Origin of the sequence: Microcystis aeruginosa LEGE 91341, from assembly GCF_015206885.1 — a bacterium.
GTDB lineage: Bacteria > Cyanobacteriota > Cyanobacteriia > Cyanobacteriales > Microcystaceae > Microcystis > Microcystis aeruginosa_H.
The window spans coordinates 1-51,904 of sequence record NZ_JADEXY010000009.1 but is presented as its reverse complement, the minus strand read 5'-3'; the positions used below and the strand labels follow the sequence as shown (position 1 = coordinate 51,904).

The window sequence follows — 51,904 nt, the reverse complement described above, 5'->3', positions numbered from 1 at the left end:
GTCCTACTTCTCCCCCCCCATCCACTACCGTTTCACCCCTAGTTGTGGCAGCGATCGCTGTCGGGGTCTTCGGTTTGCTGGCTGCGATCGCTTGGCAATTCCTGAGTCGTCATCCCGCTCCCAATCCATCGATTTCTCCCGCACCCGTCACCAGTCCGAGTCCCACGACCAGGACGACACCTTCCGCACCCGTCACCGGTCCGAGTCCCACGACCGGGACGACACCTTCCGCACCCGTCACCAGTCCGAGTCCCCCCAATGCTTCCCCTAACTAGGGTTGGCTGAAAAAGTTGTTCATGGGGTGTGGGGTGTGGGGTTTTACCTGAAGATTAATCGGCTTGTCGGGGGTTGCCTGAGCGAGTTAAGATAAAATGCCCGATTAACTGCCGAGTCTATCATATATGGTTGATGCTGCGACGTTCCCCTCCGACACCTCCGCGATCATTGATGCCTTTGAAACGCCTCTAGAGTTTAACTTTCAACTGCCGGATCCCGAAGATGAAACCATCCAAGATCATGATTTTCAGCAGCAACTGGATTCTTTTTGGAAAGTCTGCGATCGCTTTGATTTGCAAACGGAAATCTGGCGGGGGCGAATTTTGCGAGCTATTCGCGACCGGGAGAAGCAAGGCGGTGATAGTAGGGGTACGGGCTTTTTAAACTGGTTAAAACAGCGAGAAATCACTAAAAGTCAAGCTTATGCTCTGATTCAATTGGCTAATAGTGCCGATACTCTCCTAGCAGAAGGACAACTAGATCCCGATAGTATCAATAATTTTAGTAAACGGGCCTTCGTAGAAACAGCCAAATCTGCCCCCGAAATTCAAAAATTAGTCAGTGATGCAGCCCGACAAGGGGAGAGAATTACCCGTCGGGAGGTGAAGCAATTGGCCGATGAATGGACGGCGATGAGTTCAGATTTACTACCCGATGAAGTGAAGGAAAAAGCCAGCGATGGTAGTTTACCGGCGCGTCATCTCGCCCCCCTAGTGAAAGAATTAGAAAAGTTACCCGATACCCATATCGACACTCTCCGTCAAGAAATCGCCGCTAATCCCGATGTAGATACGGTAAAACTAATCACCTCGGAAGCACGCAGTTTGGCCAAATATCTCGATGCGGCGGCCCAAGTGCAAACTCTCCGACGGGGTAATTTAGATATTGAAATGGCTCTAGAAGAAGCTTTGCGCGTCGATTGTCTAAATACGGCGGCGGATCTGGTTAAACAAGCCACACAATTAGAGCAAGCCGTAGCTAAACTTTATACTACTTGGAAACGTTTGGGTAGTTTGTCCGATCGCCTCTATGTGGATACGGGAGCAAGTAATCCCCATCTGCGATCGATGTTAACCTGTTTGGAAAGTTTAACCAGTGAAGTGATCGAAGTAGAACTGGATGAGGGTGGGCAAAAAATGGTGCGTTTACGCATTATCAGCGATGGGGGAAGTTAGAGGGGAATTATGAATTATGAATTATGAATTATGAATTGGGAGCATCTCACCTTTGTAACCCCTAAATCAGGTTTTTATGTCAAGCTATTTTGAAAGCCTTGCTAGAAAACAGTTTTAGAGATAAGTATAATTACTCACTTGCATCAATGAGATGCTCCTTATCAATTGGCAAGTGGGGAGACTTTTCAGTTATCAGTGAGCAGTAATTAGTAATCAGTGGTAAGTAGGGAGTAGGGAGCAGGGAGCAAAAAGCTGACGGCTGACGGCTGATAGCTGATGGCTTGCTGCTATAATTTCTGAATATCGTCAACTTTTATGAAAACTTATTAACAGATACTTGACTTTATGCTAAAAATCAAGGAAAAAAAACCAATAATTAGCATCGGTTCCATAACTGCGGCGATCTTGCTCAGTTTAACCCTAATTCCTGCCGCTATGGCCAAGGATGTGCTTCTGAGAGTGGGCATTGTCCAACGTTTTGGCGATGAAGCCAAGGAAAAATTAACCCTGAGCAGTACCAGTGGTGATAATCTCACCCTCCGCATGGTGGGAGAAGATGGCCAATCCCAAACCCTGCAAACCAATCGCCTACAATTAGAAGTTATTCCCCGTCCCCTCGCTTCTCCCATCCTCCAAGAAAAAGTCATTTTAAGCGACCACGCCACCTTTGAAACCGCCGAAAATAGTGCCAAAAATTGGGCAAAAATGGGCATTAAAGTGGAAATTACCCAACCCGGACGCTGGCAGGTTTGGGCAAAGCGAGAAGTTTATGAAAATCCCCTAGTGCGACGTTGGTTGCTGACCAGTTTGCAAGCCAAAGGCCACAATCAACCCTATATTAATAGTGTTTTACTCAAAGAAAAGCCGCAAGTTTCTTTCCAGATCAATGGGGTGCGCTATTTTCCCAAAGAATTGGAAATCGAGAGCCAAAAAAACCTGATTCAAGTCACCCATAGCCCCGATCAGGTACGTTTGTACGGGGGAACCATGCGACTACAGCCCAACGCCTACGGCACTTTTACCCTAGTTAATAACGTTCCCCTCGAAACCTACCTGCGCGGGGTTGTACCCCACGAAATCGGTCATGATGCCCCAGAAAGTGCCACCCAGGCGCAAACTATTATCGCCCGTACCTACGCCCTCCGCAATCTCCGCCGTTTTCAAGCCGATAATTACGAACTCTGTGCCGATACCCATTGTCAAGTTTATTATGGATTGACGGGAACTAATCCCCGGGCTGATCAAGCGATCGCAGCTACCCAAGGACTGGTTTTAACCTACCAAAATGAGTTAGTGGATGCCCTTTATTCCTCCACCACCGGCGGAGTAACTGCCCTCTTTAGTGATGTGTGGGATGGGGAAGAAAGACCTTATCTCCGGGCAGTGGTGGACTCCCCTAATCGAGTCTGGGATCTGTCGAAACAATCCCTCGCTAATGAGACAACTTTTCGCCAGTTTATTAATCTTAAAGATGGTTTTAATGAGACGGGACGACGGGTTTTTCGCTGGCAAAAACAAGCTTCTTTAGCCGATTTGAGTCAAGACCTAGAAACCTATCTAACACGGCGAAAACATCCCCTCGCCGACTTCCAGAAAATCCAATGGATGGAAGTAACTAAGCGCTCTCCTTCCGGTCGGATTCTGACTATGACCATTCAAACCGATAAGGGGATTTTGGAACTCTATAAAAATGAGGTGCGTAGTGCTTTGGGACCGCCTCGCAGTACCCTATTCTACATCGATCCTATCTACGATACCAATCGACAAATCCAGGGTTATAACTTTATTGGTGGCGGTTTCGGCCACGGGGTAGGATTAAGTCAATTTGGTTCCTATAATTTAGCCCGTTTGGGTTGGTCTCCTGAGCAAATTCTGGCTTTCTATTATCCCGGCACCACCATCCAACCTCTCAATAATTCGATTATCTTTTGGCGAGGAAATTAATCAGTTATCAGTTATCAGTCATCAGTTATCAGTTATCAGTTATCAGTTATCAGTTTCTGAAGGCAAGAGGCAATAGGCAAAAGGCAAGAGAAAGCCTCTGACAATTCTCCTACCTAAAAAGAGGATTAGAAACTAAGTAAATCAAATGTTTGACTAAAATTTACCGAAATTTTGGGTTAAAGCCCCGTCCTTTTAGGACGGCTTTTTAAACTATAGCTTGTTAACTTAACTTTTATTGTGCTATACTGATTTTATCTAAGTAACCCGTGCGTAAAATGTTTGTCTTAGAGTTTAAAGTTAAAGCTAAAACTCAACAGTATCAAGCCATAGACGATGCTATTCGTACTGCTCAATTCATCCGTAACAAATGTGTAAGGTTATGGATGGATACAAAAGGTACGGGTAAGAACGATTTATACCGATATTCTAAAGAATTAGCTCAGGACTTTAAATTTGCCGATGAACTTAATTCAACTGCTAGACAGGCAAGTGCTGAACGTGCTTGGAGTTCAATTAGTCGTTTTTACGACAACTGTAAACGTAAAGTATCAGGCAAAAAGGGGTATCCTCAATTTAAAAAATCTCGCTCTGTTGAATACAAACAATCAGGATGGAAGCTTCTTAGCCCTAAAACTGTTAAGTTCACTGACAAGAAAAACATTGGTGTTCTTAAGTTGGTAGGAACTTGGGATTTAGGGTACTTTCAAGAATCCGATATTAAACGGGTTAGGTTGATTCGGAGAGCGGACGGTTATTATTGTCAATTTGTCCTTTCTTGTGACGTTAAAGAAGATGTTAAACCATCAGGTAAGTGTATTGGTTTAGATGTAGGTTTGGCTTCTTTCTATACAGATCACAATGGCAACAAGGTTGATAATCCTCAATTCTTGAGAAAGTCTGAGAAACGATTAAAACGACTTCAAAGGCGATTATCTAAAAAGAAAAAGGGAAGTAAAAATCGTCAAAAAGCTAGACAAAAATTAGCTAAAGCTCACCTTAAAGTAAGTAGGCAACGTAAAGACTTTGCTGTGAAATTAGCAAGGTGCGTAGTTCACTCTAATGATGTGATAGCCTACGAGGATTTAAGAGTTAAGAACTTAGTCAAGAATCATTGTCTAGCTAAATCGATAAATGATGCGGCCTGGTATCAGTTTCGGGAATGGATAGAGTATTTTGGGGTTAAATTCGGCAAGATAACGATTGCTGTCTCACCGAATTATACAAGCCAAAACTGTTCAAACTGTGGTGAAACTGTCAAAAAATCTTTATCGACTAGAACCCATCAGTGCAAATGTGGATGTGTTTTGGATAGGGATGAAAACGCCGCAATCAACATCCTTAAAAGGGGACTAAGTACGGTAGGGCATCAAGGGGATTGGTTGAGAGAAGCGACTAGCGAGCAGAATTGAATAAACTCCTGTTTACTCATTCCATTTTTTGCTAGATTCGCTCTATCTGACACCCACTCAAGATTCGTCAACTCTTTAGCAAGGTCTGGTCTATTCTTCTTAGATTCGATGTGGTCAATATGCGTGTTTACTCCCAAAACCAGTTTTTCGCCTGTGTAAGGACAGTAAGGATGATCGTGGAATTTGGATTTCAAAATCGCTACGGTTTCTTTATCGCATTTGCCGATAGCGCACTTGACCGCATTTTGTATGTAATGATCTTCGCAAAGTTGATTGCTGTTAAGAAGTCTTGGTCTAATGCAAAAACGGCAAAGACCTTTTTCGATACGATTTCTTTTTTCTTGAGCCTGATTTTTTCCCATACCAATATTATAGCGTACGCTATTAATAACGTACGCTTGTTGGGTACGGCAGGGCGTGTCGGAACCTTTGGGCTCGATCCAATAAACGCTTGGGGAGAGAATACCTCTACTTTTTCAGAAGCAATTCTGTCTAAGCAAGTAATCTCTGTGAACCAAGAATCCCCGTCTCTTTAGAGCGGGGAGTGTCAAATCGGTAAACGCTGAATATCTCGGTTAGAACCAATCACCACCATTGCTAAATCCTTGTGTAATCTTTCTTGGGGATTGGGGTTAATCTTGAATTTTTCCGCATTACCGACAGCGACAATATTTAACCCATAACGATTACGAATTTCTAACTCTGCTAGGGTTTTACCGTGAAAAGCTTCCGGGACTTTTAACTCGACAATACTATGTTCGGGATCGAGATCAAATCGTTCTAAAATTGATGGTCTAGTTAAACGGTGCGCTAACTCACAACCAGCATCGTATTCGGGAAAAACTACTAAATCTGCACCAACTTTTTTGAGTAATTTTCCATGGATTTCTGTGGAGGCTTTAGCGGCGACAAAATTAACCCCCGCTTCCTTACAATTGAGAGTAGTAATGATACTTTCTTCCACGTATTTACCAATAGCGACAATCACCGTATCGGTTTCAAAAATTCCCGCTTCTCGCAGAGCGTTAGGTTTGGTAGAATCAAGCTCGATCGCATTATCTACTATCCGATCAGATAACGCTTGTGCTACTAATCCTTCATCAATATCTGTCGCTACCACTTGATAACCTTGTTTGCGTAAGGTTTCACAAACAGCGCGCCCAAATCTGCCTAATCCGATGACGGCAAATTGGCGATTTTGGGGACGCATACTACTAAAAAATTTAATTGATTGCATAATTTTAAGTTAAACTGTTACGCATTTAAAATGCTAGTGTCAATAAGTTCCAGTAACTGATAACTGATATTAATTATCCCACTAAAAGGTTTTCTTCGGGGTAATTAATGACTGTTGGTTTCGGATCGCCGATAATAGCCGCTATTAAAAGTATAACTCCCACCCGTCCAAGATACATCATAAAAACGATAATTAACTTAGAGATTGGTGATAAAGCGGCAGTTATCCCCATAGATAAACCAACAGTTCCAAAGGCAGAAACTACCTCAAAAAACAGTTGAATCATTTTAAAATCTGTCTCCACAAATGAGATAGCTAGGGTGGAGATAATAATCGCTATAACCGAACCAAAAACCACCGCCATTGACTTTAAAATTAACGGCATGGGAATGCGTCTTTGATAAAGAGTCACTTCTTCATGTCCCCGTAAAACCGAGCGGGTACAGTTATATAAAATCCTAAAAGTTGTGGTTTTAATACCTCCCCCTGTACCGCTAGGACTGGCTCCTATAAACATCAAAGCCATGGTAATTAACAAACCTTCTACGGAAATTTTACCAATATCAATGGTATTAAATCCTGCTGTTCTCGATGTTACCGATTGGAACCAAGCAGCCAGCAATTTATCTTTAATTGATAAATTAGCCAAAGTGTCACCATTTCCCTGTTCAGTAAGTAAAAAAGCCAAGGTTCCTATCACTAATAAAAATATGGTTGTGCTGATAGCAACTTTGTAGTTAAGAGAAAAAACAAAGCCTTTTCGTTTATATTGAAAGCGGTAAATAAACCAAGTGTAAAACTCGATAATTACCTGATAACCGATACCTCCAAAAATGATCAACCCTGTGATAGATAGGTTAATAATAATTGAAGACTGATAGGACATCAAATTATCTTTAAACAAGCCAAAACCCGCATTATTCCAAGCACTAATACTATGAAATAAAGACAACCACACCGCATATCTAAAATCATACTTTTGGGCGAAGACAGTTAACATAACCAAAGTTGCTGTTAACTCAAAAACTAAAGTAGTAGCAATCACTGATTTCATTAAACTTTGACTACCTTGTAGGAAAGGTCGATCGAAGGATTCTTGAATCGCTAACTTCTGTCTCAGGTCAAATTTTCGCCCAACTAATAACATTAAAAAAGTGGTAGTGGTCATATATCCTAGTCCACCCACTTGAATTAATAAAGCAATAAATAATTGACCCCAAAAAGAAAAATAAGTACCCGTATCTACCACTGCTAAACCCGTGACACAGACAGCAGAAGTGGAGGTAAAGATGGCAACAATTGGGTCATTCCAAGTGCCGCTAGTGGTAGAAACAGGCAACATCAACAGGGAAGTGCCCGCTAAAATTACCGCAATAAATCCCAAGCAAATTGTCCGGGCAATTGTCATATAAATTCCTTAGTGAAAGTAGCTAAGAGAAGATTGTTTTTGGGCTAACACTTCTTGATAAACTAACTGTAAGCGATCAATATTTTTGCTGAGAGTGTAAGAGTCTAAAACTCTTTGACGGGCTTTTTGACCTAAAATTGTGGTTAATTCGGGATGATCTCGTAATACAGGCAAGAGAGTTTTTAATTGGGTAATTAGTCCTTTAGTATCTAGGACTATTCCCGCACCTTTTAACACTTCCCCATCGGCACCCACATCCGTAGCCAGACAAGCAACACCGCAGGCCATCGCTTCCAAAAGGGAAATCGATAAACCTTCCACTAAAGAGGGTAAAATAAAGCCGTCAACCCCGCGCAAAATTTCAATTCGTTTATTTTCATCGCCGATAAAACCTAACCAGATAATACCATCTTCTTCCCCATAAAAAGGTTTAAGGGAAGGAGTCAACGGACCATCGCCAACAATGAGCAGTTTGCATCTACCCCCTAAATTGGTTTTTTTCCAAGCTTTCAATAAAGATTCTACATTTTTCTCCGGCATGATCCGACCGAGATAAATAAATAAACAATCGGCATTGTATTGAGCTTTAATATTCGATGGTCCTGGACAATACTTATTAATATCAACCCCATTGGGAATAATTGCTAATTTTTCTTCGGGAACTCCCAATTTAACTAAAAAATCCCGTTGAGAGGTGGAAAAAATAATTACTTTATCGTAATTAGCCAAAAAAGGGGCGTGTAGTTGGTAGGTTAATAATTGGGTACTGGAGATGATATTGCGAATTTTACTATCAAAAGCCGGGTGAAAAGTCGCCACCAGAGGCAAATCTAAAGACTCACAAATTTCCGGTAGTAGAAAATCGAGGGGAGACAGGGGTAAGGACGCATGAACTAGATCGGGTTTCAGTTCCCTGAGTTTATCCTGTAGAACCCGACTCGATTTCAGGGTGGGAATAGTATAGACTTGGGAACTATAGAGACGTGGCAGGGTGATTTCGTCGTAAAAGTCGGGCCAATCGCTTACGGTGGGTTTTTCAGAAGAAAAATGGAGAAAACTGACTTGATAATCTCGATCGAGCAGGGAATTAGTCACTTCTCGCCCATAGGTAACGTTACCGCAAAAAGGAGATTTTTTTCCTAACCAGGCAATGTGCATTCAGATTCTCTTAAGAAAAAGTTAATTTAGCCAAGTATCAGCTTACTAAATTAACCGTAAAATTAAAAGCTAATAGAGTACCTCAGCAAAATTAATTACCCATCTAAGTCCTCAGCTAAAAATTGACCTTGGCAAGAGCGCCTATTTGATAGTTAAAACTCTCGGCTTTTTACTGATTGGCCGAGGACTTGCGACGACGACAGCGTTCTGAACAGTATTTTACCTCATGCCAACAGTTTTGCCACTTTTTGCGCCAAGTAAAGGATAAACCGCAAACGGGACAAATTTTACTGGGAAGATCGGACTTCGAGGGCTGACGTGCCATGATTAAAATTAAAAAGTCAAAAACTGCGCCTTATCTATGAGTGTAGATGAAAATAATCCGAGTTCCCCACTCGATCGCCTGAGAATTATTTTAGTTGAACCAGCCGGAGCCTTAAATGTGGGTTCCACTGCCAGAATTATGCGGAATATGGGCTTAAGTCGCTTAATTATCGTCAATCCCGCCTGTGATATCCTTGCAGAAGAAGCGCGACGCATGGCAGTACACGGAATTGAAGTCCTAGAAAACTGTTCACAGGTAGCCACCCTTCCGGAAGCTTTGCAGGGTTGTCATCGCATCATTGCCACCACCTCGAAACCCCGTCACCTGAATACTCCCCTTGAAACACCCCGGACCGCCTTACCCTGGTTACTCACCCCTAACCTAGAATCGGCCCTAATTTTCGGGCCAGAAGACCGGGGTTTAAGTAACAGCGAACTGAACCACGCCCAGCGTTTTGTCGGTATTCCCGCTAATCCTCAATATTCCTCCCTCAATCTCGCCCAAGCGGTGGCGGTTTGCTCCTACGAACTGTACCAAATGGCGACGGAAAATAGGCTCGAACCCCCAGTAGAAATGCTCCCTAGTGCCACTTTTGAGGCTCTAGAAGGCTATTATCAGCACTTAGAGAGCTTTTTGCTCAAAATTGGCTATCTTTACCCCCACACCGCCGCCGCTAGGATGGAGAAATTCCGGCAATTTTATCATCGGGCCCGGCCCACGGTGGAGGAATTAGCTCTGCTGCGGGGCATTATCGGTCATATTGAAAGTATCGGGCAACTTTTTCTCGGTCTTGATAGTCTCAAGGGCAAGAAAAAAAATTCTCCTAGCGATCGATAATAAATCTGGATACCCTTGAGGAAAACCGTGACTCGTCAAGTAACTCGTCGTCCTACTAAAGTCCAATCTGGCCCTGGGTCCCCTAGGTCCCTGGACTCAAACAATAAGAAAAGGCCTGTACCGGTTAAAAAGTCGAAAAAACAACGTAAACCTAACCTAATTGCTTCTTTTCTCCTTCAGGTTCTTCGCTTCTCTATCCTTGGTGTCGGTTTAGGTGCGATCGCTGGTACGGTCTTAACGGTGGTGGATCCGAGCAAATTACCCCTACACCCAAAACCCACCGCTACTAATTCCCCGACTCCCAAACTCGTCACCCCAAAACCGACCACCTTAGTTTTAAACGAAAATCTCAGCAGTCTTAACCAGAAATTACAGGCTTTAGCGGTCAAATATCCGAAATTACAGGCAGGAGCATTATTTATTGACCTTGATAACGGTGCTTACGCTAATTTTCGCGGAGATACTGTTTTTGCTGCCGCTAGTACGATTAAAATCCCGATTCTGGTGGCCTTTTTTGAGGATGTGGACGCGGGAAAAATTCGTCTCGATGAAACCCTTGTGGCCACTAAGGATGTCTTGGCCAGTGGGTCTGGAGATATGCAGTATCTAGGAGTGAATAAAACCTATACTGCCCTAGAAACCGCCACTAAAATGAACGTAATTAGCGATAATACCGCTACTAATATGTTAATCAAGCGCATGGGCGGCAAAAAGGCTCTTAATCAGCGTTTTCAAGCTTGGGGTTTGACCAGTACGGTAATTAATAACCCTTTACCAGACTTGGAAGGAACCAATACCACAAGTCCGAGAGATTTGGTGACAATCTTAGGAAAAGTTAATCAAGGGGAATTACTCAGTTTACGTTCCCGCGATCGTCTATTGAATATTATGCAGGAAACGCGCACTCGCACCCTGCTGCCCCAAGGTATCGAGAAAGCCGCCGATATTGCCCATAAAACCGGTGATATTGGCTCGATGTTAGCGGATGCGGGTATTATTGATATGCCCAACGGGAAACGCTATCTAGGAGCAGTAATGGTGAAACGTCCCCACAATGATAGTAACGCTAGGACCCTGATTCAACAAATATCCCGCACGGCCTACCAACACTTTAAATGGTATCAAACTCAACCCGCAGCCAAACCGCAACCAGTCGCCCAGTCTTCTCCCTCTCCGAGTCCAGTCCTTAGTCCTAGTCCGGGTAATTAGCCCCTAGGTTAAATTATTGGCTAAAAGACGGGCCAATTGTTCGGCATTTGCCCGGGGGGAAAGACGAGGGAGGATTTTTTCCCCCGTGGCTAGTTTTTGACAGAGAACGGGGATTTCGTACTGATAAGCGTTAAACCAATCCTCTCGACTGGTAATGTCCCTAATTTCTAACTGCCACTCCGGTTGACGGATTTTTTCTAGTTTCTCTAGCAACCCTTCGCAAAGATGACAGTCCGGTTTACTGTATAAAATTAGTTCTATGGTAGTCATAAATATTTAAGCAGGTAGGTGTTAAAAGTTGTCAGATCCCCCCACCTATCGGCACCCCCCTTATTAAGGGGGGCAGGGGGGATCAGAGGCAAAATCTATCTTCAATTTAATTATAACTAATTACTTATGTTCATTACCTCCACGATTAGTCTCTCATCAACAATTCTACAAACTCCCACACCCACACCGACTTTAAATAATAATTTAGTTAATTCAGGTTCTCAAAATCTAGTCTATATCGGTGTGTTTCTTCTGGCAATTACCCTAGTCATGGTTATTGGTATTATCAATCAAAAAATTGAATACGCTCTCATTTTTGCTGCGACCCTCACTGTTATTTTAGTGGCTTTCTTCTGGTTTTTATAAGTCCTTCAACCAAGGGGATTGAGGTCATGGTATTCTGACTTACCCGACCGACTCCTAACACCCTATATACAAGCAAAACGATCGGACTTATAATATAATTGTATTGATTGTCCCTTGTTGCTAGAATCACCCCAAATTGACTCAATGGGTTTATAAACGATGACAACCCTAGATATTGCTACCGATATTGTCTGTCCTCCCACCGATTTATGGAGTGATGAACCACCCGTGGAAAGTGATCTGCATTTACAACAAATTATTTTATTATTATCTTGTCTTGATTGGCTCTGGCAAGATAGAAACGATTACTATGCCTCGGGCAATTTGACTATTTATTATAACGAAAGACAACTGAAACAGCGAGATTTTTGTGGACCAGATTTTTTCGTGGTTTTAGATACAGAGAAACGTCCCAGAAAAAGTTGGGTCGTCTGGGGAGAAGGGGGTAAATATCCCAATCTAATCATCGAAATTCTCTCCGATTCCACCGCTAATGTGGACAGAAAAGCCAAAAAGGAACTATATCAGCATACTTTCCGTACTCCTGAGTATTTTTGGTTTGATCCCAATACCTTAGAATGGCAAGGATTCACTTTAATTGAGGGACAATATCAACCGATTACCCCCAATGAAAACGGTTATTTATGGAGTAAGCAACTGGGATTATATTTAGGGATTTTTGCCAATAAATTGCGCTATTTCACTGAATCAGGTGAATTGGTTCCCACCCCTCAAGAGTCGGCCCGACAGGAAAGATTAGCCAAAGAACAGGAAAGATTAGCCAAAGAAAGAGAACAACAACGGGCGGAAAAATTAGCCCAAAAGCTGCGAGAATTGGGCATTAATCCCGATGAAATTGCTTAAATATCCGGTTGGGGGTGTTAGGGTTGCCCAACTCACCCCGGCAGTCCAGCCATAAATACTTATGATTTCTCAGGGAATTATAACAATTATTAAATAATGTGTAGTTTTGTATACTGATGTCAAGAACTTAGCTACAATATCAAGTGGCGTAAGATATATAGAGATTAGCTAGTGAGTCGGCATCAAGACAGTCAAACTGACCGGAAACGAGAAGAAACACAGTTCACTCCTTACAGTGCAGAAGCGATCGCTCAACAATACCGTTACAAACCTTGGCAATTGTTCGGTCGCGCTTTCGTGATTACTTGGTCTTTAGGATTATTTCTCCTCAGTCTCCTCTGGGACAAATGGACAAAGCAAGAAGAAGCCAATAAATACAAGCGTGCCAGCGAACTTAGGCAAATTCTCACCCGTTTGGGTCCCACCTTCATCAAAGTCGGTCAAGCTCTCTCTACCCGCCCCGACCTCGTTCGCAAAGACTTTTTAGACGAATTAGTTAAACTGCAAGACCAACTTCCCCCCTTCGATAACGACATCGCTTTTGCCCTTATCGAGACAGAATTGGGGATGTCCGTAGAAAAAGCCTATCGAGAAATATCCCCCACCCCTGTGGCTGCCGCTAGTTTAGGACAGGTTTATAAAGCGATTCTACCCACCGGCGAAGAAGTAGCCGTTAAAGTGCAAAGACCGGGGCTGCGGGCGCTTTTAAGCCTCGATTTATACCTAATGCGCTGGGCTGCCCAAAAATTCGGTCGTTTATTACCCCTCAATCTCGGCCATGACCTCACCCTGATTGTCGATGAATTCGGCACCAAACTCTTTGAGGAAATCGACTATCAAAACGAAGGTCGCAACGCTGAAAAATTCGCCACCAACTTCCAAAATAACCCCGAAGTTAAAGTTCCCAGTATCTACTGGCGTTATAGTGGTCGCCGCGTCCTCACCCTGGAATGGATTGATGGCTATAAACTCACCGATACCGAGAATATCAAAGCTTTAGGATTAGACCCCAATAGTATCGTTAAAATCGGCGTAACCTCGGGATTACAGCAACTCCTCGAACACGGCTTTTTCCACGCTGATCCCCATCCGGGTAATCTTTTCGCCACTTTTGATGGTCGCATGGCCTATATCGATTTTGGCATGATGGACCAGTTAGAGGAGGAAACTAAAGAAACCCTCGCTAGTTGCGTCGTCGATTTAATTAACAAAGACTACGAAAACCTGGCCGCCAACTTTGTCAAACTGGGATTTTTAACCCCAGAAACCGATATAAAACCAATTATTCCGGCTCTAGAACGAGTTTTAGGCAATGCCATCGGTCAAAGGGTCGGTGACTTCAATTTCCGCACTATTACCGATGATTTCTCCGAATTGATGTACCAATATCCCTTCCGGATTCCCGCCAAATTCGCCCTGATTATTCGTTCCCTCGTCACCCAAGAAGGGGTGGCCCTTACCCTCGATCCTAACTTCAAAATTGTCCAAGTAGCCTATCCCTACGTTGCTAAACGTCTCCTGACCGGGGAATCGCCCCAACTGCGCCGGCGTTTACTGGATGTATTGTTCAAAAACGGTAAATTCCAGTGGCAACGCCTAGAAAACATGATTACAATGGCTCGATCGGAAAGTAACTTCGATTTACTGCCCACCGCGCAATTAGGCATCACTTTTCTTCTGTCGGAAGAAGGTCGTTATCTGCGTCGTCAATTACTATTAGCTTTAACGGAAGATGACCGTCTCCACACTGCCGAAGTGCAACGTCTCTGGGGTTTAATTCAAGGAGAATTGCAACCGCGGCGACTCTTGGATGTGGCCATGAGCGCTTTTCGGGAATTATCGTCCCAAGGTGTGGCCGCTGTCCTTCCGGGAGAAACCAGTTCGCGTTAAAGTGTTTAAGGTCATCATCGCTTAATCACTTTTTCTATGGATTATTATTTTCTGCCCCAACCGCCCTATTTTCTAGTTTTTGCCGGTTTATTTATCGGTATTACCTGCGGGGCTGCTTTTGAAGCTAGTCTCAAGCAAGTGGTTAACAATTGGTATAAAAATAAGGGTTCAGACGATCAAAATCTTTTAAAATCCAGTTCCTTACAAATTCCTTTTATTGGTATTTGTGTAGGAATCTGTCTTTTCCTGGCCTCGGGATTAGATATATTTATTCTCAATGGTTGGGTTGCCTACGCTATCTCTCTCCCCATGACTATCTTTATCGGTGGTTTGGTTTGGAGTCAGTTAGGGGAATTGTTAGGGCAATTACAGCGCGGCGGTTCTAAAGAAATTGACCTCGATTATCGGGGATAATTAGGAGGCAGCAAACATTTAGGACTAAGATAATAGGTGTTAGCAGATAGGAAAGATCAACTCCCCCACAACTAACACCAAAACCCTAGTTATACCCAATTTCCCAGCTATTTTGGCCCGCGATTTTAGATGCAAAAACCTTTAGCATGGCATTGGCGATCGCTTCCTCTGCATCAGCGCACTGGTTCCGAGGTTTTTGCCTGCTTATTCTCCCAAGATGCGATCGCTACTTTACTAGAAAGTCCCTATCCGGGTAATTCCCTCTCCCGTTACTCTCTTTGTGCTGGTTCCCCGCGTCAGCTTTGGACCCCCGCATTAGGGGAAATTTTGCCCTTTTTAAGCAGTTTACTCCCCCAAACCCGATGTGATCATCTTCCCGATCATCTTCCCTTCCATGGCGGTTGGTTGGGGTGGTTAGGCTACGATTTAGCTTGGGAGATAGAAAAATTACCGAACAGGAAAGCTGATACTCTCCCTTTTCCTGTCGCTTATTGGTATGAACCGGATAGTTTTGCCATTCTCGATCACCAAGCACAAATTCTCTGGTTAGCTGCCACTAAACCTGAAGATTTAGATAAATACGAACAATCTTTAACCACTAACCCTGATTTTGAGTTGATCGATCCCCATCCTTCTCCCTTAATCTTTTATACCTCTCAACTCGACTACGAAAAAGCTGTTAAAAAAGCCTTAGATTATATCAGAAAAGGCGATATTTTTCAAGCAAATTTATCCCTAAGATTTCAAAGCACAACTAGGGCAAAAGGATGGCAAATTTATCGCAGTTTACAACAGATTAACCCTTCTCCTTTTGCAAGTTATTGGCGCACCCCTTGGGGAGAAATGATTAGTTGTTCTCCCGAAAGATTGGTGAAATTAGAAAGGGGAATAGCCAGCACTAGACCGATCGCTGGAACCCGTCCCCGGGGTAAAACCGAGGCACTCGATCGACAATTAGCCGAGGAATTATTAACTAATAAAAAAGAGCGGGCCGAGCATATTATGCTAGTGGATCTAGAACGTAATGATCTGGGTAGAGTTTGTGAATGGGGATCGGTGGATGTGGATGAATTACTGACGATCGAGCGTTATAGTCATGTTATGCACTTGGTCAGTAATGTTCAAGGAAAATTAGATAAAAAGTATCATGCTATTGATTTAATTAAAGCTCTTTTCCCCGGGGGAACAATTACTGGTTGTCCGAAAGTTCGCTGTCTAGAAATTATCGAAGAATTGGAACCGATGCGACGCAATTTATTCTATGGTTCCTGTGGCTATATTGACCTACGGGGTCATTTAGATTTGAATATTCTCATCCGTACCCTATTAATGACTACTCAAGGGAATTTAAACACCGTTTGGGGACAAGTGGGAGCGGGAATAGTTGCCGATAGCGATCCCGAAAAAGAATGGTTAGAATCCCTTCATAAAGCTGAGGCACAATTAATCGCTTTACGTTCTTTTTAATGTTTGATTTCAACAAACTAACCTAAGTAGGTAGGCATTAAAAATTATCAGATGCCCCCCTTATTAAGGGGGGACTAAGGGGGGATCGGCACCCCCCTTATCAAGGGGGATCCCCCCGCCTTTGGCTTCCCCCCTTATCAAGGGGGACTAGGGGGGATCGAACCTAAAATCCATGTTTAATTTAATTATAACCAGCTACCTATTGTTGCATCTAAAACCGCCCTTTTTACTTTTTACCTTATCTGCTATTTTGTAGGATAGCTTCCGATCTTGAACCCTATTCATGAATCAAATTTCTATCGCTGTTACTTTTTTTCTTAGTTTAGTCTTGACCTCCCTTCCCTTTTTACTTTTGGGGACAGCCGTTTCCAGTTTTTTGCTGGTTTTCGTCAATAAACAGCGATTAGCGGCGATATTTCCCCGTAATCGAGTCTTAGGAGCGATCGTTGGCAGTGCCATCGGATTAATCCTACCCGTCGGACAATACGGCACGATTCCCGTCGCTAGAAGATTCTTATTAGAGGGAGTACCCCCAGGGGTGGTGTTTAGCTTTCTCACCGCTGCACCTACCCTAAATATCGTCACTCTTTGGCTAACTTGGCAGACTTTCAGCTATTCTAGTATTTTCTTCTATCGATCGCTTTCGGTCTGGTTAATGGCAATTGTTATCGGTACTCTCTTTAGTTTCTATCGGGAAAAACCCCGCACCGATAGCGAAATTCCCCTAGAATCGAGTTTAGTTCTTTCTGGTAGTTTTTTACCAGAGGAAGCAGCCAGTCAACCCCTACAAAGAGTCGGCAGTCTTGTTTATGAGTATAAAGCTAGAGATAGGCAAGCTTGGCCAATTTCTGTGCAGTTATTTCTCGATAACTTTATCGATGAAGCGCTGGAATTAGGGGGATTATTAATTATTGGCTGTGCGATCGCTAGTGTCTTTCAGCTATTATTACCTCAGAGTCAATTAATTGCCTGGGGGAATACTCCCGTTACTCAAATTCTTGTCCAGTTGTTCTTTGGTTTTACCCTCGCTGTTAATGCTAGTCTTAGCACTTTTGTCCCCGGTTCTTTAATTACTAATCTGTCCGTGGGTTCCACTCTAGCTTTTTTACTGGTCGCTTCCCTCATTGATATTAAAGCTTTTATCCTCCTCCTATCAGCTTTCCGTCCTAAAATCGTCCTTTATTTCGGAATTTTATGCCTGTTAATGACTTTTTTAGTGGCTCTGATCCTCAGTTTTTATCTAGGTTGAATTTCTTCCGGGTCAGAAAATTTTTCTCTTGACAAAAGCCTCTTGACATGATATTATATCCATAATGGAAAAGCCGTGCGCCTACGAACCCTCTTTTCCAACAGTCTTAACTATGATTGATGTGATTATTGGATTGACTATGATTGGTTCATTCAATCAATCTTCATCTCTAATCCACTCTTAACTAGCTCCCTAATCATAGTTCATCATTCAATCATCCCAATCATAGTCGATGATTGGTGGTGCGTTACGACGGATTGTTAGCTTCAAGTTAAAGCGGAAATTTTGGCCGTCTAACGCACCCTACATTATCTGAATGTTGTTAAATTTTCTCTTGACAAAAGCCTCTTGACATGATATTATATCCATAATGGAAAAGCCGTGCGCCTACGAACCCTCTTTTCCTAAGCATTTAAACTCTAACTCCTCTTAATTCTGCTTGTCGGAGTTGCGACAACATAGTTTTATAGTTCTCCATAATTGTTTGGGTATGGGGATGATTTTCCCCTAATACTTGGGTAGCAATCTTAATCGCTTCCCGATAGAGAGGTTCCGCTTCTTTGTACCTGCCTTGGGAATCGTACAATGCTGCTAAATTGTTGAGAGATTGTGCCACAAGGGGATGATTGTCTCCTAAGAGTCGTTTATGCAAATCTAAAGCTTCTAGATAGAGAGGTTCTGCTTCTGTGTACCTGCCTTGGGAATAGTACAATCCTGCTAAATTGTTGAGGGAAGTTGCCACAGAGGGATGATTGTCTCCTAATAGTCGTTTATCCAAATCTAAAGCTTCTAGATAGAGAGGTTCTGCTTCTGTGTACCTGCCTTGGGATTTGTACAATGATGCTAAATTGTTGAGGGAATTTGCCACAGAGGGATGATTGTCTCCTAAGAGTCGTTTTCTCAAATCTAATGCTTCTAGATAGAGAGGTTCCGCTTCTGTGTACCTGCCTTGAGAATAGTACAATAGTGCTAAATTGTTGAGGGAAGTTGCCACAGAGGGATGATTGTCTCCTAAGAGTCGTTTTTTCAAATCTAATGCTTCTAGATAGAGAGGTTCCGCTTCTGTGTACCTGCCTTGGGATTGGTACAAGAGTGCTAAATTGTTGAGGGAAAGTGCCACATGGGGATGATTTTCTCCTAAGCGAGTTCGAGTTGCGGTTAAACAATCTTGATAGTAAGGTTCAGCAATAGCATACAATCCTTGTCCTTCATAATACCAAGCTAAACCCGTATAAGACCAAAATAAATCCTCATCAGCGATATATTCTGGATATTCCCTGACAGCTTGTTCAATATGGGGAATTAGGGGAGTCAGATTTTGAATAATATCTAGACTAGGAGTTTGGGGTACTGTTCTCGATGTATCTGTCATCACCGTACAATAACGACTTTTTGCGGTATTGGCTATCTCGGAACCTTCTAATTTTTCCCGTAGATAAAGACGGATGAGGGGATGCAGTTGATACCATTCATTGCCTAAAGATTTCAGCAAATTAAGCTTAACCAAGCTATCGGTTAACCATTTTTCTATCTCGTCTTTAGCTTCATCAGAAAATAAACTGATGATTAAGTGCTTGGGAAAAGGTGCCGAAGCAAATAAACTGAGATAAAGAGCTAATTTTTGTTCTTCTTTTTCTAACAGTTGCCAACTGCGATCCAGAATTGTTTTAATACTGCGGACTTCCTCCTTATCAGAGTTGAGATATTTTAAGCCTTTTTTGGAGAATTTTTCCTTGATATTTGCTAAAGTTTCAGTGGTTTCTTGTCTCAGAAAACTGCCTAGTAATTGTAATCCTAGAGGCAAATATCCTAAACACTGACAAAGTTGCTTGGCTGCCTCTAACTCCGCGGTTAGACGTTCTTTTCCTAAGTAGGTTTGCAGTAAATCTAAAGCTTGCGCTGCTGTGAGAACATCTAAGTTTATCGTTGATAGCGATACCCCTAAGTAACTAAAGCGAGTGGTAATTAAAACCCGAAAACGAGATTCTTTTCCCGGTGGTAGATAAGATTTAATTTGGTCGTAGTCACGCACATCATCAAAAATAATTAAAGCATTTCCCTCGGGCCAATTTTGCCAACAGTAAAGCACTCGTTCACTTAGGGTTCCCTGATTGGGGATGTTTAAACCCAGGTATTCTCTGGCAAAAAATAAAATAGCCAAACCGGGGTCACTGTTAAGGACATTTATCCAACAAATACCCGCAGGATAATCCCCTTTATGTTGCCAAGCATACTGTAAAGCTAATTCAGTTTTTCCCGAACCTCCCATCCCACTTAAAACCACTGGGGAAGATTGCTGAAAAGCTTGATGAATCCGGGATAATTCCTGTTCTCTACCAACAAAGTTAACTGCTGTTCCTGGTAAATTATAGGGATCACGAACGGTATTTTTATCGGTAAATAGCTGATTATAGTTGGTAGCTTTGGTTGAATTTTCTGTTAAAGATAACCGTAGGAAAAACCAAGAATTTAAATCTGGCATATACCGAATAACTTTGTTAGTAAAATCATGATTCATCCACCAAATTTGTCGGAGATTAAAGCGAGCTAAATTTTCTCGATTGAAATTAATTAATTGCAAGGCATCTACTAGGGAAGCATCAGAAAAAGCGGTTTCAAAACCAGTAATTGATACTACTCCCGACTCCAATTCTGCCAATTGTGTTAACAAGAAGTTCAAGACAAAAGAGGGTTTTTCCCATATTGGTAAGACAATTTTATGAAAAATAATGCCTTGTTCTTGCAGTTTATTCTCTAATTCTCTAACTACTTGCTGACGGGAAAACTCATCATAAAATTCCACCCTAGCTAAACCTCTAGATGGTCTTCGTCCCCACAATAGCAAACGAGCTGCTGTATGGGAAATAGTACCCGGTTCTAACTCCGATTGATTAGTTTGATTAACTTGATGTACCACCGGGGACACCTCCATCGGGAGCAGTAGGAATATGACCTTGAGCATTTAAAATATCAACCACAAGGGGATGCACCATAAAGCATCTTTCCCCGTCTCCATCTACTTCTTGAATCGCACGATCATTTAATAAAGCGTATAATATCTCATTGGGAATTTGTGCTTCTGGATTAGCATCATAAATTCGTTTTAACAATGCTACCTTATCCCCATAACTAACATGATCGGTATCATAAGGATTTTGGCCTAAACGTCTTTCATATTCTGTTCTTAAACTGCGAATTGCCCTGCTAATATGACTAGACATGATCAGATTTTGTTGATTGAGAATTGCCTCATCAGAAGCTTCTCTAACTAAATAAAATAAATCTCTGATATTGCCACCAGAGGCAATAATAACCCGCTCTATTTGTCCATCTTCAAATAAATTAGATTTAACTCTTGCTTCTAAAACTTTTCTCACTGCTTCCCGTCCTTTTTGGTTAGGAGTATGATCTTTTTGGCAAAAAACTGGAGTATCGGGAATTAGGAGATTATGGCCAAAAGTGAGGTTAATCCCGGGAGATGAATTATATAATCCAATCGGAATATTAAAAATAATGTGAATGTCTAAATCTTTGAAAATGTTAGAATAGTTTAAAAATAAATCCCTGACCGCTTCTTGTGAAACACCAGCTTTATCGAAGTCCTCTCCAATAATTAACCAGCTTCTCTGCATAGTTTCCTGTAAGTTCTGATCACATTCTTTCAGGAGTTGATTAGCAATATTAATTAAATCTCTGGAACGGGAAAGACGGTATTCAACAACTTTTTTCTCTCGCGAGTAAGCAAACCGGAATTCTCCCTTGAGAGAGGCAAAAAGTCCGAGAATTTTATTCCAGAGAGAATCTTCTTTTACTCCCGCTCCTGCTTCCGTTTTGATTTGACTTTCTCTGGTTTCCTTGCGGGTAAATTCTTCAGAACTAAACCAATCCCAAAGCTTTTGTAAATTTTTACTACTAGGCTGCCGAGAAATTTTAGCGGTTTTCTCAACAATTTCTACCACCATAAAGAGAAACACATCAAGGGGACTGAAATTAATCGCATCGAGTTCACTTAAAACACTAAATCGCAGGGGTTCAAAATGCTGTTTAATCTCAGGATCATTAATTAAACGAGTTAATTCTGTCGATTTGCCTACCCCCGTGTGTCCCATTAAACAGGCTTTGTAATATTGTTGCGTATCTATGACCCGTTTTAACCCTAATTTTAGACGTTCAATTTTATCTTCCCCTCTCACTTTATTCATTTCTTCTCGATAAAAAGCATCTATTTCCTTCTGAGTTAATAGGGGTTCAGGAGATATAGTTAAATAGATTTCATCAAGAGTAGTCGCAGGTTCAAAGCGAGTCAGAGAGGGGTGTTGCATAGAGACAGGAAAAATCATTCTCTGGAGATACTTTTTATTATATAGCATCGCCAAACTAAAAGCGATCGCTGCTGCCGCAAACCCCTAGACAAATGATGGAACAGTTGTTCAACCATTAAGATTTGGTGATAATTCCGGGTAAGTGTGATCTAAAGTACAGCTTTTTTGGGAAATTTTCTCCATCGGTGCTGCCTTGGGTCGCCAATATGATAGAATGCCAGTAAATTGATACAAAACTTTACTTCAAGGTGAATCTATGCCGTTTACGATCGAATCAGCGCGGAGCATTTTCCCCAACACGCTATCAGCGGATGTGGTTCCTGCCACGATTGCGCGTTTCAATCAGCTGAATACCGAAGATCAACTAGCCTTGATTTGGTTTGCCTACCTAGAAATGGGCAAAACCATCACCGTTGCCGCCCCCGGCGCTGCTAGTATGGTATTTGCCGAAAAAACCATGAATGAAATTCGGCAGATGTCACCCTTGCAACAGTCGCAGGTGATGTGCGACTTAGCCAACCATGCTGATACCCCGATTTGTCGTACCTACGGCACTTGGTCTGCTAATATCAAACTGGGATTCTGGTATCAATTAGGACAATGGATGGAAGATGGCAGTGTTGCCCCAATTCCCAAGGGTTATGAACTATCTGCTAATGCCAGCGCCGTTTTAGACGGGATTAAAAAATTAGAGTCGGGACAACAAATCACCGTTCTGCGGAATTGTGTGGTGGATATGGGCTACGATCCCAAGAAACTGGGCGATTATAACCGTATTTCCGAACCCGTGGTTCCTCCCCAAAATATTGCCGAACGGACCAAAGTTAGCATTGAAGGCGTTACCAATGCCACCGTCCTCAACTATATGGACAACCTCAACGCTAACGACTTTGATGTATTAATTGAATTATTCACCCCTGACGGTGCTCTGCAACCACCTTTCCAACGTCCCGTCGTCGGTAAAGAGGCAGTATATCGCTTTTTCCGGGAAGAATGCCAAAATTTGAAATTAATCCCCGAACGCGGTGTGGTGGAACCCGCCGATGACGGTTTTACTCAGATTAAAGTGACGGGAAAAGTACAAACTCCTTGGTTTGGTGCAGGTGTGGGTATGAATATGGCATGGCGCTTCCTCCTAACTCCTGATAATAAAATTTTCTTCGTAGCGATCGATTTATTAGCTTCTCCGAAAGAATTATTAAACTTTGCCCGTGGCTAAATAGCTACTGAGAGAAATCATTAAAAATTCTGATGAAATTTATTAGAGTTCCTTGTCAAGTGAACTCTTTTTTTTATACAATTAAAAGGCTGACTTAAAAAAATTGGTAAATACACTGGTTTCTTCTCCGATCTAGGTAAAAATAACTAAATAATTATTCTTACAGATGTCGGCGAAAAGAGTCGAGGTAGTTCAAAAATCCAAAATTATCATCCCTAAAACTAAAATCATGCCTATGAGTGAAATAATTTGGTCAGATACCGAACAAGAAATTGCTCAAACTGCTTTCCAAAAAGCCTATCAGCGAGAAACTAGCACTTTAATAGAACATATTAAAGAACAGTCTGGTCAGATCACGGTTTTAGATGATATATGGCAAATGCACGATTATCTAAGCGCCCGACGACATCAGATTGATGGTAAATATGACTATCGCTATACTTCCCTAATTTTTGTCTTTGCTCAACTATTAAAGGAAGGATGGTTGAAGCTAGAGGATCTCAACGGTTTGGGAAAAGATAAACTAGCGAAAATCGCTGCTCTCTCGCGAATGTAAATTAATGATTAGCATTAAGCTATCAGCTTTCTGCCCCTTGTTGGGTGACTAAAAAATTCATCTCTAGATAATCCACACCGTCTTAAGTTTTTCCTAAGCGGCAACCAATTCCGCTAGAATGAGTCAATCATCCCGATCGCTTTTCGCTTGTTTTGCACCTTTGGTTTATGTTCAAAAATCTTTTACTTCCCCTAGGAATATCTATCTTTCTCGGTGTTTGTCAGTCTTTGTCAGCCGCCGAATCAGCTATCATCAAATACTACATCTTCCAAGGGTCCGTATCGGTATCAGAATTAAAGCAATTGAGCGAAACAGGCGAATTAGCCCCCGCTTTAGCGTCACAATTAAAGATGGCTAACCAAAAACCCGAAGAATTCCGCAAAATCCTTAATCGTCGGGTAGCGGTGGATGCCATCTTTCTTTCCAAATTTCTTAATAGTTTTTTTGGCGAAAGTTTGCTAGATTATGCGACTGAAATTGTCCATACACCCAATCGGACTGCTAGTCGGCAAGCTTTACGCGGTGCCTTAGTCACTTCTGCACTTAATGATAATGAGATTCAAATTATCGAAGTCCTCGCTAATTATCCCACCAGCGAGGTTCATGTGGATGGCAATCGTCTGCTAGATTTAATCAACCAAATTGAGTCAGTATTGAAAAAAATGCCCCGTTTACCTTTCTGATATTTAATAGATAAGTAGGTAGGTGTTAAAAATTGTCCGATACCCCCCTTAATAAGGGGGGTAGGGGGGATCAAACCCAAAATCTATCTTCAATTTAATTATAATCAGTTACTTATATTGGATATTCAGATGCGTTAGCCCAGCGTAACCCATTCTCTGATCAGGTTTTCATGAATTGGGCTGTAAATTGAATAGATTAGGATAATCTAGTAATAATAATGACTACTTCTTTGTCTGAAAGGAAAACAGTTAGCGCCAAACCTTTTTTAAAGTGGGCGGGAGGCAAAACTCAACTGGTTCCTAATATTCTATCTTTGATTAATTCCCAGATTTCTCAGGATTGTCAGTTTAACTACATTGAACCTTTTGTCGGAGGTGGTGCGGTTTTATTCTCAGTCTTAAATAATTTTTCTAATGTCCAAAAAGTTATTATAAATGACATCAATCCTGATTTAATCATGGCTTATAATGTCATTAAAAATAATGTCAAAGAATTAATAGTCAAGCTTAAACAAATCCAGCAGGATTTTTATGAACTTCAAAATCTAGAGGAACAACAAAAGTTTTTTTTAGATAAAAGAATAGAATTTAATTCTCGCAGCTGCGATGACTGTCTAGAAAAAACCGTTTTGTTATTATTTCTCAATAGAACTTGTTTTAATGGACTTTATAGAGTCAATAGCAAAGGACTTTTTAATGTCCCTTTTGGAAAATATGTCAAACCGTTGATCTGCAATGAAGAAAACCTATTAGCTGTCAATCATCATTTACAGAAAGTGACGATCCTACAAGGAGATTTTGTCCAAACTCTAAATTATGCCAATAACAAGACTTTATTTTATTTTGATCCTCCCTATAAACCGATTAAAAAAACATCAGCTTTTACCTCTTATACTAAAGAAGATTTTAACGATGAGGAGCAAATAAGATTAAAACAATTTATCGATCGAGTGGATCAGGCCGGTTATAAATTTATCTTAAGTAATTCCGACCTTAAAAACTTTGACTCTGACAATCATTTTTTTGATGATTTATATAAAAATTATAATATTCAAAGGGTAAAAGCCCGACGAAATATTAATTCCCAGGGCAATAATAGGGGAGAAATCTGGGAATTACTGATCAATAATTAGGGTTTGCGGCAAAAAGTTTTTCGGTGGGGGCAGGCTTCGGCCGTGAGCTCAGCCGAACGGGTGTGGGGTGTGGGATTTTGTCGATTTTTAGATGGCCAATTACCTAATTTTCAGGGAAAAAGTGCCTAAATTTCCCCCAATCCCTTTACTATTGCCTCTTGTCTCGTCTCAACAAGCAATTTATACTAAATCCGTTGAGTAACGCACAGAAAACGGGTTTCTCCGAGAAACCCGTTTTCTACTCATATAATTCTCTCAATCCCTTTATAGTACATATATAGTACATTTACCCAAAAAAATCGAACAAGGGTAAAAAGGGAAAAAAGAGGAAAAGGGTTACAGAGTCCTCCCGAATACGCAGACTACCCGAAAACCGTTATAGTAGTTGCGGATGTCGCGGCGGTAGTAGTAGATGCGGAAAGCGGAACGGCAGACGTAAGGATAGTTGAGCCAAGAACCGCCCCGCACTACTTTGGTAGTAGATTTGTTCTTGCTAATCCAAGCACTCCCATCAGTGGGTGCGCCTTCATAATTAGGGTGATAATCGTCCTCGCACCATTCCCAAACGTTTCCGTGCATATCGTACAGACCAAAGGCATTAGCTACCTTAAAATAGCCTACTGGTGTCGTCTGTTCTCGATAGATGCCTTTTTGTCCCCTTCCATAATTCCCTGGATAAACTTTTTTGTCTCTTTCCCAATCAGTTCCGCTGTAATTAGCCAAATCTGTGGTAATCGTCTCCCCAAAATGAAAAGCGGTTTTTGTCCCCGCTCTACAGGCATATTCCCATTCTGCCTCACTCGGTAGCCGATACTCCCGTTTTGTTTCCCTTGATAGTCGTTTACAGAATTCTGTTGCTTGCTCCCAGTTTACTCGTTCTACGGGTCTTGTCCATCTATCCTGCTCTTGATATGGCTTTTTGAAGTAGGAAGGCTCTAGTTCTAGATCGATGTCTATTTTAGCAGTTGCGGCGATCGCTCGCCACTGTGCTTGGGTGATGGGATAGCGTCCCATGAAAAAAGCTGAAATATTAACGGTGTGTTGAAAACTTTCTCTTTGGAAATAGTCTAGATCGTATTCTTTACAGAGTCTTTCTATTTCTTGATCTGGGGTTCCCATCTGGAAGGAACCGCTAGGGATAAGCATCATGTCGAGATTAATTTCTTCCTCTAAATTCTCGCTGTAATATTGTGCTTCTCGTTGCTGTAGTCGAGTGATTAATTTAGTCATGTTTAATGGAGTGGTTAAGTAGCTGGTTATAATTAAATTGAAGATGAATTTTGGGTTCGATCCCCCCTACCCCCCTTGATAAGGGGGGCATCGATCCCGCCTACCCCCCTTGATAAGGGGGGCATCTGAAAGTTTTTAATAGCTGCCTACTTATCAGTTTTTCTATTTGTTTTAATAAGGATTAAAAGAATTACTCTTGAGAATTTCAGAAAATCCTAAGATGATTATAATATAATCTATAAATTTTCAGCTAGGGAAGCAAGGTAAAGGCAGTGCAGTTTTGAGGACGATAGAGACTAAAATCTCGGCGATCTAGTGTCAGAATTATTGTGAGGTTTAATCGTTCCGCCATTGCCATAACCGAAGCATCTACAAAGTCCACTCTACTGTCTTGATATTCTTCCAAAATATCTCCTATTCTGGAAATATCCTCTTCTGTCAAAGCCATTAGCTCAAAGCGACTTGTTTTTAGCAATCGCAAAAACTGGATAACGGAAGATATACCAGCATTGCATCCTAAAAGATAAGCAACCTCGGCTAACACACTCTGAGGAACTATGATTTTTTGTTGCTGAAGATAGATATTTTTTACTTCCCGGTGATGGGAATCCTGAGAATCTATCAGTGCAACAATGAATCCTGTATCAGCAAGAGAATTCATTCTTTCCATGTCCATCCCGATCGAGGTTTAATGGCTGTTTCTAAAATTTCTTCCGCTCGCTCCGAAAGATTAGGAATTACACCAGAACACATTCCTATGATTGGATCATCTTCTAAATAAGTGTTTGTTGAAGCTGGAGATTCTGGTGCAGAATCTATATTTTTTGAGGTTTCTGGTAAATGACTTTCTAAACTTTCGATCAGCTTTTCTACAACGAGAAGTTTTTCAAAACTCAGCCGATCAATTTGGTTGATTAGTTTTTGCCGCAATTCGATCGATGTCATTGTCCTGTCTCCTGTTTTTTTAAGATGAGAAAAGGCAACACCCCCCCTTATCAAGGGAGGCAGGGGGATCGACACCCCCCTTATCAAAGGGGGGATTAAGGGGGGATCCCCCCTTATCAAGGAAGGCAGGGGGATCGACACCCCCCTTATCAAGGGGGGCAGGGGGGATCGAACCTAAAATCCATTTTTAATTTAATTATAACCAACTACTTAGGGCTTGCTGAATAAATATGAAATGTAGGCAAAGTAAGGGTTTTGGGGCTTTTCTCGCCAAACAGGTGCAAGATTTTGAGAGAATCGTCGTTCAAAACCTCGCGTCTTCATCGGCCCGCGTCCTGTAGGGGCGAAGCATTCGGGCAATAACCTATCGGTGAAACCGGAGATTTTCTATCCGAATGCTTCGCCCGTACTTTTTCAGCACAGAAAACGGGTTTCTCGGAGAAACCCGTTTTCTGCTCAAGCAGACACCCCCCTTATCAAGGGGAGCAGGGGGGAGAACTCAAATAACCAGATTTAGTATAACCCCTAAACTAATATACGTGTACTATAGCTTGCCCAAAAAAATTCCAGAAAAGGGAATGAGGGAAAAAAAGGGAAAAAAAGAGAAAAAGGGTTACAAAGTCCCCCCAGCACCCCACACCACCCGAAAACCGAGGCCGTCGTAGTAGGCGCGGCGGTAGTAGTCGAGGCGGAAAGCGGAACGGCAGTAATCCGGATCGATGAACCAAGAACCGCCCCGCAATGGAGAACGATTATCATTCCTATCTTTCGCACAAGCACTGCCATCCGTCGGCGCACCATCATAATTATCGTGCCAAGTATCGGCACACCATTCCCAGACATTGCCGTGCATATCGTACAACCCGAAGGCGTTAGCTGCCTGAAAATAGCCCACTGGGGTTGTTTTACGTCGATATTTTCCTTTGGGTTCATCGGCATAGGTTTCAGTAGCTCGATAGTTAGCTAAATCTGCCCTTATAGTTTCCCCAAAGTGAAAGGCAGTTGTTGTCCCCGCTCTACAGGCATATTCCCATTCTGCCTCACTCGGTAGCCGATACTCCCGTTTTGTTTCCCTTGATAGTCGTTGACAGAATTCCGTTGCTTGATACCAGTTGACTTGTTCTACGGGTAGCTCGTCCCCTTTGAAGCGAGAGGGGTTTGTCTCTAGGTCGATGTCTATTTTAGCGGTTGCGGCGATAGCTTGCCACTGAGCTTGGGTGATGGGATAACGTCCCATGTAGAAAGAGGAAACGGTTACTGGGTGTGGGGGTTTTTCTCGTCTAAATCCATCCCTACCAAATTTTTTCACCAGTCTTTCGATTTCCTCGTCTTCGGTTCCCATCATAAATGTGCCGCCGGGGATTTCCATCAATTCCAATTCGACTCCCTCGGCTAGTTTTTCGACAATGCCTTCTGCTTGCCTTTTTTCCTTTTTAATTACCCATGTTTCTCCTTCAAAAGGATTTTGATACTGACGTTCTATGGTTGCTAGGGTAAATTCAAAGGTACGGGTTTCTAGGATTTCGATGGTGGCAACGTCAAAGATAGAGGTTTTTAAGGGAGGTTGCGAGGGTTGAGGGATTGGAGGGAGATTAGAAATATTAACGGCGATTTCTTCGGCAAATTCTGCGTATTCTCCCCCCAGATTGCGTAAGACTTCGATGCTGACTTGAGCAAAGGGAAGAATTTTTTCTCTTTGTTCTGGGGGATAGGTGGGTAATAGGGTTAATAAAGCGGCAAAACTGCGGATAGGACTTTTAATTTCCCCGGCAATATATTGGGAAATAGCATCGAGTACCTTGATAGTTTGTCGCCTACCGATAGCATCATTTAAGACTTGACGTACCCCGGGTAAAAAGTCATAGACTCGATACTGTCCTTCTTCATTTTCTACAATCGGTTTTAATAAACCTCCCATATAAAATTCTGCCACATGAACGGGACGCACTTCGTTTAAAAGAGTTTTACGAATAAGATTGACCACCTGCATACTTACCGGGGCAGCTGCCATCATTTTTGCTAATTTTTTGGCTGGTTCGGAAGCGGTGGCAAAAAATCGCTCGACTATTGCCTCGGCCTTATTTTTAATGGTGTTTTTATCCTCGCTGTCTTGCTTATTTTCCTCTCTGGATATAGGGGGAATTTCGATAATTTGTTGTTTAATAAATTCTAAATCAAATAAAAAAGCGGAAATCTGAGCATTACCTGACCCAGCGACAACTTTTGCCCATTGTTTGAGGACTTCTGTTTCTAACGTGATTACGGGAATAAGAAGGGTATTTTGCCAGTTAATCGGTAGCCATTGGGGATAATTTTTTAAGATTAATTTCGGATTGGGAACACCAGCAGTTAAAGCAGTGGTAAAGAGTTTACGTCCCCGTCCTAGTTGGGTACTATTCCATAATCTTTCGGGGAAAAGTTGCAGAATAGCGGTGGGTTGTTTTTCTGACCAATCTTTTAACCAAGGATGAATTAAGGCTTTTTGCCAGAGAGGAGAAACACAATCACTTACTAACAAAACTAATCCCCGTCCCCTGGGATGAATAAGTTCTTTATGGGAGTGATAACGTTGTCCCGGTTTACCTTTTTTTCTGCGTCTGACTAACTGTAATTCTTGATTATTTGAGGTTGATAGTTGCCAAACTCTGACGGTTTTAAATGCTCCTTGATTTTCTAAGAGATTTTGTAACTCATTAACTAATTCTCGCCAAATAAAAGAGGATCTAGATTCTTCTACTACTAATTCGAGGGTCAACCAGCGTTCCGGTTGGGGTTTAGTCACGGGTAGCCAAATATCCCTTTCTGCAATAAAAGAAGCGGTTGCTTCTTCATCTAAAATCGTTTTAGTTGCTGAGGAAACTTTTCCCATGAAAGGACGCAAAACGCGACTAATAAAGAGTGCTGTCTGTAGTGCCGCAGCAGCAGGAACTTGAAAAGGAAAGTCTTGGATTGGGGTAGTTTTTTCTATTTCTTTGGGGAGAGATTCTTCGGTAATAACATCGACAATTGGCTGAGATTTTGATAGGTTATCTTCTGGAATATCTTCTAAGTTTTCCTCTATTTGATTAGAAGTTGATGAATCTATTGGCTCTGTATTTTCTGGAGTTTCTGGGGGTGATTGCAAGTCTTCAACTCCCATTTGTAGGGCCAACCAGATACTATCAGCTACATCTTCATCACTGAGTTGTAACCGTTCTAGTAGTCCTGTTTGCTCTAGATAATCTAATAGTTTTTTAATTGATGAATTGGATGGGGATTCACTCATCTTCTACCCTCCCCAAATCTTTCAAAAGTTGATTAATCAGGTCATCATCAGTTGATATAGCTCCTTTTTTGACCATAAAAATAGCATTAAGTAATTGATCCGTGGCTAGGGTTTGTGAATTGCGCTTTTGAATGAAGTTATCAATAAGTTTATCGATGTCTGGATTGTTAGTGATTGTTTCTTCTAAATGTGCCTCAATTATTTTAATTAAGTCGGGTTTTTCCGGTTCTTTCATAGTTAAACGGAGACAACGACGCAAAAAAGGTGGGGGAAAGTCTCGTTCTCCATTGCTAGTTAAAATCACAAAAGGAAAAGCCTTACAGATAACTAAACCATCTTTTATAGGTGTTTTTATATCTTTCTGGGTAACGTCGGTTGTATCGGTATAAGCAGTGCGGACTTCAACCCTTGGGACTTCTTCTTTTAGCCTAACTAATTCGGGAATTTCAAAGCGTCCTTCTTCAAATAAGGTGAGTAAATCATTGGGTAAATCGATATCACTCTTATCAATTTCATCAATTAACAGTATTCTTGGTTTTTCCGACTCTAATAGTGCGGTTCCCAAGGGTCCAAGGATAATATATTTTTCAATCTGTTTTAATTGGTCTTTTCGTTCTTCTGGGGTTAATTCTTTTTGCTCTCGTTCCAGTAATTTAACCTCCTGTAACCGACCGATCGCATCATAGTTATAAAGTCCGTCTTTTAGGGTAGTATGGGTAGTAATCGGCCAGTATAATACTTCTCCTAAGTTTAATTCCTGGGCGACTTTATAGGCAAGGGATGACTTTCCCGTTCCGGGTTTGCCAGTTACTAATAAAGGTCGCCGTAAATACAAGGCTGCATTGACCATTTTAATTTCTTCGTCGCGCACTAGAAAGGTTTCTCCCCGATGCTTACGACGACTTTCTCCCGGTTGCTTTTCTTTGCCAAAAGGTCGCCAGCTGGGGGGTTCTGGTAATGTCCAAGAGTCTGTGGGTTGTTGATTTCCTGTAAATTTTTTCCAGTCTGTCATAGTTCAATTTATGGCATCAAAAGTGGATAGTTGGGGGGAACAAGCTGGTAGTCATCCCAAAGTAATGATAAATGATTCCCAATATGATTATCTTCTAACCAAGCAGCAGAACGTTTATTTTTAATTATTTCTGGTAATTTCTCTAGTGGACATCGACAGATAGGGTCTAATCTTTCCTGACAGTTAAGTTCTGGGTTAGCATCGGGTCGTATCCACAGAGATAAAGGGATTCCAGTTTCGTATAAAATGGCTAGAATATTTTTTAACTCTAAGGAGTTTTCTTGACTGAGATTAGTTAACCTTGAACCGATAACATTGTTAAATTTATGATATTTGAGTATTTTATTCGGATGGTCATTATTTGCCAGAGTTTTTTTAAAAATAACTGTTTGCTGATTGTTTGATTCGATCAGTTTTTGTATTTCTTCTTCACACTTTAAGATTTGGGTGAGATTTTGCTGCTGTATATTCCGAAAAAGTTGGCATTTTTTCATCCATAAATAGCTTTGTTGATTGTTGATATTTTCGGCTGTTATTCGTTCTGAAAATCTCATGATTATCTCATGATCGACTCCCCAATGATGAGGATCGCAGCCTGTAGCTGTTGCCACTTCATCAATTGAAAATAAATCAATCGGTTTAATCTCTTTTTCAATAAATCTATAGGGAAGAAAAAATTGAACTTTTTCTAGGGAAGATTGACAGATATTTTCTGATTCTCGTTTAATTTTTTTTAAGTGATTAATCAATTCATTTTCTTGGAGATGATTACCCAGACTTATTCCTTCATTGGGGGTTAAAGATTGATATTCTCCACGTTTTTGAGGTTCTTTTTCTGTGGGATGATAATTGTTGATATCTTTAACAATCCAAGCTCTCAGCATTAAAGATTTGTTTTCCTCTGTAAGGGTAACAAATAAGCAGGGATTTTTGTCTGTTGATTTTTGAGCGATATTTTGTGAGCGATGATTAAGATTATTTTCTAAAGTATTGATTAAAACTTCCCATTTTGTTTGATATTTTTTTAGCCATTCTTTTAATAACTTTGCCAGAGCATCTGTTGAGGTTAACTGAATGATTAAATAGCCAATAAATATTTCTAACCAAGAAAATTTTGATTGAGAAGAATAAGTGAAATATTTTTCATCTAATTGATAGATTATTTCTATAAAATCAGACCAAGAGGAAGGAATTGCTCTAGGTAAATCAACTAAATGATCCCTCACTTCAATTTTTAAATTTTCATAAGCTGTATTAAGTTGATCTTGATAACTCTTGTTTTCAAATATACATTTAATCGAGGAGATAATCTCAGGAATTTTTCCTTCTATTTGTGCTATATCTAGCAACTTATTCCAAGCTTTTAAAAGAACATTAGTAGGAATAAAAAATGCAGATTTAGCACCCAATTTTTGGATATCAGCCATTACTGCTATCCCCACTACTCCCCCCAATTGCTCATCCCAGATAGCTGTCCCACTAAACCCAGCTTCTACAGCATATCCTGTGCTTTTAGTATCTTCTATCTGAATTTTGTTGTTAGCAATATGACCTATTATCTTACCATCAGACCAGACACCTTCGTTTCTGGAAAAACCATAAGCTTTATAATTATGATCAGATAAATCTCCTATTTTAGAGGTAATTAAAGAAACTGGTTGAGCTTGTGAAAGAACTGAATCTTTTAATTTTAAAATAGCAATATCTTGAGGATCGTTGCTTTTAAATTTAACCGGATGCCAAACTTCTACGGTTGTTTTTAAAGATGTACCCGATGCAATGATAGGAAAATCACACTCAATAATGTCAGTGGGTTTCTCAGCAGATGTTAATACTAATCCTAAAGATTCATTGACAACATGAGCGCAGGTAATCAAGTATTCTGATGATATTAGAAATCCTGCCCCAACAATTTCTATTTTATCATCTTTATTTTTTCGTTGCTTATAAATTCTGACCACAGAAGATTCTAGAGATGCAACCATTATTTTTATCTAAGTCCTTATTGAGCAGATGATTGCTTATTTTTTTCCTTGTTATCCCATTTTAGGGTAATTTCATAATTAACATCGGCGCTGCCAGATGCAATAATAGCCCCTAGTCCAACAGTCATTTTTATCCCAAACTTGACCTCTACCTGATCGGCTGGTTCATTGAAACTTTTGACCTTATTAATTATGGCATTTGCCACGGGTTTTATGCCATTTAATGCGTCTTCAAAAGACTGAGCGGCTTTAACAGCTATTTCATCTGTTCGACTAATAAGTTCATCTTCTGGTTTCGGTTTGGGTAAGGGTAACTTTTCATCCACCTCGATGTAAATAGTCCCCTCTTCTGAGGTAAATTCCACTAAACGATTCATAAAAATTCTCCTGTTTATTTTATTGCGGTTGTCTAGACTTAATCTATCACAACTCCATCTTTTTGGCCTCCTGCCTAATTCTATCTCTTTACCAAGTGTTCGGTTGAAAGTCAGCATCATTAATAATTGCTACCGTATCCCCAGATGGTTTAATCACAAATAAACCTTTTCTATAAGCATAGCGATCTACACCTTCGTTAATTTCAATTCCCGCCACTGCACCGTAAGCTCGATAGTTTTGATAATGGGGAAAAGCGATTTTAAAACGAGTCAATTTTTCAATAAATTCATCCACATCATCTTGAGATAATCTCGATTTACATTCCACCACCACGAGATCGGTATCATCCACCCCTAGTATATCAATTTCCATGGCGATACCTTGACGCTTGACTCTAGCGCGGGGATAAACTTCCTTAATATCAATGCCTTTCTCCTGAAAAAGCCGTAAAACCGCCGGTTCTACCAATTCCTCCACAAATCGACCCCAGCGAGTGGTGAGACTATCTACCGCTTTGCTGGTTCTTTCTACGGTGCGTTTCAGTTCTGCCATCGAGCGCTCGGCTTCGGCAGCCCGGCGATCGCTTTCTAATTTCGCTTCGGCAGCTTGGCGCTCAAGTTCGGCAGCCCGGCGCTCGTTTTCTAATTTCGCTTCGGCAGCTTGGCGCTCAAGTTCGGCAGCCCGGCGCTCGTTTTCTAATTTCGCTTCGGCGGCACGGCGCTCGTTTTCTAATTTCGCTTCGGCAAAGATACGTTCCATTTCCGCTCGACGAAGATCGCTTTCCCTTAAACGGCGATCAAACTCCTCGGCGGAAGCGCGGAATAGCTGGTAAATATCCTCAAGGGTAACGGGTTCACTCATGGACTGACATCGAAAATAAAACACCTGTAATTATTTTAGCGATTCGGTCGAGAAAACCGAGGAGGGAAAAAACGAGATGAATATTAAGAATTATGTAAAAAGCTTGACAAATATGTACAAATATCTTGCGAAGTTTTTGTTTTTTATAAAACTTCAAGCCCTTCTCGTCAAGGTGAAGTATAACCTAATGAGGTATTCTATGACAGCAATCCTCATTTTGAAAAAAATCAGATAAAATTCTCTTATTTATAGGGGTTTTCCCCCCTGTGTGGTACATTTAAACTTTTGCTGATTAAGCTTTTCAACATCGATAATGTACCTCTTGCGAACAGGAAATGCTATAAATAGAGAACTTGTGTCGAAGCATTATTTTTTAACAGATAATTATCATCCAACGCTGGAGATATACAGGTTTTAAGAACTCTGTTCATGAAAAGTCGATTTCAACGCATAAATCTGGATAAAAATCTAACAAAATTTTTAGTTTTTTTTTGATAAATAGCTTTATTTTTTCTTTAAGAGATGTGAAATTTTCAACTAGAATTTACTTTTTTAAATGGTATATATTCGTTGAAAATAGAGAATAAATGAGAAAAATTTCCACCAGTTCTTAAACAAAATTAAACAAAATAAATTTTAATATGGTACGAATATACTTAAAGAAAGAAGTCCGAGTTACTAATAGCTCAAGAATCGTTTGATAGGTGTGATTCACTAAATCCAAAACAGAGAGAGCCATTTGATACGACTACGTTTACCCTTCTGAGTATGAATTTTATCTACAATCACCCCTCGATCGAGCATTGTTTAAAACAACAATTAATTAATATTTTTCCAGAAAACAACCATAAATTAACTTTCTATCGTTGCCTACAAACTGATAGTATCCTCTATCGTTCACCTCTGTTTTATTATTTTACGCCCGCTCAATGTCAAGCTATATTTAACCATTTAATCGCCCTGTTTCCACAAATTCAGCTTAGGGAAGGATGGCTAGAACTGTTATTAGATCAGCAATTTTTGTCCTTTTGGTTACTGAAACTAAACGATTTAATCGATAAATTTTTCTCCGATCAGCTTCCTTTCCATCCCAGAGGAGAATTTTTCTTTTTATTTCAATACACTCACGCTCGCTATTCTGGTTTGTTACAACTGCTCAATCGGGAAAAAATTAGTTTAACCGAGCCAGAACTATTATCATGGCATCATCCCGCCGAAATAGCCTTAATACTGCAAATTTTAACCGTTTGTGATTGTTGGGAAAGCCAGAAACTCTATCCCTTAACTGCGAATTTGTGCGAAGCGATGCTCAATTTTGAGCGTAACTCTCGCATTATCGGAGAATCAGCCCCAATTCAGCGATCGAGATTAGTCCTGATTAGCGTCAGTCAAAAACTACTTAACCGTCTTCTCCGTCAAAAATGGCAACTGCTGCCGATGACGGAGCTTTAACGAAGACAGGAGACAGGAGTCAGGAGACAGGAGACAGCTATCAGGGATCAGATTTGAGTTTTTAGTTCACTGTTTACCGATCACAGCAAAAGCGTTCGACAAAAGCTCACGCCGAAGTCTGACGGAGTAACTGCTGACGGCTTGGATGTGTAATTAATTTTGCTTAGGTACTCATAAAAATATTAACTTTTATAAATTTAGTGGACAAAACCATCAGCTTATGATAGATTTTAATTAGTGTGAGGAGCGAACCAGAATAGAGAGCCGAGACGAAACATGGACAGTCGCCGGCTCTCTTTCTGTTGTTCAGGAATTATCTTTTTCTTGGCGATATTTAATAAAAGTGGGCAAATCAACCCGAAAAGAGGAATATTTCGGGGAAGGAGAGATGATAGGTGCGGGCCAATCCCTGTCTTTCTTCTTTAAGGATTCTACTGGCTCAATTGTCTCTAATTCCGCTACAAACTCATCCATGGTAGCCACTTCATCGCTTTCTTGATTCTCTGTCTGAGACCAAGGCTCGATCGCAGCTGCCTTGGCAACAATGGCTAAATCTGGGGAAAAATTGCGATCGCTAGCGCGCTGGAAATACTGGGCCAAGGCCGCTTTATACTGGAGGGTGTAGCGTTGCTGACGTTGGAGACGGGTGCGTAATTCCTGCAATTGCTGGTCATAGTTGCAGAGTTTTTGGCTTTTTTCCTGATAACTTTCCTGAATTAAGGCACATTCTCGCTCTAAACGGGCTAATTGTTGGCGCGTGCGGGTCAATTCTGCGGTCAAATTGGCAATAATCATCGGTTGCCGTTGTTCTGCTTGACGATACTGTTCGATTTCCCCTAAAGCTCGCTGTAATTGTTGCTTTTCGTATTGCAGTTCCTCGTTTTGCTGCTGGATTAGGGTATCGCAACTTTGCAAGCGACGATGTTGCTCGGCTAACCGCGATCGCAGTTCGGCGAGAGCTTGCTCCCGTCGCCAGATCTCCTCTTGTAATTCTTGATTTTGTTGACGTAAATGAGAGGATAGAGCTGCCCAATCTGTCTCATCTGTTGATTGACTCTCATGCTCGACAATTTCAGCAGTGATGACAGTATCCGCATGGGTGAGATGATCGAGGTACAGGTCGGAATTATCGTTCATAAAAGCCAAAGGATGAGGAAACCTAGAAGTTTAGAGACGTTAAAAGCCTTCTATCGTTCCAAAAAAAAATGGGAACCGCATTGTTAGAGACTGCCGCGCGGTTCCACTGCCGATCCTTGAGAGGAGAACACTATAAATAACTATAAGCTTATTAGGAATTTTTGTCAATACTTATTGAGAAACTTTTTCATTAAGTTGGAGGGCAGAGGGGGATCGACTAATACCAAATCCGTTTTTAATAGTATGATTAACTCCCAATCCAACTTTAAAAACCCGCTCCCCACACCCTACGAAAAACTTTTTGCCGCAAACCCTAGATATCTATTGATACAAGCACCAGTCGAGCGGGTTAGCGGCTCGATGTGCTTCAATAATCCTATAGTTTTTATTTTCCTTGTCGTATCATGCCACGTCCCCCCAAGAAAACCCCTAGCACCCCTGAACCTCCCGAAGAGCCAATTAAATCCACTCCTCCCCTACAACCTCTACAAATTATTAAAAAGGGTTCTAGGGCTGCAGTACCCCCCAAACCCCCGGAAACCCCTCCAGAAATAATTGAGGAAAAACCAGCCGAGGAAACGGTAAAATCGGTCAGTAGCGAGATAAAATCTCCTCTCCGTCCCCGTTTCGATTCGGCTCCTCTATTCCGAAAACCGATTCCCAAAGCAGAAATTCCCCTGATCGAAAAAGCAACGGGAGCTAATGGCGAAGTATTTAATCTGACCGATTCTGTCCTGATTACTGAACCTTTTGGTACTCGTATTCCTGCTATTATCGATAGTTTTTATGCCGATGATCAAGGCGAAATCTGGGCGCGACTCAAACCAGTGGAAGTTAATCCCGATTGTCGCTGGGAACAGGCCTGTATTCGCTCTCAGGGTTTGGTAAAAGCTGAGTAAGACAGTTATCAGTTATCAGTTATCAGTTATCATATTTGAGTTTTAAGTGTGCAGTATTAACAGGTAATTCTCTTGCATAATTAATTTTTGAGTGTTCAAAAATGTCAAAAATAAGGATTAGATTGTCTAACATCTGTAAATAGACCATTTAATTGATTATTATTCATTCTTAATTCTCCGTTCGGCTGAGCTCACGGCCGAAGCCTGACTACTGACTCCTAACCCTAACAACAATTTTTGATTTTTACAAGAGGTCTGATGATTTGGTATTCTCAAAAGGTTTACTGGCTATGGTATGATTAAGGGTAGTTTGTTAGACTATGATATTTTCCATGATCATCTGTTTTTATATCATCTCATAGTCAACAAAATTCACTCTCTAAATTTGGGTTTAAATTATGATAACTACACTAATCGAACGAGAAGCAGAACCAATTTTAATTAGTGACTTAACCTGGAGAGAATTCAAAGCTGTTGAACAGCTAATCGATCGCCCAGGGTTAAGGTTATCTTTTTTAGATGGAGTTTTGGAGATTAGAAAAATGCCAGGGAAAAAACACGAAACTATCAAAAAACGTATTGCTTCTTTAGTAGAAATTTATTTAGAATTTTTGGGATTAGATTTTACTCCTACTGGTTCTGTCACCCTAGAAAATGAATTTGAAAAGGTTAAAAGAGAAGGTGATGAATCCTATGAATTGGGAGCAAATAGAAAACATCCTGATTTAGTAATTGAGGTGGTTGTTAGTAGTGGAGGAATTAATAAACTGGAAGCATACAAACGGTTACAAATTCCCGAAGTTTGGTTTTGGATGAATGATGAGTTATTGTTTTATAGTTTAGGAAATGATGGTTATGAAGCTGTTAGTAAATCGCAACTTTTACCGAGTTTAGATGTAGATTTATTGATGCGTTGTATTGGTATAGAAAATCATGCTCAAGCGCTGGGAGAATTTAGAGCAGGGATTAAACCGAATTGCTTGGGTTAATATTGATAGAAAACGATTAAGAAATTATTGCTTCAGTTGCTGTGGATTCGTTGAAGCAGCAAATTATCAATCAGATTTTGGTTGAGAGAATTTCAGTATATTAAGGGGAAGAGAAATGTGAGTGACGAGCTTGTAAAATGGATAAAAGAAAGTTAGTGACTTTCTGAAAACATTCACGATCCCTTTGTAACATTAGGTATCCCTTGTGGATATATATTGACATGGGAATGTTGTATTGATTTAAAAAGCCTTTGCCAGTTGATTAAAATTTCATTAGCGTTTCCGTCCTGATTTTTTTGTAACCCAAGTATCACTTCAACAGTTCCTTGATAATTAGCTTGAGATATACTCTGGTGGTTAAGTTTACTTAAAATATTTTTTAAAGTAGCCCAAACTGAACTTACTCTAATAATTTCTATTAATGTATCTCCTTTATGAATTACTATTACAAGTTCATAGTTATCCTTTCGATTTTCTGAGCATAAAGATTCCCACTGGCTTGTTTTTAAGCGAATGATAGGATTGTTATAACTTATAGTTTTGACTTCACTGTAAATATTTTTACCTTTTGAATCTTTACACAAAAAATCATATCCTAAAGCTAAATAATCACTTTGTTTTTCAGCAAAATAACCTAGTAATTTATACATTCTTTTTGCTTTTCTCTCACCCCATTCTCCCCAATACTCTTTATTCTCACCTGTACCACCAGGAGAATAAACAAATATAGAGTTATTAGATATATTTTTTTGATTTAGTGGTTCTTGGATATTTTCTGGAGGGGGCGTAAATTTTTCTTCTTCAGTAATATCCCCAATATCATAACCATTTTCTAGTAAATATTCTTTGATGTCTTCAATCTCATCATCTAGTAACTGTAACATTAATTGCTCTGTAATTTTCACTTTATCTAACTTCAAAGCATCAAGTAAATGTTTACCCAAATTAACATTTTTAATACTATTCCACTTCCTTACATAATAAATAGAATTATTATCTTTATCATAGTAATTATTTAAAGACTCTTTATAGTCTATTAAACTACACATCATGAGAATTTTATGAGGATTATAAAATCGAATGTTATCTACTTTCTCTTTAATTTGCTCCTCTATTAAAATATTACGTTTTCCAGTAAGTAATATACCTATGAATATAGACCTTGCTTTAATTAAACCAGGTAGATAGTTATCAATTTCACTTTTATCCAAATTAATATCCATATCCTCAATAGTGATTTTTTTAACTCTTAAAATATCAAGTATTGTTTCAAATTGAGAACAATTTACACCAGAATCAGCAAATTTTACTAAACTAGAGTTGCGCTTAGGAGGTAATTTCAATGATGTACTAAAATAGAATAAATCATTAATAAAACGAAATTTACCATCATAAGTTAGTAATTTTCCACTATTTATCCAAGTTTTAATTTTTTCTTGATCTTCTTCATTTATTCCTTGTATAATACATCTTAAAAAATGTTCAAAGACTTGATTTAGTCGTCTATCATGTTTGTTGGTATGCTCAGTATATTTTTCAGCAATATCATCTAAGATAGTTAAACAACTTTCTACATTAAGCTCTCGCTTCACACCAATAAAATCTTCTACTTCTTCTTTCAAGCTACATATACATACATTGTAGCAATCTCCTACGAGTTCTCTGATTCGATTAGAGTATATACCCTCAGATGACTTATGGCATTTTTCATCAAAGCAAGGAATTGAGTAGTTATGTTTTACTGAAACTTGAAAATAGGAAATTACTTCTACTGGAATATTATTTCTCCATACTTTTGATTGCTGTCCTAAATTTAATCTATCCCAATTATCATTTATATACCTCCATATTTTCTGAGAAAATCTAAAATTATTAAAGTACAGATAATGGGGGTAATAAATAAAATTTTGAAAAAAGTGTTTTTGCTCATTAGAATCAAGTCCAATAACTCCTAAGTATTCTTTTTCAAATTGCGTTGAAAATTGAATTTCTCGCTTATCATTATATATCCAAAATCTGACTTTCTCTTCTACTCCTATATTTATAAAAAATTCCTTCCATTGCTCTTTATTAGATGATTCATGTTCGGAATATTTAGAACTAACAAATTGATAAAAATCAGTATCTTCATAGAAAGTTTCTAAATTTTGCTGGGGATTATAGTAATTTGATAAGTAACACTTTTTAGCTAGTGCTAAATTATTGTTTCTGACCAAAAGTTTTAATCCACATAATTTCTGAAAGTCTTCTTGAGTTAAATAGGTACGATATGTAAATATTTTTCTGCATATATCAACAGCATTTTCAGATGTTATAATCTCTGGGTTATTGAGGACTTGATAAATTTTCTCTCTAATTAAATCAACACCCTTTAAGTCAGATACTCCTAAGACACCAGTAAAAAACCTTTTCCATTCAATAATAGAATCTCCTTCTTGATAATATTTATTACTGATTAAATTAGGTAATGATACCTCTAATAGTGATATATCTTCCAACTCTTCATTTGTATAAAACTCAGATAAGTTACATTGACTTGCTACTTCTAATCCATTGTTAGTTAATAAAGGTAATTTATGAAGTGATTCAATATCCTCATTACTCAATGATAATGTTTTCCAAACATTAAAAATATATCTGGTAATATTAATGGTATTGGAATCATTAATTGCATTATTGGTAATCATAGGAATTATTGTGTTAGATATAATATCTAATCCATTAGGATCTTTAACACCTATAAATAAGAAAAAATCTTTCCAATTACTAACTGTAGCTGGAGTTTCACAATAATTATGAATAACAAACTTAAAATTTTCAATACCAATTAAATTTGCTACTTCCTCTGTTGGATATTGAGGTTTATAAAAATCGGATAAATAAAAATTACAAGCACAATCAAGATAATATTTATTATCCTTTGGATTACGATAAATTAATTGTAATTCATTTAATTTTTGACATTGTTCAGAATTCAGTTGAGAATAATATTTAAAAATAAATCTGACATAATTTATACAGTTATCTAAGGATAATTCTACATCTGGTTTGTATTTAGCTTGATTTATTCTTTCTTTCAATATTTCGTAACCATTAAAAATCTTAATTCTTAAATTATTTTTTGCCCATGCAAAGAGTTCTTGGTCTTGTCTAAGTTTTTCGTCTATATCAGGATGTATAAAATAAAAAATATCGAAATTTAATATTTCTTTTATTTCTTTCTCTGATTCAATAATTTGGAAATATAATAGATCAGGACTAGCCAAATTACTATTTTCATCCAAAATAAATTTTATAGAAAGTAATTCTCTATTAGATAAGTTTTTTGTTTTTAAATGAGCTAATACTTGAAAAATAAGCTGCGGGTTGCTTTTAACAATATTTTGGTAATGTATGGACTTCAAAAAACTACCAAGGGATTTTACATCAAAAATTTTAACACCAAAATTCTTTAGTTTTGTTTTATTGAGTAATGAATTACTTATAAAGTATCGTTTAGAATCAAAAGATGTTCTTACAGTTTCAACTGGTATTATTTTAGTAATTTCTGTCTCATCTAAAATAGAATTATTTACAGTTAATAATTTATTATCTTGTTCTGAAGGAATAAAAGCAATTAATTCTAGAGCTTGATCAAATTCTTGATTAAATGAGATAAAAGTTTCACTTTTAGCTAAGTTCAAAGAAAATTTAGATGGTAAAATATTAGTAACTTGGTTTCTATATTCTGTCTTTTTAGCAACTTCAGCTATCCATGTTAACGAGTAATAAGCTATATTAGCAAAAAGAAATATATTCCAAGGATTATCATGATGAATTTCTTGTCGGTTAGCTGTAGTTAGAAAATCAGCATTAACTAAAAAAGGTAATTTATATTCTTTTACATTGGTTGGTAAATATGTAAATAAAACAGAATCTTCTTCATTGACAGCAACCAATTTATTATCTATAATTTGAGCAGCAAAGGTAATTTTCGAGCGTTCAATTAATTTTAGTTTATCAGGTATTTTTTTATCGCTTTCCATTTTGTCTTTAACTTGTTTAGGTACATTAAAATCAAAATCCTGTACTAACCAATAAGTAATTTGGTTATTTCTACATATTTTGTATTTTCCTCCTTGCTTTTCTTTGGTGATGGAGACATCAACTATGTTGATATTATTTAAGCCTATAACATTTATATTTTGAACATGACGTAAAAATAAAATTAATCTAGGATCTTGAAATAATTTTTCTAACTTTGTTTTATATTCTTTAATTTTAGCTTGTCCCACATAAATAGCAGTTGCAACAGGAAAAGTAAAAAATTGTTGATACTGCTGAATTTCTACAGGATATTCTTTTTTATCTATCCAAATAGGTTTGATTTGCCAAGGAGTTTTCTCAAGGTTTTTATGTCTTTTGTCATTTCTATCAAATTTGAATGAAAAATTACCAGAATTAATATATACACATTCTGAATCCGCAAATACAGATTTAAACCCTATACCTTTATAACCTGTTTGCTCAGAATTATTGACTTTTGTACTTTTGGATATACTCGATATAGCGTCTACATTAGTGCTATCAAAAGGCTTACCATTATGCAAAATCAAAAAATGTTCGCGGAGAATGACAAATAGTACGTTTACTTGACCAGTTTCATTAGGTATATCATCAGCATTTTGCAAGAGTTCAAAGATAAATCGTTCTGTTTCTGTATACAAATCACCTGTAAGTCTTGTTAAAGCATTAGCAAGGTTTTCAGCATCTCTTTCAGACTGACCTGTTTCATTGAATATTTTCTCAATTAGTTGTTTAGGATTTTGCATAATTCTTTATTCGCAGGGAAATTTGGTCATTATTGTTACCTAATAAATCCAGTTCTAAGCAATTACCGAGTATATCGGTTACTCATTGATGATTTTATTGGGTAATATTGCCGTATCTATTTAGCATATCACTTTTTTATCAACTAACAACAATCAAAAATCTGACAGGGGGACAAGAAGGCTGAAATCCATATATCATAAGCTTTTCATGGTTTTAGATCGAAAAAGTCCGCCGCACCATCTCTCACTTATTAATAATAATTCCTAGTAAGCTCGCTCCTATTCCTAATTCTTTCGTTAGCTTTTTGCCTAGAATCGCTAGATCTATTTCTAGAATTTCTGGACTATTTTGTAATAATTCCTTGGTTCTTCGGTTTGTGTTATGCAATGGACTGGGATTATAAAGGATGGAACTCTTATGTAGAAAGGCATTTGGCGATTTTTGTCAATTGTTTTTTATCTATAGCGAACTCATCAATTAAGTCTCTTGCCAGAGAAGGATTTAGTCGATTTATGCCCCCCTATCGAATCATACCAAGTAACGAAGAACCAGAATTATTTGCGCTCAATCTGTTTAACCCGAAATAGATTGAGGATTTTGGCGATCGCCTCTAGCTCTTGAAAAAGAGGATAATTCCGTGAGTAATAATAGAGTAGAGAGTTTATTTGAATAGACATAGACGAAAGACCTGAAAATTGTCTAAATCGAGATATCTAGCTGACATCGTGACTGTGAATTTCTCCACAGTCAATACTAAAAATTTATTTAGAATCATATAGGACTTACGCAAGATGTGACTGAAAACCTTATTCTTGCGTAGGGGTAATTCATGAATTACCCCTACTTTCGTTCCCTTTTGCGTAAGTCCTGTCATACTGTTTGACATAAAGTAACACATAAGTTACTATAGCAGTATGTCTATTATCAAAGTTCAAGAATATCTTCAAGAAGATGGTTCAAGTCCTTACCAAGAATGGTTTAATAGCTTGGATACCCAAGCAGCTGCGAAGGTAACAGTTGCTAAGTCTCGTTTGGAATTAGGCAATACATCAAATGTTAAATGGTTTGATGGAATTGGGGAATATAAGATTGATTGGGGTCCAGGATACCGAATTTATCTAGCTCAAGATGGTAAACAGCTTATAGTTTTATTTGGTGGGGGAACAAAGAAAAATCAGCAATCTGATGTTAATCGTGCTAGAGAATTATACCAAGAGTACAAAAGACGAAAAAAAGAAATTAGCAAAGAGCAAAAATTTGACAATGATAGTAGAGAGAAAAGGTAGTTATTATGGCACTAACTAGAGACTTTAAAGAAACCGTTAATGCACGAGTGCAAAGAGATTCTGAGTTTGCGATCGCTTTACTGGATGAAGCTATTTCTCTTTTCCTAAATGGTGAACCAGAAACAGCAAGACTGATTTTGAGAGATATTGTCAATGCAACAGTAGGTTTTGAACAGTTAGCAATTGAAACCTCTAAACCTAGTAAAAGTTTACATCGAATGTTATCAGCAAAAGGTAATCCGACGATGGATAATTTGACTGCTATTTTCAATGTTTTGCGGAAAAAACTGAATGTTGATATTAATGTGAAAACGACGGTTATTTACCATTAAAATTCCATTATCTTGAATAAAATAGCGATGGTGCGAAGCGAACTGACAAGTCAGCGCTTGCGCTATCGCATTTCCTCACATTGACAAAAAAAGACGATTCCTACGGATTGCTTTGCTATTAAACCAGCGAGTCATAGGATTTTATGATTCACTGGAAATTTTGATTGTAGATGATTTTGGGATTAAGGTGTTGGAATAGATCAACATTTATGCTCTAATCACAGTAATTCTATATTGATTTTCCGTCACCACAACTTCAGTTGATAACCTTTCTTCCATAGGTAAAGCATTTTTCCGCCTATCAAAGATAAATAACCAACCAAAATCTAAACCCAAACGCCCTAAATAAGATTCTAATTGTTCAATTCCATCACTTTGGGGATCGCGTTTTTTATCCCGCCATACTTTTAATTCAATCCCTAAAATCACATCTTTATAATGCAGACATAAATCCATTCTATCACTACCAATGGCATATTCCCTTTCTAAAACTCCCCCACCATTAACCACGCGATGTAAAAAAGCCATTAATACAATATGGGGTGCGATTTCATGATAACCAGTGCTACCTAATAATGGTTCGACCTGTTGTCGCCAAAATTTGAGAAATGCTGTTAATAAAGCATCTATATTTAATTCACCCTCTGGGGTTAACCAAGTGGGTGCAATCATCGGTAAAGATGCCATTGGTGTCACGGTTAACACCCTGGGTAACACTTCTCGATAAATGGGATTAGCAATAGTTAATCCTCCATAAGGGTGCATTTTACATAATCCTAAATCTATGACAAATTGAATATCATCATTAGGTATATTTCCTAATTCTAAACCTGCTAACATCGGTTCAATAATGGCTTTAATTCTTGGTTCTCTTAACCTTTCCGCTAAACTATCTAAATGAGTATCTTGACGTGCAATTAATATTTCTTTAGCTGTTAAAATGTGTTCTCTGGTAATAGGAATATTTCTATCTTTTACCATTTTTTCTACAATTTCTTTAGCTAAAGCATTCACTAACCAAGGTTGTCCTTGGGTTAAATAATAAGCTGTTTCTATTGCTTCTGATGTGAAAATTTGTCCAGTTGCTGCTGTATGTTGTTGATATAATTCTCCTACTTCTTCGAGATTAAAATTTCGCATAGTCAGAGAAGCAACTTTAATATTAAAAGGACTGGATGTATTTAATCTATCACTACCTCCCGATGCTACTTTATAATCTCGCACATCTCGTAAACCAATTAATCCTACTGATGAGGGAAAATTTTCAGGACGTTTAGGAAAACCATCTCTTAACTGTCGTAAAACTGATATTAATGTTTGGTCTTGTAAAGAATCAATTTCATCTATAAATAATACTATGGGACGATTGATGGCTTTTGCCCAACCTCTTAAAAAAGCCTTAATTCTGCTTCCTGGTTCTTCCTGTTGCCATTGTTTAGCAGCTGGTTGTAATTCCATCGGTAAACTATCCTCAATTGTATTATACCATGCCCCTAAAATTGCTAATTCTGCGGCAGTAGGATAGGATCATGATTAAATGCACTTCCTACTTCTACAGATACCATGACTGCGGCATAATTTCCAGTATCAGTCAGTTGTTTTGCTAGGGATAACATAGTGGCGGTTTTCCCCGTTTGTCGTGGTGCGTGAAGGACAAAATAACTACGTTGTTGAATTAGCTCCTCTAAATCTGGTAATCTGACTGTGGGAGAGAGCATATAGTGGATATCGTCTGAACAGGGACCGGCAATATTAAACCAGCGAGTCATAGAATTTTGGTAATAGGTGAACTCTTTAAGTTTAGACATTTTTTATGCTCTTGATACATTATTAAAACCACTAATTTGCTAATGAGAGTTGGTTAATTCCACAATTAATTGTTCAGGAGTGATAATTCGTGGTGTGACAATGGGGAAATCTTGAGGATTACGGGTAATAATTGCATCCAATTTATTAACTACCGCAGTAGAGTATTGAATAGAATCTTCAAAATCCTGAAAATTGGTTGTGAAAGCTATTATAATTGCAGCCTGATTTACTGCAGCAATTTGACAAAAATTAATTAACTGCTTTAAATAAGTAAGCGTCCAATCTCGACCTCTTGCCTTACGGATAATATAATACAAATCACTAAAAGTTGAGGCGGAAATATAACCTGCAATTGTGCCTTTTTCAATTAGTGATAAAACTTGTTCACTTGCATTCCAAAAAGGTTCTCTTTCTAAGGCATTATCAATAATGATATTAGTATCTATCAGGATTTTCACAGGTTATATTTCTCCTTTAAATATTCATATTTAGCTTGATCTGGATCAAAGTCTGCCGGAATGGCAGGGGCATTTTCAAATAAACCCTGAAATGCTTTGATCCTAGATTTTCTTTTTGGTGTTTCTGGTGCTGGTTCAGTGGTTAGGGTTGTGGTATGATCAAGGGTGTCTGTGGCTACCAAAACTACAATTTCCACGTTTCCGGGGGGTAAATTCAGGGGTTCGGTAATCAGCAAGTTACCAGATTGATCAATTTTTCCTTTGAGTTTGTATGCTTGCATGATGTTTTTTATGATACTCTGTTTTTATATCATATCATAGTCAACAAAATTCACGCTCTAAATTTGGGTTTAAATCATGATAACTACACTAATCGAACGAGAAGCAGAACCAATTTTAATTACCGACTTAACCTGGAGAGAATTCAAAGCTGTTGAACAGCTAATCGATCGCCCAGGGTTAAGGTTATCTTTTTTAGATGGAGTTTTGGAGATTAGAAAAATGCCAGGGAAAAAACACGAAACTATCAAAAAACGTATTGCTTCTTTAGTAGAAATTTATTTAGAATTTTTGGGATTAGATTTTACTCCTACTGGTTCTGTCACCCTAGAAAATGAATTTGAAAAGGTTAAAAGAGAAGGTGATGAATCCTATGAATTGGGAGCAAATAGAAAACATCCTGATTTAGTGATTGAGGTGGTTGTTAGTAGTGGAGGAATTAATAAACTGGAAGCATACAAACGGTTACAAATTCCTGAAGTTTGGTTTTGGATGAATGATGAGTTATTGTTTTATAGTTTAGGAAATGATGGATATGAGGCTGTTAGTAAATCGCAACTTTTACCGAATTTAGATGTAGGTTTATTGATGCGTTGTATTAATACAGAAAATCATGCTCAAGCACTGCGGGAATTTAGAGCAGGGATAAAAATTATTGAATCAACATAACCATCATAACCATATAAAATGCTGATTTTTTCCGCCTATCTAAAGATTATGGGTTAACTTAACAGTTGCAGAATGCCGAGAATTAAATTCTCAATATTCCAGCAAAAGGGAACAAGTTTTTAACCGTTTTATCGCCTCCGTATTATTAGAAGAAAGACGAGCAGGTAATATTCCTGCTTGGGAAGGAATTAGAATTGTAAGAGAAAGGATTTAATAGCGATATTAATCCTTTAAAAGACAGTATTTTTGGGAAAATGCTCTCATTTCATCAACTCAATAACCAATCTAGATGATCCTGTAAACATTGCTTGAGGTCGTAGCGTTGCTTGATAGTTTCCCTAGCATTTAAACGCAGATTTTGCCAACGCTGGGGATAATTTAACACTTCATCCACGCGATCGGCTATTTGTTGGGGAGAAAAGAAATCCACTAATAAACCATTTTCCCCATCAGTAATTAATTCTCGCACGGGGGGAGTATCGGAACCAATCACCACGCAACCCATGGCCATAGCCTCTAACATTGACCAAGACAGCACAAAAGGACGGGTAAGATAGATATGGGCTGCCGATGCCTGTAAAACCTGCTTATATTGACCGTAGGGCAGAGAACCGGTAAAATGCACCCGGGATAAATCCAAAGAAAGGCTTTCTAACATCAATTGTTTATAGGTTTTGCCGTCCGGTAGAGTTTTTCCATAAGCGACCCGATCCTCACCGACAATCACCACATGACAGTTAGGCCGACGGGCTAAAATTAGGGAAACAGCCGTCATAAATTGGGGAAAACCGCGATAGGGTTCCATTCCCCGGGTTGCATAGGTGACAATTTCCTTAACACCGGATAAATCTAAACCTATCTCTGGAATGACTAACTGCACATCGGGACGGGGACAGAAATAGTCCGTATCGATGCCATCGTGTAAAACTGTCAGTTTCGAGTGAAATTCGGGGGGAAATTGTTGTTTTTGCCAGATAGTCGGCGATAAACCTCGATCGCAACTGACCAGATCGATCAGGATTGGCGCATTTTTAATTCTAATCCGGGCCTCGGCATCCGCATTGAGGGGATCCGCCGGATCAAAATCGGCATCGGAACCATGGGCATGATAAAACCATTCAAAATAGGCTAAAAACTTAGTTTTCGGGAAAATATCCTTAATAAATAGACCCGGCCCCCAGCCAGAATGTGCATAGACAATATCGGGATAAAATCCTTGATTTTTCAGTTGTTGACAAACAGCATAAACCGCTTGACCTTGTAAAACCGCACTTTCGAGGGGACGGACATAATGATGGGTTTGGGGAGAAACAGCGCGACTTTCCTTATAAATAAATTTTTTTACCCCCGCTATCTCTCCCTCTTGCCTGGTAGTGCCGAAAATCACTTGATTTCGGGGTTCTTGAGCCAAAACCGTGATTAAATGGCGAAATTGCCCGGGAAAATTGGAATGAAGGAATAAAAATTTCATCGCGGGTAAAGGTTTAGAAAAAGCGATCGCTAATCGTACATTGTCCCTGAAAACGGAGCAGATGATCGCATAATACCAAAGCCATCATCGCTTCCACCATCGGGACGGCCCGAGGTAAAACACAAGGATCGTGTCTTCCTTTGGCTGCCAGGGTGGTTTCTTCCCCGCTGCGCGTCACGGTTTTTTGTTCTTTACCGATAGTCGCGGTGGGTTTAAAAGCGATGCGGATAATAATATTTTCACCATTACTAATTCCCCCTTGGATACCCCCCGAACGATTGCTAGTGGTGCGAATTTCTCCGTTATCATCGATAAAATACTCGTCATTGTGTTCGCTGCCGGTTAAGAAGGTTCCCGCAAATCCCGATCCGATTTCAAATCCCTTACTCGCGGGTAAGGACATCATCCCCTTAGCTAAATCGGCTTCTAGCTTATCAAAAACGGGTTCTCCTAGACCTTTTGGCACATTTCTGGCTACACATTCCACCACACCGCCGATCGAGTCCTTATTCAGGCGAATTTGGTCGATCAGGGCGATCATTTGGGCGGCCGTTTCCTCGTTGGGACAACGCACCATATTACTTTCCACCTCGTCGAGGGTGACGGTGTTGGGGTCGATGATTGCCTCAATATCTTTAATTCGCTTCACATAACCGATAATCTCGACATTATAGACAGATTTAAGGATTTTTTTAGCGATCGCTCCTGCGGCCACCCGGCCGATGGTTTCCCGGGCCGAAGATCTGCCTCCTCCTTTCCAGTTGCGAATGCCGTATTTTGCTTCGTAGGTGGCATCCGCATGGGAAGGTCGGAATTTCTCGGCCATTTCGTTGTAATCTTGCGAGCGAGCATCCTGATTCCGCACTAAAATAGCGATCGGTGTACCGAGGGTTTTACCTTCAAAAACGCCCGAAATTATCTCACAAACGTCATTTTCCCGACGCGGGGTCACGATTCTGCTTTGTCCCGGTTTGCGACGATCTAAATCGATTTGAATCTCCTCTTCGGAAATTTCTAAGCGCGGGGGACAACCATCGATAACCACTCCTACCCCACCCCCGTGAGATTCTCCAAAAGTGGAAACCCGAAATAGTTGTCCGAAAGTGTTACCCATAATCTCAATATCTACTAAGCTTCAAGGTTTTATTGTACCTGAGCGGTTATCGGTTTTTCGGGAATAGGGGTTGGGGGTTGGGAATTATGAATTATGAATTATGAATTGGG

The 51,904-nt window shown here is 39.5% G+C and carries 44 protein-coding genes and 2 pseudogenes; 23 read left to right on the top strand and 23 right to left on the bottom strand.

The window, feature by feature from the left end:
• From IQ234_RS02975 to IQ234_RS20940, 5 genes and pseudogenes are all read left to right on the top strand, one after another.
• Positions 1 to 275: pseudogene (locus tag IQ234_RS02975) on the top strand (serine/threonine-protein phosphatase); the annotation flags it as partial.
• Between the two features lie 126 nt (positions 276 to 401).
• Entirely contained in the window at positions 402 to 1,451 is a 1,050-nt protein-coding gene (locus tag IQ234_RS02970) for a hypothetical protein (protein WP_002765465.1), read from the top strand.
• A gap of 345 nt (positions 1,452 to 1,796) precedes the next feature.
• Positions 1,797 to 3,395, top strand: coding sequence for a SpoIID/LytB domain-containing protein (locus tag IQ234_RS02965; protein ID WP_193955979.1), 1,599 nt, complete (start codon positions 1,797 to 1,799; stop codon positions 3,393 to 3,395).
• 275 nt (positions 3,396 to 3,670) lie between these two features.
• Positions 3,671 to 4,804: an RNA-guided endonuclease InsQ/TnpB family protein gene (locus tag IQ234_RS02960; protein ID WP_193955978.1), complete on the top strand. Its 1,134-nt coding sequence runs from the start codon at positions 3,671 to 3,673 to the stop codon at positions 4,802 to 4,804.
• 170 nt (positions 4,805 to 4,974) lie between these two features.
• On the top strand, positions 4,975 to 5,340 hold the full coding sequence (locus IQ234_RS20940) for a hypothetical protein (RefSeq protein WP_228008352.1): 366 nt from the start codon (positions 4,975 to 4,977) through the stop codon (positions 5,338 to 5,340).
• An 11-nt stretch (positions 5,341 to 5,351) separates the two neighbouring features.
• On the opposite strand, the gene IQ234_RS02950 is transcribed toward IQ234_RS20940, so the two are convergent.
• From IQ234_RS02950 to IQ234_RS02935, 4 genes are all read right to left on the bottom strand, one after another.
• Positions 5,352 to 6,041, bottom strand: a complete 690-nt coding sequence (locus tag IQ234_RS02950; protein WP_061432893.1) for a potassium channel family protein — start codon at positions 6,039 to 6,041, stop codon at positions 5,352 to 5,354.
• Positions 6,042 to 6,114: 73 nt separating this feature from the next.
• A complete protein-coding gene (locus IQ234_RS02945) occupies positions 6,115 to 7,449 on the bottom strand; it encodes a TrkH family potassium uptake protein (RefSeq protein WP_193955977.1) in 1,335 nt (444 codons plus the stop codon).
• 9 nt (positions 7,450 to 7,458) lie between these two features.
• Positions 7,459 to 8,607 (bottom strand): glycosyltransferase family 4 protein, encoded by a 1,149-nt coding sequence (locus tag IQ234_RS02940; protein WP_193955976.1) that lies wholly within the window; start codon positions 8,605 to 8,607, stop codon positions 7,459 to 7,461.
• A gap of 169 nt (positions 8,608 to 8,776) precedes the next feature.
• Positions 8,777 to 8,932, bottom strand: coding sequence for a DUF2256 domain-containing protein (locus IQ234_RS02935; protein WP_002746413.1), 156 nt, complete (start codon positions 8,930 to 8,932; stop codon positions 8,777 to 8,779).
• Positions 8,933 to 8,968: 36 nt separating this feature from the next.
• On the opposite strand from IQ234_RS02935, the gene IQ234_RS02930 reads away from it, so the two are divergent.
• A complete protein-coding gene (locus IQ234_RS02930) occupies positions 8,969 to 9,769 on the top strand; it encodes an RNA methyltransferase (RefSeq protein WP_193955975.1) in 801 nt (266 codons plus the stop codon).
• 27 nt (positions 9,770 to 9,796) lie between these two features.
• A complete protein-coding gene (locus tag IQ234_RS02925) occupies positions 9,797 to 10,978 on the top strand; it encodes a serine hydrolase (protein WP_193955974.1) in 1,182 nt (393 codons plus the stop codon).
• 3 nt (positions 10,979 to 10,981) lie between these two features.
• Here the strand turns inward: IQ234_RS02925 and IQ234_RS02920 are convergent, their stop codons facing one another.
• Complete coding sequence (locus IQ234_RS02920; RefSeq protein ID WP_002750529.1) at positions 10,982 to 11,248, bottom strand: glutaredoxin family protein; 267 nt, start codon at positions 11,246 to 11,248, stop codon at positions 10,982 to 10,984.
• A 126-nt stretch (positions 11,249 to 11,374) separates the two neighbouring features.
• Here IQ234_RS02920 and IQ234_RS02915 point away from each other — a divergent pair, with 126 nt between their 5' ends.
• The 6 genes from IQ234_RS02915 (at position 11,375) to IQ234_RS02890 (ending at position 17,498) form a co-directional block, all read left to right on the top strand.
• Positions 11,375 to 11,614 (top strand): hypothetical protein, encoded by a 240-nt coding sequence (locus tag IQ234_RS02915; RefSeq protein ID WP_002750530.1) that lies wholly within the window; start codon positions 11,375 to 11,377, stop codon positions 11,612 to 11,614.
• 159 nt (positions 11,615 to 11,773) lie between these two features.
• Positions 11,774 to 12,478 (top strand): Uma2 family endonuclease, encoded by a 705-nt coding sequence (locus tag IQ234_RS02910; protein WP_002765478.1) that lies wholly within the window; start codon positions 11,774 to 11,776, stop codon positions 12,476 to 12,478.
• 171 nt (positions 12,479 to 12,649) lie between these two features.
• Positions 12,650 to 14,368, top strand: coding sequence for an ABC1 kinase family protein (locus tag IQ234_RS02905; protein ID WP_193955973.1), 1,719 nt, complete (start codon positions 12,650 to 12,652; stop codon positions 14,366 to 14,368).
• Positions 14,369 to 14,404: 36 nt separating this feature from the next.
• Positions 14,405 to 14,782 carry a hypothetical protein gene (locus tag IQ234_RS02900; protein WP_002734118.1) on the top strand — a complete coding sequence of 126 codons (378 nt, stop codon included), beginning with the start codon at positions 14,405 to 14,407 and terminating at the stop codon, positions 14,780 to 14,782.
• Positions 14,783 to 14,911: 129 nt separating this feature from the next.
• Positions 14,912 to 16,249, top strand: a complete 1,338-nt coding sequence (locus tag IQ234_RS02895; RefSeq protein ID WP_193955972.1) for an anthranilate synthase component I — start codon at positions 14,912 to 14,914, stop codon at positions 16,247 to 16,249.
• 283 nt (positions 16,250 to 16,532) lie between these two features.
• Entirely contained in the window at positions 16,533 to 17,498 is a 966-nt protein-coding gene (locus IQ234_RS02890; protein WP_193955971.1) for a permease, read from the top strand.
• Positions 17,499 to 17,910: 412 nt separating this feature from the next.
• On the opposite strand, the gene IQ234_RS02885 is transcribed toward IQ234_RS02890, so the two are convergent.
• Positions 17,911 to 20,430 carry a tetratricopeptide repeat protein gene (locus tag IQ234_RS02885; protein ID WP_193955970.1) on the bottom strand — a complete coding sequence of 840 codons (2,520 nt, stop codon included), beginning with the start codon at positions 20,428 to 20,430 and terminating at the stop codon, positions 17,911 to 17,913.
• Entirely contained in the window at positions 20,399 to 21,820 is a 1,422-nt protein-coding gene (locus IQ234_RS02880) for a hypothetical protein (protein WP_193955980.1), read from the bottom strand. The genes IQ234_RS02885 and IQ234_RS02880 overlap by 32 nt, the downstream gene beginning before the upstream one ends.
• 256 nt (positions 21,821 to 22,076) lie before the next feature.
• Between IQ234_RS02880 and IQ234_RS02875 the strand changes: the two genes are divergently transcribed.
• The 4 genes from IQ234_RS02875 (at position 22,077) to IQ234_RS02860 (ending at position 25,411) form a co-directional block, all read left to right on the top strand.
• Complete coding sequence (locus IQ234_RS02875; RefSeq protein WP_002777584.1) at positions 22,077 to 23,039, top strand: orange carotenoid-binding protein; 963 nt, start codon at positions 22,077 to 22,079, stop codon at positions 23,037 to 23,039.
• Positions 23,040 to 23,205: 166 nt separating this feature from the next.
• The gene (locus tag IQ234_RS02870; protein ID WP_002788672.1) at positions 23,206 to 23,595 is read left to right on the top strand and encodes a hypothetical protein; all 390 of its coding nucleotides are present in this window, start codon (positions 23,206 to 23,208) and stop codon (positions 23,593 to 23,595) included.
• A gap of 167 nt (positions 23,596 to 23,762) precedes the next feature.
• Positions 23,763 to 24,278: an alpha/beta hydrolase gene (locus IQ234_RS02865; protein WP_193955969.1), complete on the top strand. Its 516-nt coding sequence runs from the start codon at positions 23,763 to 23,765 to the stop codon at positions 24,276 to 24,278.
• A gap of 218 nt (positions 24,279 to 24,496) precedes the next feature.
• Positions 24,497 to 25,411: a DNA adenine methylase gene (locus IQ234_RS02860; RefSeq protein ID WP_193955968.1), complete on the top strand. Its 915-nt coding sequence runs from the start codon at positions 24,497 to 24,499 to the stop codon at positions 25,409 to 25,411.
• A 336-nt stretch (positions 25,412 to 25,747) separates the two neighbouring features.
• On the opposite strand, the gene IQ234_RS02855 is transcribed toward IQ234_RS02860, so the two are convergent.
• The 8 genes from IQ234_RS02855 to IQ234_RS02820 form a co-directional block, all read right to left on the bottom strand.
• Positions 25,748 to 26,641, bottom strand: coding sequence for a formylglycine-generating enzyme family protein (locus tag IQ234_RS02855; protein ID WP_193955967.1), 894 nt, complete (start codon positions 26,639 to 26,641; stop codon positions 25,748 to 25,750).
• A 250-nt stretch (positions 26,642 to 26,891) separates the two neighbouring features.
• The gene (locus IQ234_RS02850) at positions 26,892 to 27,302 is read right to left on the bottom strand and encodes a type II toxin-antitoxin system VapC family toxin (protein ID WP_043996266.1); all 411 of its coding nucleotides are present in this window, start codon (positions 27,300 to 27,302) and stop codon (positions 26,892 to 26,894) included.
• The gene (locus IQ234_RS02845) at positions 27,299 to 27,586 is read right to left on the bottom strand and encodes a hypothetical protein (protein WP_193955966.1); all 288 of its coding nucleotides are present in this window, start codon (positions 27,584 to 27,586) and stop codon (positions 27,299 to 27,301) included. Before IQ234_RS02845 ends, IQ234_RS02850 begins: the two co-directional genes overlap by 4 nt.
• A gap of 613 nt (positions 27,587 to 28,199) precedes the next feature.
• Entirely contained in the window at positions 28,200 to 30,851 is a 2,652-nt protein-coding gene (locus IQ234_RS02840; protein WP_193955965.1) for a formylglycine-generating enzyme family protein, read from the bottom strand.
• Positions 30,844 to 31,863 (bottom strand): AAA family ATPase, encoded by a 1,020-nt coding sequence (locus IQ234_RS02835; RefSeq protein ID WP_193955964.1) that lies wholly within the window; start codon positions 31,861 to 31,863, stop codon positions 30,844 to 30,846. Before IQ234_RS02835 ends, IQ234_RS02840 begins: the two co-directional genes overlap by 8 nt.
• 8 nt (positions 31,864 to 31,871) lie before the next feature.
• Complete coding sequence (locus IQ234_RS02830; RefSeq protein WP_193955963.1) at positions 31,872 to 33,848, bottom strand: trypsin-like peptidase domain-containing protein; 1,977 nt, start codon at positions 33,846 to 33,848, stop codon at positions 31,872 to 31,874.
• Between the two features lie 17 nt (positions 33,849 to 33,865).
• A complete protein-coding gene (locus tag IQ234_RS02825; protein WP_193955962.1) occupies positions 33,866 to 34,225 on the bottom strand; it encodes a CU044_2847 family protein in 360 nt (119 codons plus the stop codon).
• A gap of 88 nt (positions 34,226 to 34,313) precedes the next feature.
• Positions 34,314 to 35,087 carry a DUF3782 domain-containing protein gene (locus IQ234_RS02820; RefSeq protein ID WP_193955961.1) on the bottom strand — a complete coding sequence of 258 codons (774 nt, stop codon included), beginning with the start codon at positions 35,085 to 35,087 and terminating at the stop codon, positions 34,314 to 34,316.
• 768 nt (positions 35,088 to 35,855) lie between these two features.
• Between IQ234_RS02820 and IQ234_RS02815 the strand changes: the two genes are divergently transcribed.
• Entirely contained in the window at positions 35,856 to 36,539 is a 684-nt protein-coding gene (locus IQ234_RS02815; protein ID WP_193955960.1) for a DALR anticodon-binding domain-containing protein, read from the top strand.
• Between the two features lie 306 nt (positions 36,540 to 36,845).
• Here the strand turns inward: IQ234_RS02815 and IQ234_RS02810 are convergent, their stop codons facing one another.
• Entirely contained in the window at positions 36,846 to 37,676 is an 831-nt protein-coding gene (locus IQ234_RS02810; protein WP_193955959.1) for a hypothetical protein, read from the bottom strand.
• 404 nt (positions 37,677 to 38,080) lie between these two features.
• On the opposite strand from IQ234_RS02810, the gene IQ234_RS02805 reads away from it, so the two are divergent.
• Both IQ234_RS02805 and IQ234_RS02800 read left to right on the top strand, forming a co-directional pair.
• Positions 38,081 to 38,575, top strand: a complete 495-nt coding sequence (locus tag IQ234_RS02805; RefSeq protein WP_193955958.1) for a hypothetical protein — start codon at positions 38,081 to 38,083, stop codon at positions 38,573 to 38,575.
• Positions 38,576 to 38,973: 398 nt separating this feature from the next.
• Complete coding sequence (locus IQ234_RS02800) at positions 38,974 to 39,564, top strand: Uma2 family endonuclease (RefSeq protein ID WP_190356658.1); 591 nt, start codon at positions 38,974 to 38,976, stop codon at positions 39,562 to 39,564.
• 173 nt (positions 39,565 to 39,737) lie between these two features.
• Here IQ234_RS02800 and IQ234_RS02795 read toward each other — a convergent pair whose 3' ends face one another.
• Both IQ234_RS02795 and IQ234_RS21520 read right to left on the bottom strand, forming a co-directional pair.
• Positions 39,738 to 44,375 (bottom strand): sacsin N-terminal ATP-binding-like domain-containing protein, encoded by a 4,638-nt coding sequence (locus IQ234_RS02795; protein WP_193955957.1) that lies wholly within the window; start codon positions 44,373 to 44,375, stop codon positions 39,738 to 39,740.
• A 555-nt stretch (positions 44,376 to 44,930) separates the two neighbouring features.
• The gene (locus IQ234_RS21520; RefSeq protein WP_256380727.1) at positions 44,931 to 45,053 is read right to left on the bottom strand and encodes a hypothetical protein; all 123 of its coding nucleotides are present in this window, start codon (positions 45,051 to 45,053) and stop codon (positions 44,931 to 44,933) included.
• Positions 45,054 to 45,290: 237 nt separating this feature from the next.
• Here IQ234_RS21520 and IQ234_RS02790 point away from each other — a divergent pair, with 237 nt between their 5' ends.
• Together IQ234_RS02790 and IQ234_RS02785 are read left to right on the top strand one after the other, a co-directional pair.
• The gene (locus IQ234_RS02790; RefSeq protein ID WP_193955956.1) at positions 45,291 to 45,662 is read left to right on the top strand and encodes a type II toxin-antitoxin system RelE/ParE family toxin; all 372 of its coding nucleotides are present in this window, start codon (positions 45,291 to 45,293) and stop codon (positions 45,660 to 45,662) included.
• A gap of 5 nt (positions 45,663 to 45,667) precedes the next feature.
• Entirely contained in the window at positions 45,668 to 45,994 is a 327-nt protein-coding gene (locus IQ234_RS02785) for a DNA-binding protein (protein ID WP_002754998.1), read from the top strand.
• A 207-nt stretch (positions 45,995 to 46,201) separates the two neighbouring features.
• On the opposite strand, the pseudogene IQ234_RS02780 reads toward IQ234_RS02785, so the two are convergent.
• The 3 genes and pseudogenes from IQ234_RS02780 to IQ234_RS02770 all read right to left on the bottom strand — a co-directional run bounded on the left by IQ234_RS02780 (position 46,202) and on the right by IQ234_RS02770 (position 48,542).
• Positions 46,202 to 47,763 (bottom strand): annotated as a pseudogene (locus tag IQ234_RS02780) (AAA-like domain-containing protein).
• Between the two features lie 78 nt (positions 47,764 to 47,841).
• Positions 47,842 to 48,261 carry a PIN domain-containing protein gene (locus IQ234_RS02775; protein WP_193955955.1) on the bottom strand — a complete coding sequence of 140 codons (420 nt, stop codon included), beginning with the start codon at positions 48,259 to 48,261 and terminating at the stop codon, positions 47,842 to 47,844.
• A complete protein-coding gene (locus tag IQ234_RS02770; RefSeq protein ID WP_193955954.1) occupies positions 48,258 to 48,542 on the bottom strand; it encodes a hypothetical protein in 285 nt (94 codons plus the stop codon). The genes IQ234_RS02775 and IQ234_RS02770 overlap by 4 nt, the downstream gene beginning before the upstream one ends.
• Positions 48,543 to 48,618: 76 nt before the next feature.
• On the opposite strand from IQ234_RS02770, the gene IQ234_RS02765 reads away from it, so the two are divergent.
• Entirely contained in the window at positions 48,619 to 49,209 is a 591-nt protein-coding gene (locus IQ234_RS02765) for a Uma2 family endonuclease (RefSeq protein ID WP_193955953.1), read from the top strand.
• Positions 49,210 to 49,477: 268 nt separating this feature from the next.
• On the opposite strand, the gene IQ234_RS02760 is transcribed toward IQ234_RS02765, so the two are convergent.
• A complete protein-coding gene (locus tag IQ234_RS02760) occupies positions 49,478 to 50,680 on the bottom strand; it encodes a glycosyltransferase family 4 protein (RefSeq protein ID WP_193955952.1) in 1,203 nt (400 codons plus the stop codon).
• Positions 50,681 to 50,693: 13 nt separating this feature from the next.
• On the bottom strand, positions 50,694 to 51,794 hold the full coding sequence (aroC, locus tag IQ234_RS02755) for a chorismate synthase (RefSeq protein ID WP_193955951.1): 1,101 nt from the start codon (positions 51,792 to 51,794) through the stop codon (positions 50,694 to 50,696).
• Positions 51,795 to 51,904 lie beyond the last annotated feature (110 nt).

Coding starts and splice junctions, on each gene's coding strand:
- IQ234_RS02970 (WP_002765465.1), top strand. CDS start 402: ATGGTTGATGCTGCGACGTTCCCCTCCGACACCTCCGCGATCATTGAT.
- IQ234_RS02965 (WP_193955979.1), top strand. CDS start 1,797: ATGCTAAAAATCAAGGAAAAAAAACCAATAATTAGCATCGGTTCCATA.
- IQ234_RS02960 (WP_193955978.1), top strand. CDS start 3,671: ATGTTTGTCTTAGAGTTTAAAGTTAAAGCTAAAACTCAACAGTATCAA.
- IQ234_RS20940 (WP_228008352.1), top strand. CDS start 4,975: ATGATCGTGGAATTTGGATTTCAAAATCGCTACGGTTTCTTTATCGCA.
- IQ234_RS02950 (WP_061432893.1), bottom strand. CDS start 6,041: ATGCAATCAATTAAATTTTTTAGTAGTATGCGTCCCCAAAATCGCCAA.
- IQ234_RS02945 (WP_193955977.1), bottom strand. CDS start 7,449: ATGACAATTGCCCGGACAATTTGCTTGGGATTTATTGCGGTAATTTTA.
- IQ234_RS02940 (WP_193955976.1), bottom strand. CDS start 8,607: ATGCACATTGCCTGGTTAGGAAAAAAATCTCCTTTTTGCGGTAACGTT.
- IQ234_RS02935 (WP_002746413.1), bottom strand. CDS start 8,932: ATGGCACGTCAGCCCTCGAAGTCCGATCTTCCCAGTAAAATTTGTCCC.
- IQ234_RS02930 (WP_193955975.1), top strand. CDS start 8,969: ATGAGTGTAGATGAAAATAATCCGAGTTCCCCACTCGATCGCCTGAGA.
- IQ234_RS02920 (WP_002750529.1), bottom strand. CDS start 11,248: ATGACTACCATAGAACTAATTTTATACAGTAAACCGGACTGTCATCTT.
- IQ234_RS02915 (WP_002750530.1), top strand. CDS start 11,375: ATGTTCATTACCTCCACGATTAGTCTCTCATCAACAATTCTACAAACT.
- IQ234_RS02910 (WP_002765478.1), top strand. CDS start 11,774: ATGACAACCCTAGATATTGCTACCGATATTGTCTGTCCTCCCACCGAT.
- IQ234_RS02900 (WP_002734118.1), top strand. CDS start 14,405: ATGGATTATTATTTTCTGCCCCAACCGCCCTATTTTCTAGTTTTTGCC.
- IQ234_RS02895 (WP_193955972.1), top strand. CDS start 14,912: ATGCAAAAACCTTTAGCATGGCATTGGCGATCGCTTCCTCTGCATCAG.
- IQ234_RS02890 (WP_193955971.1), top strand. CDS start 16,533: ATGAATCAAATTTCTATCGCTGTTACTTTTTTTCTTAGTTTAGTCTTG.
- IQ234_RS02885 (WP_193955970.1), bottom strand. CDS start 20,430: ATGGAGGTGTCCCCGGTGGTACATCAAGTTAATCAAACTAATCAATCG.
- IQ234_RS02880 (WP_193955980.1), bottom strand. CDS start 21,820: ATGCAACACCCCTCTCTGACTCGCTTTGAACCTGCGACTACTCTTGAT.
- IQ234_RS02875 (WP_002777584.1), top strand. CDS start 22,077: ATGCCGTTTACGATCGAATCAGCGCGGAGCATTTTCCCCAACACGCTA.
- IQ234_RS02870 (WP_002788672.1), top strand. CDS start 23,206: ATGTCGGCGAAAAGAGTCGAGGTAGTTCAAAAATCCAAAATTATCATC.
- IQ234_RS02865 (WP_193955969.1), top strand. CDS start 23,763: ATGTTCAAAAATCTTTTACTTCCCCTAGGAATATCTATCTTTCTCGGT.
- IQ234_RS02860 (WP_193955968.1), top strand. CDS start 24,497: ATGACTACTTCTTTGTCTGAAAGGAAAACAGTTAGCGCCAAACCTTTT.
- IQ234_RS02855 (WP_193955967.1), bottom strand. CDS start 26,641: ATGACTAAATTAATCACTCGACTACAGCAACGAGAAGCACAATATTAC.
- IQ234_RS02850 (WP_043996266.1), bottom strand. CDS start 27,302: ATGAATTCTCTTGCTGATACAGGATTCATTGTTGCACTGATAGATTCT.
- IQ234_RS02845 (WP_193955966.1), bottom strand. CDS start 27,586: ATGACATCGATCGAATTGCGGCAAAAACTAATCAACCAAATTGATCGG.
- IQ234_RS02840 (WP_193955965.1), bottom strand. CDS start 30,851: ATGAGTGAATCCCCATCCAATTCATCAATTAAAAAACTATTAGATTAT.
- IQ234_RS02835 (WP_193955964.1), bottom strand. CDS start 31,863: ATGACAGACTGGAAAAAATTTACAGGAAATCAACAACCCACAGACTCT.
- IQ234_RS02830 (WP_193955963.1), bottom strand. CDS start 33,848: ATGGTTGCATCTCTAGAATCTTCTGTGGTCAGAATTTATAAGCAACGA.
- IQ234_RS02825 (WP_193955962.1), bottom strand. CDS start 34,225: ATGAATCGTTTAGTGGAATTTACCTCAGAAGAGGGGACTATTTACATC.
- IQ234_RS02820 (WP_193955961.1), bottom strand. CDS start 35,087: ATGAGTGAACCCGTTACCCTTGAGGATATTTACCAGCTATTCCGCGCT.
- IQ234_RS02815 (WP_193955960.1), top strand. CDS start 35,856: ATGAATTTTATCTACAATCACCCCTCGATCGAGCATTGTTTAAAACAA.
- IQ234_RS02810 (WP_193955959.1), bottom strand. CDS start 37,676: ATGAACGATAATTCCGACCTGTACCTCGATCATCTCACCCATGCGGAT.
- IQ234_RS02805 (WP_193955958.1), top strand. CDS start 38,081: ATGCCACGTCCCCCCAAGAAAACCCCTAGCACCCCTGAACCTCCCGAA.
- IQ234_RS02800 (WP_190356658.1), top strand. CDS start 38,974: ATGATAACTACACTAATCGAACGAGAAGCAGAACCAATTTTAATTAGT.
- IQ234_RS02795 (WP_193955957.1), bottom strand. CDS start 44,375: ATGCAAAATCCTAAACAACTAATTGAGAAAATATTCAATGAAACAGGT.
- IQ234_RS21520 (WP_256380727.1), bottom strand. CDS start 45,053: ATGTCTATTCAAATAAACTCTCTACTCTATTATTACTCACGGAATTAT.
- IQ234_RS02790 (WP_193955956.1), top strand. CDS start 45,291: ATGTCTATTATCAAAGTTCAAGAATATCTTCAAGAAGATGGTTCAAGT.
- IQ234_RS02785 (WP_002754998.1), top strand. CDS start 45,668: ATGGCACTAACTAGAGACTTTAAAGAAACCGTTAATGCACGAGTGCAA.
- IQ234_RS02770 (WP_193955954.1), bottom strand. CDS start 48,542: ATGCAAGCATACAAACTCAAAGGAAAAATTGATCAATCTGGTAACTTG.
- IQ234_RS02765 (WP_193955953.1), top strand. CDS start 48,619: ATGATAACTACACTAATCGAACGAGAAGCAGAACCAATTTTAATTACC.
- IQ234_RS02760 (WP_193955952.1), bottom strand. CDS start 50,680: ATGAAATTTTTATTCCTTCATTCCAATTTTCCCGGGCAATTTCGCCAT.
- aroC (WP_193955951.1), bottom strand. CDS start 51,794: ATGGGTAACACTTTCGGACAACTATTTCGGGTTTCCACTTTTGGAGAA.